The sequence below is a fragment of the Blastococcus sp. SYSU D00922 genome (assembly GCF_054050495.1).
This window is the reverse complement of sequence record NZ_JBJGZL010000020.1, coordinates 1-41,067: the sequence shown is the minus strand read 5'-3', so window position 1 is coordinate 41,067 and position 41,067 is coordinate 1. Positions and strand designations below refer to the sequence as shown.

Annotated in this window: 45 protein-coding genes; 24 read left to right on the top strand and 21 right to left on the bottom strand. The window is 73.8% G+C overall.

Annotated elements, in window-relative coordinates:
- Both serB and ctaD read right to left on the bottom strand, forming a co-directional pair.
- On the bottom strand, positions 1–1,281 hold a 1,281-nt coding region (gene serB, locus ACI78T_RS19850; RefSeq protein ID WP_456559854.1), incomplete at its 3' end, for a phosphoserine phosphatase SerB.
- A 134-nt stretch (positions 1,282–1,415) separates the two neighbouring features.
- Positions 1,416–3,149 carry an aa3-type cytochrome oxidase subunit I gene (gene ctaD / locus ACI78T_RS19845; protein ID WP_456559853.1) on the bottom strand — a complete coding sequence of 578 codons (1,734 nt, stop codon included), beginning with the start codon at positions 3,147–3,149 and terminating at the stop codon, positions 1,416–1,418.
- A 242-nt stretch (positions 3,150–3,391) separates the two neighbouring features.
- On the opposite strand from ctaD, the gene ACI78T_RS19840 reads away from it, so the two are divergent.
- Complete coding sequence (locus ACI78T_RS19840) at positions 3,392–3,670, top strand: GlsB/YeaQ/YmgE family stress response membrane protein (RefSeq protein ID WP_456559852.1); 279 nt, start codon at positions 3,392–3,394, stop codon at positions 3,668–3,670.
- On the opposite strand, the gene ACI78T_RS19835 is transcribed toward ACI78T_RS19840, so the two are convergent.
- Positions 3,660–4,517, bottom strand: a complete 858-nt coding sequence (locus ACI78T_RS19835; protein WP_456559855.1) for a putative RNA methyltransferase — start codon at positions 4,515–4,517, stop codon at positions 3,660–3,662. The two genes, ACI78T_RS19840 and ACI78T_RS19835, sit on opposite strands and share 11 nt — an antisense overlap.
- Positions 4,518–4,531: 14 nt before the next feature.
- The gene (locus ACI78T_RS19830; RefSeq protein WP_456559851.1) at positions 4,532–5,041 is read right to left on the bottom strand and encodes a metallophosphoesterase family protein; all 510 of its coding nucleotides are present in this window, start codon (positions 5,039–5,041) and stop codon (positions 4,532–4,534) included.
- Positions 5,042–5,116: 75 nt separating this feature from the next.
- Here ACI78T_RS19830 and ACI78T_RS19825 point away from each other — a divergent pair, with 75 nt between their 5' ends.
- Positions 5,117–6,715: an MFS transporter gene (locus ACI78T_RS19825; protein ID WP_456559850.1), complete on the top strand. Its 1,599-nt coding sequence runs from the start codon at positions 5,117–5,119 to the stop codon at positions 6,713–6,715.
- A 55-nt stretch (positions 6,716–6,770) separates the two neighbouring features.
- On the opposite strand, the gene ACI78T_RS19820 is transcribed toward ACI78T_RS19825, so the two are convergent.
- The 3 genes from ACI78T_RS19820 to ACI78T_RS19810 all read right to left on the bottom strand — a co-directional run bounded on the left by ACI78T_RS19820 (position 6,771) and on the right by ACI78T_RS19810 (position 10,556).
- The gene (locus tag ACI78T_RS19820; RefSeq protein WP_456559849.1) at positions 6,771–7,739 is read right to left on the bottom strand and encodes a cytochrome c oxidase assembly protein; all 969 of its coding nucleotides are present in this window, start codon (positions 7,737–7,739) and stop codon (positions 6,771–6,773) included.
- 53 nt (positions 7,740–7,792) lie between these two features.
- On the bottom strand, positions 7,793–8,710 hold the full coding sequence (locus ACI78T_RS19815) for a cation diffusion facilitator family transporter (protein ID WP_456559848.1): 918 nt from the start codon (positions 8,708–8,710) through the stop codon (positions 7,793–7,795).
- Positions 8,711–8,798: 88 nt separating this feature from the next.
- The gene (locus ACI78T_RS19810; RefSeq protein ID WP_456559847.1) at positions 8,799–10,556 is read right to left on the bottom strand and encodes a M23 family metallopeptidase; all 1,758 of its coding nucleotides are present in this window, start codon (positions 10,554–10,556) and stop codon (positions 8,799–8,801) included.
- Between the two features lie 288 nt (positions 10,557–10,844).
- Between ACI78T_RS19810 and ACI78T_RS19805 the strand changes: the two genes are divergently transcribed.
- The 3 genes from ACI78T_RS19805 to ACI78T_RS19795 all read left to right on the top strand — a co-directional run bounded on the left by ACI78T_RS19805 (position 10,845) and on the right by ACI78T_RS19795 (position 14,358).
- On the top strand, positions 10,845–12,026 hold the full coding sequence (locus ACI78T_RS19805) for a zinc-dependent alcohol dehydrogenase (protein ID WP_456559846.1): 1,182 nt from the start codon (positions 10,845–10,847) through the stop codon (positions 12,024–12,026).
- Between the two features lie 188 nt (positions 12,027–12,214).
- Complete coding sequence (locus tag ACI78T_RS19800; protein ID WP_456559845.1) at positions 12,215–13,426, top strand: MFS transporter; 1,212 nt, start codon at positions 12,215–12,217, stop codon at positions 13,424–13,426.
- 38 nt (positions 13,427–13,464) lie between these two features.
- Positions 13,465–14,358, top strand: a complete 894-nt coding sequence (locus ACI78T_RS19795; protein WP_456559844.1) for an aldo/keto reductase family oxidoreductase — start codon at positions 13,465–13,467, stop codon at positions 14,356–14,358.
- A 1-nt stretch (position 14,359) separates the two neighbouring features.
- Here the strand turns inward: ACI78T_RS19795 and ACI78T_RS19790 are convergent, their stop codons facing one another.
- From ACI78T_RS19790 to ACI78T_RS19780, 3 genes are read right to left on the bottom strand one after another with little or no spacing between them, the layout of a single operon-like run.
- Positions 14,360–15,496 carry an MFS transporter gene (locus ACI78T_RS19790; protein WP_456559843.1) on the bottom strand — a complete coding sequence of 379 codons (1,137 nt, stop codon included), beginning with the start codon at positions 15,494–15,496 and terminating at the stop codon, positions 14,360–14,362.
- 32 nt (positions 15,497–15,528) lie between these two features.
- Positions 15,529–16,131: a TetR/AcrR family transcriptional regulator gene (locus ACI78T_RS19785; RefSeq protein ID WP_456559842.1), complete on the bottom strand. Its 603-nt coding sequence runs from the start codon at positions 16,129–16,131 to the stop codon at positions 15,529–15,531.
- 1 nt (position 16,132) lies between these two features.
- Positions 16,133–17,452 carry a D-arabinono-1,4-lactone oxidase gene (locus ACI78T_RS19780; protein WP_456559841.1) on the bottom strand — a complete coding sequence of 440 codons (1,320 nt, stop codon included), beginning with the start codon at positions 17,450–17,452 and terminating at the stop codon, positions 16,133–16,135.
- Positions 17,453–17,576: 124 nt separating this feature from the next.
- Between ACI78T_RS19780 and ACI78T_RS19775 the strand changes: the two genes are divergently transcribed.
- The gene (locus ACI78T_RS19775) at positions 17,577–18,812 is read left to right on the top strand and encodes an amino acid deaminase/aldolase (protein WP_456559840.1); all 1,236 of its coding nucleotides are present in this window, start codon (positions 17,577–17,579) and stop codon (positions 18,810–18,812) included.
- Here ACI78T_RS19775 and ACI78T_RS19770 read toward each other — a convergent pair.
- The 5 genes from ACI78T_RS19770 to ACI78T_RS19750 all read right to left on the bottom strand — a co-directional run bounded on the left by ACI78T_RS19770 (position 18,809) and on the right by ACI78T_RS19750 (position 22,018).
- Positions 18,809–20,428, bottom strand: coding sequence for an ABC-F family ATP-binding cassette domain-containing protein (locus ACI78T_RS19770; RefSeq protein ID WP_456559839.1), 1,620 nt, complete (start codon positions 20,426–20,428; stop codon positions 18,809–18,811). The genes ACI78T_RS19775 and ACI78T_RS19770 overlap by 4 nt on opposite strands.
- Before the next feature lie 49 nt (positions 20,429–20,477).
- A complete protein-coding gene (locus ACI78T_RS19765) occupies positions 20,478–20,687 on the bottom strand; it encodes a three-helix bundle dimerization domain-containing protein (protein ID WP_456559838.1) in 210 nt (69 codons plus the stop codon).
- Positions 20,688–20,847: 160 nt separating this feature from the next.
- Positions 20,848–21,273, bottom strand: coding sequence for a DUF1801 domain-containing protein (locus ACI78T_RS19760; protein WP_456559837.1), 426 nt, complete (start codon positions 21,271–21,273; stop codon positions 20,848–20,850).
- Between the two features lie 10 nt (positions 21,274–21,283).
- Positions 21,284–21,409 (bottom strand): hypothetical protein, encoded by a 126-nt coding sequence (locus tag ACI78T_RS19755; RefSeq protein WP_456559836.1) that lies wholly within the window; start codon positions 21,407–21,409, stop codon positions 21,284–21,286.
- A gap of 30 nt (positions 21,410–21,439) precedes the next feature.
- Positions 21,440–22,018: a class I SAM-dependent methyltransferase gene (locus ACI78T_RS19750; RefSeq protein WP_456559835.1), complete on the bottom strand. Its 579-nt coding sequence runs from the start codon at positions 22,016–22,018 to the stop codon at positions 21,440–21,442.
- Between the two features lie 38 nt (positions 22,019–22,056).
- Here ACI78T_RS19750 and ACI78T_RS19745 point away from each other — a divergent pair, with 38 nt between their 5' ends.
- Positions 22,057–23,130, top strand: coding sequence for a winged helix DNA-binding domain-containing protein (locus ACI78T_RS19745; protein WP_456559834.1), 1,074 nt, complete (start codon positions 22,057–22,059; stop codon positions 23,128–23,130).
- Here the strand turns inward: ACI78T_RS19745 and ACI78T_RS19740 are convergent.
- Positions 23,123–23,569, bottom strand: a complete 447-nt coding sequence (locus tag ACI78T_RS19740) for a nitroreductase family deazaflavin-dependent oxidoreductase (protein WP_456559833.1) — start codon at positions 23,567–23,569, stop codon at positions 23,123–23,125. The genes ACI78T_RS19745 and ACI78T_RS19740 overlap by 8 nt on opposite strands.
- A gap of 151 nt (positions 23,570–23,720) precedes the next feature.
- Here ACI78T_RS19740 and ACI78T_RS19735 point away from each other — a divergent pair, with 151 nt between their 5' ends.
- Positions 23,721–24,548, top strand: a complete 828-nt coding sequence (locus ACI78T_RS19735) for a PaaX family transcriptional regulator (RefSeq protein WP_456559832.1) — start codon at positions 23,721–23,723, stop codon at positions 24,546–24,548.
- 106 nt (positions 24,549–24,654) lie between these two features.
- Positions 24,655–26,052 (top strand): hypothetical protein, encoded by a 1,398-nt coding sequence (locus ACI78T_RS19730; protein WP_456559831.1) that lies wholly within the window; start codon positions 24,655–24,657, stop codon positions 26,050–26,052.
- A gap of 64 nt (positions 26,053–26,116) precedes the next feature.
- Here the strand turns inward: ACI78T_RS19730 and ACI78T_RS19725 are convergent, their stop codons facing one another.
- Both ACI78T_RS19725 and ACI78T_RS19720 read right to left on the bottom strand, forming a co-directional pair.
- Positions 26,117–27,346 carry a glutathionylspermidine synthase family protein gene (locus tag ACI78T_RS19725; protein ID WP_456559830.1) on the bottom strand — a complete coding sequence of 410 codons (1,230 nt, stop codon included), beginning with the start codon at positions 27,344–27,346 and terminating at the stop codon, positions 26,117–26,119.
- Between the two features lie 93 nt (positions 27,347–27,439).
- Positions 27,440–27,841, bottom strand: coding sequence for a hypothetical protein (locus ACI78T_RS19720; protein ID WP_456559829.1), 402 nt, complete (start codon positions 27,839–27,841; stop codon positions 27,440–27,442).
- Positions 27,842–27,954: 113 nt separating this feature from the next.
- On the opposite strand from ACI78T_RS19720, the gene ACI78T_RS19715 reads away from it, so the two are divergent.
- The 13 genes from ACI78T_RS19715 (at position 27,955) to ACI78T_RS19655 (ending at position 37,982) form a co-directional block, all read left to right on the top strand.
- A complete protein-coding gene (locus ACI78T_RS19715; protein WP_456559828.1) occupies positions 27,955–28,626 on the top strand; it encodes an SIMPL domain-containing protein in 672 nt (223 codons plus the stop codon).
- A gap of 25 nt (positions 28,627–28,651) precedes the next feature.
- Positions 28,652–29,572, top strand: coding sequence for a KPN_02809 family neutral zinc metallopeptidase (ypfJ, locus tag ACI78T_RS19710; protein WP_456559827.1), 921 nt, complete (start codon positions 28,652–28,654; stop codon positions 29,570–29,572).
- Positions 29,572–30,354: an enoyl-CoA hydratase/isomerase family protein gene (locus tag ACI78T_RS19705; protein ID WP_456559826.1), complete on the top strand. Its 783-nt coding sequence runs from the start codon at positions 29,572–29,574 to the stop codon at positions 30,352–30,354. The genes ypfJ and ACI78T_RS19705 overlap by 1 nt, the downstream gene beginning before the upstream one ends.
- A 250-nt stretch (positions 30,355–30,604) precedes the next feature.
- On the top strand, positions 30,605–31,402 hold the full coding sequence (locus ACI78T_RS19700) for a hypothetical protein (RefSeq protein WP_456559825.1): 798 nt from the start codon (positions 30,605–30,607) through the stop codon (positions 31,400–31,402).
- 3 nt (positions 31,403–31,405) lie between these two features.
- Positions 31,406–31,939 (top strand): phage holin family protein, encoded by a 534-nt coding sequence (locus ACI78T_RS19695; protein ID WP_456559824.1) that lies wholly within the window; start codon positions 31,406–31,408, stop codon positions 31,937–31,939.
- Between the two features lie 25 nt (positions 31,940–31,964).
- Positions 31,965–32,633: a DUF3618 domain-containing protein gene (locus ACI78T_RS19690; protein WP_456559823.1), complete on the top strand. Its 669-nt coding sequence runs from the start codon at positions 31,965–31,967 to the stop codon at positions 32,631–32,633.
- Between the two features lie 193 nt (positions 32,634–32,826).
- Positions 32,827–33,207 (top strand): response regulator transcription factor, encoded by a 381-nt coding sequence (locus ACI78T_RS19685; protein WP_456559822.1) that lies wholly within the window; start codon positions 32,827–32,829, stop codon positions 33,205–33,207.
- On the top strand, positions 33,204–34,487 hold the full coding sequence (locus ACI78T_RS19680) for an ATP-binding protein (protein WP_456559821.1): 1,284 nt from the start codon (positions 33,204–33,206) through the stop codon (positions 34,485–34,487). Before ACI78T_RS19685 ends, ACI78T_RS19680 begins: the two co-directional genes overlap by 4 nt.
- Positions 34,488–34,807: 320 nt before the next feature.
- Positions 34,808–35,404 carry a TasA family protein gene (locus tag ACI78T_RS19675; RefSeq protein ID WP_456559820.1) on the top strand — a complete coding sequence of 199 codons (597 nt, stop codon included), beginning with the start codon at positions 34,808–34,810 and terminating at the stop codon, positions 35,402–35,404.
- A 32-nt stretch (positions 35,405–35,436) separates the two neighbouring features.
- Positions 35,437–36,066 carry a signal peptidase I gene (locus tag ACI78T_RS19670; RefSeq protein ID WP_456559819.1) on the top strand — a complete coding sequence of 210 codons (630 nt, stop codon included), beginning with the start codon at positions 35,437–35,439 and terminating at the stop codon, positions 36,064–36,066.
- The gene (locus tag ACI78T_RS19665) at positions 36,063–36,539 is read left to right on the top strand and encodes a hypothetical protein (RefSeq protein ID WP_456559818.1); all 477 of its coding nucleotides are present in this window, start codon (positions 36,063–36,065) and stop codon (positions 36,537–36,539) included. Before ACI78T_RS19670 ends, ACI78T_RS19665 begins: the two co-directional genes overlap by 4 nt.
- Positions 36,533–37,207, top strand: a complete 675-nt coding sequence (locus ACI78T_RS19660) for a response regulator (protein WP_456559817.1) — start codon at positions 36,533–36,535, stop codon at positions 37,205–37,207. Before ACI78T_RS19665 ends, ACI78T_RS19660 begins: the two co-directional genes overlap by 7 nt.
- 40 nt (positions 37,208–37,247) lie before the next feature.
- Entirely contained in the window at positions 37,248–37,982 is a 735-nt protein-coding gene (locus ACI78T_RS19655; RefSeq protein ID WP_456559816.1) for a response regulator transcription factor, read from the top strand.
- Positions 37,983–37,989: 7 nt separating this feature from the next.
- Here ACI78T_RS19655 and ACI78T_RS19650 read toward each other — a convergent pair whose 3' ends face one another.
- The 3 genes from ACI78T_RS19650 to ACI78T_RS19640 all read right to left on the bottom strand — a co-directional run bounded on the left by ACI78T_RS19650 (position 37,990) and on the right by ACI78T_RS19640 (position 40,126).
- On the bottom strand, positions 37,990–38,694 hold the full coding sequence (locus ACI78T_RS19650; protein WP_456559815.1) for a response regulator: 705 nt from the start codon (positions 38,692–38,694) through the stop codon (positions 37,990–37,992).
- Positions 38,695–38,828: 134 nt separating this feature from the next.
- The gene (locus ACI78T_RS19645) at positions 38,829–39,341 is read right to left on the bottom strand and encodes an SAM-dependent methyltransferase (protein ID WP_456559814.1); all 513 of its coding nucleotides are present in this window, start codon (positions 39,339–39,341) and stop codon (positions 38,829–38,831) included.
- Positions 39,342–39,343: 2 nt separating this feature from the next.
- A complete protein-coding gene (locus tag ACI78T_RS19640; RefSeq protein ID WP_456559813.1) occupies positions 39,344–40,126 on the bottom strand; it encodes an isocitrate lyase/PEP mutase family protein in 783 nt (260 codons plus the stop codon).
- 133 nt (positions 40,127–40,259) lie between these two features.
- Here ACI78T_RS19640 and ACI78T_RS19635 point away from each other — a divergent pair, with 133 nt between their 5' ends.
- Both ACI78T_RS19635 and bfr read left to right on the top strand, forming a co-directional pair.
- On the top strand, positions 40,260–40,493 hold the full coding sequence (locus ACI78T_RS19635) for a (2Fe-2S)-binding protein (protein WP_456559812.1): 234 nt from the start codon (positions 40,260–40,262) through the stop codon (positions 40,491–40,493).
- Positions 40,426–40,962, top strand: coding sequence for a bacterioferritin (gene bfr / locus ACI78T_RS19630; protein ID WP_456559811.1), 537 nt, complete (start codon positions 40,426–40,428; stop codon positions 40,960–40,962). The genes ACI78T_RS19635 and bfr overlap by 68 nt, the downstream gene beginning before the upstream one ends.
- The last annotated feature ends 105 nt before the right edge of the window (positions 40,963–41,067 follow it).

Sequence of the window (41,067 nt, the reverse complement as noted above, 5' to 3'; positions counted from 1 at the left end):
ACCCCGCCCGCGGGCGGGGCCACCGTCGCGGCGGGCCCGGCCGCGGGGCGCCCCCCCGCCCCCCGGCCCCCCCCCCGGGACGGCGTCGAGGACCTCGTCGCGGGTGAAGCCCAGCACCTGCAGGACGGCGTCCAGGTAGGGCTGGTTGAGCGCGGTGTGCGCCTGCTCGCGCACGAACGGCTTGGCGTTGAAGGCGATCCCGAGCCCCGCGGTGCTGAGCATGTCGAGGTCGTTGGCGCCGTCGCCCACCGCGACCGTCTGCTCCAGCGGGATCCCGTACTGCTCGGCGAACCGGGCCAGCGCCCGCGCCTTGCCCGGGCGGTCGACGATCTCGCCCACCAGGCCGCCGGTCAGCTTCCCGTCGACGACCTCGAGGGTGTTCGCGGCGGCGAAGTCGAGCCCGAGGGTCTCGGCCAGCGGGTCGGTGATCTGGGTGAAGCCGCCGCTGACGATCCCGCAGCGGAAGCCGAGCCGCTGGAGCGTGCGGATCAGGGTCCGCGCCCCGGGCGTCAGCACCAGGTGCTCGCGGACCTCGTCGAGCACCTCCACCGGCAGCCCGGCGAGCACGCCGACGCGGGCCCGCAGCGACTCGGCGAAGTCCAGCTCCCCGTTCATGGCGGCGGCGGTGATGCGGGCGACCTCGGCGGCGCGTCCGGCGCGCGCGGCCAGCTCGTCGATCACCTCGCCCCGGACGAGCGTGGAGTCGACGTCCAGCACGATCAGTCGCTTGCTCCGGCGGGCGAGACCCACCTGCTCGACGGCGATGTCGGCTCCGGTCGTCGCGGCCACCTCGGCCAGGCGGGCGCGCAGCGTCGTGCCGTCGGCCCCGGACACGGTGAGCTCGAAACTGGTGACCGGGTAGTCCGAGAGCCGGCGGATGGCGTCGATGTTGCCCCCGACGTCGGCGATCGCCCGGGCGGCCCCTCCGACGGCGTCCGGCGGCACCGGACGGCCCAGCACGATGACGTGGTGCGGGCGGTCGGCCGGCCGCGGCGCCGGCTCGTCGGGCGACACCCGCTCCACCGTCACCTCCAGGCCGGTGTCGGCGGCGACCTCGCCGGCCAGCGCCCCCAGGTGGGCGATCAGGGCGCCCTGATCCGGGACGCCCTCGCCGGGCAGCGCCGCCACGACGACGCCGAGCACGAGGTGGCCGTGCACGACCACCTGCTCGACGTCGAGCACCTCCACGGGGACCGGGCCGGACGCGAGCGCGGAGAACAACCGGGCGGTCACCCCCGGGCGGTCGTCGCCGGACACGGTGAGCACGGCCTGCGCCGTCACGGGGGCCGGCTCCGCCGGAGGGCGTGGGGTCGGGTCGAGCGGCACCCCGTCATCGTGCCTGACCCGCCCCCACGAACCGGAGAGGCCCAGGACCGTGACGGTCCTGGGCCTCTCGGCGGGTCAGTTCAGGCGGATCAGGTCGGGTCGGGGTCGTTGGGACCCTGGCGCGGGCCGGTGCCGGGCACCAGCTCGCTGACGCCGCCGTACGGCTTGTGCCGCTTGCCGGCGTGCGCCTCGTCCTGGAGCCGCTGCAGCAGGTGCGGGTAGTGCGCCTCGAACGCGGGCCGCTCCGAGCGGATCTTCGGGATCTCGACGAAGTTGTGCCGCGGCGGCGGGGACGACGTGGCCCACTCCAGCGAGTTGCCGTGGCCCCACGGGTCGTCGCGCAGGGCGAGCTCGCCGTACTTCCACGACCGCACGACGTTGTAGACGAACGGGATGACCGACGCACCGAGGATGAACGACCCGATCGTCGACACCATGTTCAGCGCGGTGAACGTGTCGGTGGGCAGGTAGTCCACGTACCGGCGCGGCATGCCCTCGCCGCCGAGCCAGTGCTGCACGAGGAACGTCGTGTGGAAACCGATGAAGGTCAGCCAGAACTGCAGCTTGCCCAGCCGCTCGTCCATCATCCGGCCGCACATCTTCGGGAACCAGAAGTAGATGCCGGCGTAGGCGGCGAACACCACGGTGCCGAAGACGACGTAGTGGAAGTGCGCCACGACGAAGTACGAGTCGTTGAGGTGGAAGTCGATCGGCGGGCTGGCCAGCAGCACGCCGGTCAGGCCACCGAGGAGGAAGGTGACCATGAAGCCGATCGAGAACAGCATCGGCGTCTCGAAGGTCAGCTGGCCGCGCCACATGGACCCGATCCAGTTGAAGAACTTGATGCCGGTCGGGACCGCGATCAGGTAGGTCAGGAAGGCGAAGAACGGCAGGAGCACCGCGCCGGTGGCGTACATGTGGTGCGCCCACACGGCGAGGGAGAGCGCGCCGATCGCGATGGTCGCGAAGACCATGCCCTTGTAGCCGAACAGCGGCTTGCGGCTGAACACCGGGATGATCTCGGTGATGATGCCGAAGAAAGGCAGCGCGATGATGTAGACCTCGGGGTGGCCGAAGAACCAGAACAGGTGCTGCCACAGCATCGGGCCGCCGTTCTCGTCGGAGTAGACGAGAGCGCCGAGGTTGCGGTCGGCCAGCATGCCGAAGATCGCGGCGGTGAGGATCGGGAACGCCAGCAGGATCAGGACGCTGGTGACGAGCGCGTTCCACGTGAAGATCGGCATCCGGAAGAGCGTCATGCCGGGGGCCCGCAGGCAGACGATCGTGGTGATGAAGTTGACGCCACCGAGGATCGTGCCCAGACCGCTGACGGCCAGGCCGGCGAACCACAGGTTGGCGCCCGCGCCCGGGGAGTTCACGCCGTCGGACAGCGGGGCGTAGGCGTACCAGCCGAAGTCGGCCGCGCCGCCCGGGGTCAGGAAGCCCGAGACGGCGATGAGGCTGCCGAAGAGGAACAGCCAGTAGGAGAACGCGTTCAGCCGCGGGAACGCGACGTCCGGAGCGCCGATCTGCAGCGGCATGATCAGGTTGCCGAACGCGAAGAACAGCGGCGTCGCGAACATCAGCAGCATGACCGTGCCGTGCATGGTCAGCAGCTGGTTGTACTGCTCCGGCGACAGGAACTGCAGCTCCGGCCTGGCCAGCTCGCCACGCATCAGCAGGGCCATCAACCCGCCCGCGATGAAGAACGCGAACGAGGTGACCATGTACATCAGGCCGATGGTCTTGTGGTCGGTCGTCCGCAGCAGGTTGGACAGCCGCGAACCCTTCTCCGCCACGTGGACCGGACTCGGCCGACTCACGATGGGCGCCGGTGCAATCGTCACGCGTCGGAGCTTAACCGTTCCCTTATCAGCGGATCGGCCGACCACGGAGGGCGCGCCGGTGACCGACCGCACATCCCCGGTTCCGGGCGGGAGGACGACCGTCCAGGGCGGACCGGGGGCGAGTTTTCGATCATGAGGGCCAGGGAATCCCCTCCCCCGCGCCCGGAGATCCCGGGGGCCCGGCCCGCTCCCGCGGACCACCACCGGGAGGTCCACCCATGTCCATCGGCGGCATCATCCTGGCGATCGTCATCGGCCTCGTCGCAGGCCTGATCGCGCGCGCCGTCATCCCCGGCAAGCAGGACCTCGGCATCGTCGCCACGATCGTCCTGGGGCTGATCGGTTCCGTCGTCGGCAACCTGATCGTCAGCCTCGTCCGCGACGGAGAGGCCACCTTCGACCTCGGCGGCTGGTGGGCCTCCATCCTCGGCGCGATCGTCGTGCTGGGCATCTACGTGGCCGTCGCCGGTCGCGGCCGGCGGTCGGTCACGCGCTGACCGCTCCCGCCCGCGGGCGGTAGGTCCCGACGTCGACCGACACGGTCACCTCGATCGGCTCGGGCATCCCGGCGAGCCGGCCCGCGATCGTCTCCGGCGAGGTGTGCCGCGCGTGCGGGCCCATCCCGACGAGCGTGGCGACCGCCACGCGGGGCAGGAGCAGCCGGTGGCGCAGGCTCGTCGTCCGCACGGGTTCGAGGCCTGGCTCGAGCGAGGCGGCCAGCCGCGCCGTCTTGTCCGGGTCGACGCGCAGCAGCCCCAGCGGCCCGACCAGCTCCCCCAGGTGGTCAGCGGCCGGCGTCACCACGACCAGGCGGCCCTCGGGCGCCAGCACCCGGGCGATCTCGGGCCCGTTGCGCGGCGCGAAGACCACGAGCACCCGGTCGACGGCACCGTCCCGGACGGGCAGCCGGGCCCAGCTGTCGGCGACGACGGCCACCGCCCGCTCGTGGGCCCGCGCCGCCCGTCGGGCGGCGTAGGGCGAGGAGTCCAGGACCACGCCGACGGCTCCCGGCAGGCGGTCGAGCACGCCCGCCAGGTGGTGCCCGGTGCCGCCGCCGAGGTCGAGCAGGGCCGACGGCGCACCGTCCGCCCGCACCGCCTCGGCGAGGGCAGCGGTGACCGGCCCGTAGTGCCCGGCCTCGAGGAAGGCCACCCGGTCGGCGACCATCCCCGCCGAGTCGCCCGACGGCGGCCGGTGCCCGGGCGGGAGCAGCGTCACGTGGCCCTGCCGGGCCCGGTCGAAGGAGTGCCCCTCCGCGCAGCGCAGGGCGGACCCGTCCGGAGGCGCGGACAGCTCCCGGCCGCAGACGGGGCAGGCCAGCAGCGCCACCGCCCGCTCGTCCAGCGGCGGCCGGCTGCTCACCGCCGTGGCGGGACGGCGTGGAAGACGACGTCCCGCAGCTCCCCCGCCTCGGCGACCGCGGTCACGTAGGTGCCGTGCGGCTGGCGGCGGCGGTCGGTGGGCGACCCTGGGTTGATCAGCCGCATGCCCGACGGCGCCGTGGTGTCCCACGGGATGTGGCTGTGGCCGAACACCAGGACGTCGGTGCCGGGGAACCGGGCGTCGCAGCGCAGCTCCCGCCCCTTGGCGTCACCGGTCTCGTGGACGACGGCGAAGCGGATGCCCTCGATCTCGGCGCGGGCGACCTCGGGCAGCCGCTCGCGCAGGGCGCCGTGGTCGTTGTTGCCGTGCACCGCGACCAGCCGCCGGGACCGCGCCTCGAACAGGTCCAGGAGGGCGACGTCGACCCAGTCGCCGGCGTGCACCACGACGTCGGCCTCCGCGATCGCCGCCCACAAGGAATGAGGTAGGTCACGCGCCCGCTTCGGTACGTGCGTGTCGGAGGTGAACACCAGCGAAACAGGCACGACCACATCGTTGCAGGCCGCTACGTTCTCTCCGGCCGGCGATCCGGCCGATCCGTACGAAGCAAGGACAACCCCGTGACCGAACCCCGTCCCACGATCTCGGCCGCCGGCGCGGCGACCCCCGCCGACGAGCCGTACGAGAAGCGCTGGCTGGCGCTGGGCGTCATCGCCATGACCGTCCTGCTGGTCATCCTCGACGCGACGATCGTCAACATCGCCCTGCCCGCCGTCACCGAGGACCTCGGCATCAGCGCGGCGTCGCAGCAGTGGATCGTCACCGCCTACACGCTGACCTTCGGCGGCTTCCTGCTCCTCGGCGGCCGCATCGCCGACTTCTGGGGCCGCAAGCGCACCTACCTCGTCGGCGCCGGCGGGTTCGCGTTCGCCTCCGCCCTCGGCGGCATCGCGCAGAACGAGGCGATGCTCTTCGGCGCCCGCGCCCTGCAGGGCGTCTTCGGCGCGCTGCTCGCCCCGGCGTCGCTGGCGCTGCTGACCGTGCTGTTCACCGACCCCAAGGAGCGGGCCAAGGCCTTCGGCGTCTACGGCGCCATCGCCGGCGGCGGCTCGGCGGTCGGCCTGCTGCTCGGTGGGGTGCTCACCGAGTACGCCGACTGGCGCTGGTGCTTCTGGGTGAACCTGCCGGTGGCGCTGCTCGCCATCGCGCTGGCGATCCCGATCGTCCCGGAGAGCAAGGCCCCCGGTGACACGAAGTACGACATCCCCGGGGCGGTCCTCATCACCCTGGGCCTCGCCTCGATCGTCTACGGCTTCACCCGGGTCGCCGAGGCGTCGCAGACCAACGCGGCGGAGACCGCCGCCGCCAACGCCGAGTCGGCCGCGCAGGGCAACCCCACGCTGCTGACCCCGGACAGCGGCTGGACCGACGGCCTCGCGTGGGTCTTCATCGTCGCGGGCCTGGTCCTGGTGGCGCTGTTCGTGCTGCTGGAGATGCGGACCCGCAACCCGCTGCTGCCCATGCGCATCGTGCTCGACCGCAACCGCGGCGGGGCCTACCTGACCTCCACGCTGGTCGGCGCCGGGCTGATCGGTGCGTTCTTCTTCCTGAGCCTGTACTTCCAGCAGGTGCTGGGCTACGAGCCGATCGAGGCCGGCTTCGCGTCGCTGCCGACGACGCTCGGCGTCTTCATCTCGGCCGGAGCGGCCAGCGCCCTGGTGCCGCGGGTCGGGCCGAAGCCGCTGATGGTGCTCGGCGGGCTGCTGGCCGCCGGCGGGCTCTTCACGCTGTCGTTCGTCGGGCTGGACACGGACTTCTGGGCGCTGCCGTTCCCCGGCCAGCTCCTGCTGGGCCTGGGCCTCGGCTTCACCTTCGTGCCGCTGTCGAACCTGGCGCTCGTCGGCGCCGGTCAGCACGACGCCGGGGCGGCGTCGGCGATGCTGAACGCCACGCAGCAGGTGGGGGCCTCCATCGGCACCGCCGTCCTCGCCTCCCTGTCGGTGGCGGCGATCAGCGCCTACACCGCCGACGCCCTCACCTCGGGGGCGAACCCGCAGGACCCGTCGGTCGGCCTGACGGCGCAGGTGGAGGGCTACACCACCGCCTTCACCTGGGCCGCCGCGCTGCTGGTGCTGGGCGCCGTCGTCGCCGGCCTGCTGATCAAGGCGACCAAGGAGGACCTGCCCGCCGAGGGTGACGCCGTCGTCCACGTCGGCTGAGCCACCGCCCGTCAGGCGCCCCCTCCCGCTCCGGGAGGGGGCGCCTGACGCGTTCTCAGGCCTTCTGCTGCTGCTGCTCCGCCAGCGCCCGCAGCCGGGCGTTGTAGGCGGCGAGCTCCGCGTCCCCCGTGCGATCCGCCGCCCGGTCGAGCGCCTTCGCGCGGCGGTCGTCCGAGCTCGCCCAGGAGAAGAAGACGACGGCGAGCACCAGGACGGTCGGGAGCTCCCCGAACGCCCACACGATGCCGCCGGCCTCGCCCTGGTCCCGCAGCGGGTCGATGCCCCAGCCGGCCGGCGGGTTCGCGAACGTGTCGACCACCAGCGAGCCGGCCATCATGATCGCGACGCCGAAGAAGGCGTGGAACGGCACGGGCAGGAACAGCTCGAGCATCCGGCCGGGGTGGCTCAGCGTCCGGGGCCAGGGGTCCTGGGCGACGATAGGCCCGAAGAAGAGCAGCCCGGTGACGACGAAGTGCGCCAGCATCAGCTGGTGCCCGGCGGGGTTGCCCATGAGCGCGTCGAACAGCGGCGTGAAGTAGACGCCGTAGAGGCTCGCGATGAACAGCGGGATCGAGAACAGCGGGTGCGCGACGAACCGCGCGAACCGGCTGTGCAGACCGTTGAGCAGCAGCGCCCGCGGCGCCCCGGCCGGCCCCTGGCCGCGCGGCAGGGTGCGCAGGGCCAGCGTCACCGGGGCGGCCAGCAGCAGGAGCAGCGGGGTGATCAGCGACAGGACCATGTGCTGGGTCATGTGCACGCTGAACAGCACCATGCTGTAGCCGTTGAGCCAGGTGCCGGTGACGGCGAACAGCGACGCCGTCCCGCCGATCCAGGCGAGCACCCGCCACCAGGGCCAGGCCACGCCGGTGCGCCGCAGGCGCACGACCGCCACCAGGTAGAGCACCAGGCCGACGACGCTGAGCACGGCCAGGACCGACCAGCCCTCCAGGTGCGGGATGAACATCCGCGCCCAGGTCGGAGGCGCTGAGGGCACCCACATGCCCGAGTGGTGCCCGTGGTCCACCAGTGCCTCCGCTCCGCGTCGTCCGTGCGGGCACCACTGTCCCACCGACGGGTTCAGTCGTGGACCGGTGCCTCGTGCCCGGCGTGCGCCTCCGCCTCGAGCTGGAAGGTGCAGTGCTCCATGTCGAAGTGCTGCCCCAGGCACGCGCAGAGCGCGTCGAGCACGCGGCCGCCGTGCCCGGCCTCGAGCGCCTCGTCGGTGACGACCACGTGGGCGGAGAGGACCGGGAGGCCGGACGTGATCGTCCAGGCGTGCAGGTCGTGGACCCCCAGCACGCCGTCGACGCCGAGGATGTGGGCGCGCACGGCGTCGAGGTCGACGCCCCGGGGAGCGGCCTCCAGCAGGACGTCGAGCGCCTCCCGCAGCAGGTGCCAGGCCCGGGGCACCACGAGGCAGCCGATGGCCACCGACGCGACGATGTCGGCCGGCGTCCACCCGGTGGTGAGGATGACGACGGCGGCCACGATGACGGCAACCGAGCCGAGCGCGTCGGCGAGCACCTCGAGGTAGGCACCGCGCAGGTTCAGCGACGCGTCGCGGCCCCGGTGCAGGACGGCGAGGGACCCCAGGTTCACGACCAGGCCGACGCCCGCGACGACGAGCATCAGCCCCGAGCCGATCTCCGGCGGCTCGCCGATGCGGCGCACCGCCTCGACGAGGACGTAACCCGCGACCAGGAGGAGCAGCAGCCCGTTCGCCACGGCGGCGAGGATCTCCACGCGCTGCCAGCCGAAGGTGCGGCGCCCGCGGGCCGGCCGCTGGGCGAGGGTGACCGCGGCGAGGGCGAGCGCGATCCCGGCGGCGTCGGTCGCCATGTGCCCGGCGTCGGCCAGGAGCGCCAGCGAGCCGGAGAGCAGACCGCCGACGATCTCCGCCGCCATGACGGCGAGGGTCAGGCTCAGGACGACGACGAGACGCCGGCGGTGGCCGCCCGCGGCGGTCCCCGGCGTGTGCGCGTGCGTGTGCCCCATCAGCCCTCCCTTCTCCCGGCACAGTCTGCCCCGACGACGACGCCCCCTGCCGGAATCTCCGGAGGGGGCGTCGGGGGTCGTGCGGCGGTCAGATCTGGACGCCGCGCTCCCGGAGCCAGGGCAGGGGGTCGATCTTCTCGCCGTCGAGGCCGCCCACGTGCACCTCGAAGTGCAGGTGCGGGCCGGTGGACTGGCCGCGGTTGCCCAGCAGCGCGATGGTGTCGCCGGCCTTCACGACCTGGCCGGCCTCGACCAGGATCGAGTCCATGTGGCCGTAGACGGTCACGTCGCCGTTCTCGTGCTGGATGTAGACCGCGAGCCCGAACCCGCTGGCGGGCCCGGCCTCGAGCACGACGCCGTCCATGACGGCGTACTCGGGGGTCTGCATCGGGGCGGCGAGGTCGATGCCGGCGTGCAGCGTGCCCCACCGCGCGCCGAAGCCGCTCGTGAGGCGGGCGCCCTGCACCGGCAGGACGGCCTTCGGACGGGCGGCCTCGGCGGCCGCCTCGGCGGCGACGCGGTCGGCCTCGGCCTGCACCTCGACGGCCGCTGCCTGCTCGGCGTCGCGGGCGTTGCGGCTCACCACGAGCTCGCCGAGGCGGGCGGCGGCGTCGGTGTCGGTGATGGCCTCGGCCGGGACCGCCTCGATGCCGAGCTCCTCGGCCACGCTCACCGACGAGCTCATGGTGTCGGTGGCCTGGGCCCGGGGGTCGTTGGTGGTGACCGAGCTGACGCTCAGCGCGGCGATGAGGCCGGCGGCGAGGTAGACACCCGGACGGCGGCTGATCGACGGCGGGCGGAAGCGCAGGAAGCGAGCCCGGCGCCCCTCCTCGGCGACGACCGGGGCGGCCTCGGCGGTGGTGCCCGCCGACTCGGCCAGGGCCGCCAGGATCTGGGCGGCCGGCACGGTGCGCTTGTGCGGCGTCGGCCGGACGCGCGGCGCCTCGACGGCGGGGGTCTCGGTCGCGACGGCGACCGCAGCCTTCGCGGCGGCGGGCTTCGCCGTGGCGGGCTTCGCGGTCGCAGCCTTCGCGGCGGGAGCAGCCTTCGCGGTCGCAGCCGTCGCGGCGGGAGCAGCCTTCGCGGCGGTCGCCGGCTTGGCAGCCGCAGCGGTCTTGGCGGCGGTCGCCGGCTTCGCGGTCGCGGCCTTCGCGGCGGGAGCAGCCTTCGCGGCGGGAGCAGCCTTCGCGGCGGTCGCCGGCTTGGCAGCCGCAGCGGCCTTGGCGGCGGTCGCCGGCTTCGCGGTGGCGGGCTTCGCGGTCGCGGCCTTCGCGGCGGGAGCAGCCTTCGCGGCGGTCGCCTTCGCGGTCGCCGGCTTCGGGGCCGGAGCAGCCTTCGCGGGGGTCGCCGGCTTCGCGGCCGGGGCCGCCGTGGCGGGCTTCGCGGTCCGGGTGGTCTTCGCGGCGGCGGCGCGGGCTGCCTTGGCGGCGGACGCTGCCTTCGCGGCGGACGCGGCCTTCGCGGTGGCGGCCTTCGCGGCGGTCGCCGCCTTGGCGGTCGCGACCTTGGCGGTCGCCGCCGTCGCCGTCGCGGCCTTGCCCGTGGCGACCTTGCGGGTCGCGCTACCGGCGGCCTTGGCGCGGGCGGCGATCGAGCCGGCCGCACCCGTCGCGGCCTTGGCGCCGGTGGCACGGCGGGCCCGGGTCGCGGGAGCCGGGGCAGCGGCGGTGGTCGGGGCGGACCCGGAGCGCTGCGCCGTCCCCTGGCGCTGCGACGGGACCGTGCTGGTCGCCTTCCGGGCGGCCGGCCGACGCGAGGTTCCGCGGGCCGGGGCGAGGGTGGCCGGGGATCCCTTGGCGGGTTCCGACCCCTCCTCGAGGAGGCGGTCCTGGTGGAGCGAACTCATGCACCTGACTTCCGTTTGCGGGCATTCCACGTGCACTCCCGGGGAGAGGAGCGGGGCCCATGTAAACACGTCGTGATGTTTTCGTGATGTGCACAAGGGGGTAACGACCTGCAGTTATGTGGTCTGGGCCACAAGACCGCATGGTTGTCATTCCGCATTGCGTGAGTGGCGCACTACAGAGAGTGAACGCCACGCAGCGATTTGTTGAAAGTCGCGCGATCCAGGTCACGACGGGGCAGGAGTGCCTCCGAAGGGCCGAATCACGGCCCGATAGAGGGAGATCTCCACATGCGCGCAGTGACTTGGCACGGCCGGGCAGACGTCCGCGTCGACACGGTTCCCGACCCCGTCATCCAGGAGCCGACGGACGTGATCGTCGAGATCACCTCGACCGGCATCTGCGGCTCGGACCTCCACCTCATCGAGGTCATGGCCCCGTTCATGACGGTGGGCGACATCATGGGTCACGAGCCCATGGGCATCGTCCGCGAGGTCGGTTCCGAGGTGACCGCGGTCAAGCCCGGTGACCGGGTCGTCGTCCCGTTCAACATCTCCTGCGGCACCTGCTGGATGTGCTCCGAGGGCCTGTTCTCCCAGTGCGAGACGACCCAGAACCGCGAGAAGGGCTTCGGCGCCTCGCTGTTCGGCTACACCAAGCTCTACGGCCAGGTCCCCGGTGGCCAGGCCGAGTACCTGCGGGTCCCGTTCGGCAACACCCTGCCCATCAAGGTGCCCGCCGGCGTTCCGGACGACCGGTTCGTCTACCTCTCCGACGTCCTGCCCACCGCCTGGCAGGCGGTGCAGTACGCCGGCATCCCGCAGGGCGGCAGCGTCCTCGTCCTCGGGCTCGGCCCGATCGGCGACATGGCCACCCGGGTGGCCAAGCACCTCGGCGCCGGCCAGGTGATCGCCTCCGACGTCGTGCCCGAGCGCCTGGCCCGCGCCCGCCGCAACGGCGTCACGGTCATCGAGAGCACCGATCAGGCCGAGGTCGTGGCGCAGGTGCGCGACCTGACCGACGGCCGCGGCCCGGACTCCGTGATCGACGCCGTCGGCATGGAGGCGCACGGCTCCCCGCTGGCCAGCCTCGCGCAGAAGGCGACGGCCGTCGTCCCCGACGCGATCATGGAGAAGGTCATGCAGGTGGCCGGCGTCGACCGGCTGGCCGCGCTCAACACGGCGATCGAGGCGGTCCGCCGCGGCGGCACCATCTCCCTGTCGGGCGTCTACGGCGGGGCGACCGACCCCCTGCCGCTCATGCGCATGTTCGACAAGCAGATCCAGCTGCGCATGGGACAGGCCAACGTCTGGCGCTGGGTGCCGGACATCCTCCCGCTGCTCACCGAGGGCGACGCCTTCGGCGTCGACGAGTTCGCCACGCACCACGTGCCGCTCGAGGAGGCGCCGCAGGCGTACATGAACTTCCGCGAGAAGAAGGACGGGCACGTCAAGGTCCTGCTCAAGCCGTGACGGCGGCCGGGGTGCCGGCCCGCCCGGTACCCCGGACCCCGCGCTGTGAGCAGTCCCACGCCGCTCCCGGGGCATGGCGGGCGGCGTCGCACGCTTGCCCCTGAGGAGAGTCCACCCCGGCTCAGGAAGGACGACGAGGTCCGCCGGCCGACCGCCCGCGCACCCGTGTCCCCCTGGAGTTCCCCCTCGTGCCTCGCGCGCTGCTCGCCCTCGCCATCGGCGCCTTCGGCATCGGCACCACCGAGTTCGTCGTCATGGGCATGCTGCCCGAGATCGCCGAGGGCCTCGGGGTCTCGGTGTCCGCCGTCGGCATCCTCATCTCCGCCTACGCGATCGGCGTGGTGATCGGAGCGCCCACGCTGACCGCGATCGGGCTCCGGTTCACCCCGCGGCAGACCCTCGTCGCGCTGATGGTCGTCTTCGTCGTCGGCAACGCCCTGTCCGCCCTCGCGCCGACCTACGGGCTGCTGGTCGCCGCGCGCGTCCTGACCGCACTGGCGCACGGCTCGTTCTTCGGCGTCGGTGCGGTCGCCGCCCGGCGGCTGGTGACGCCGGACCGCGCCACCCGGGCCATCTCCCTGATGATCACCGGGCTGACCCTGGCCAACGTGATCGGCGTCCCCCTGGGCACCTTCGTCGCCCAGCACCTCGGGTGGCGGGTCGTGCTGGCCGCCATCGCGCTGATCGGCGTCGCGACGATCGCCGGGCTGCTCGCCTGGATGCCCTCGGACGCCGGCGAGCCCAGCGACCTGCGGGCCGAGCTGCACGCCTTCCGCCGCGGCCAGGTCTGGCTCGTGCTGGCGCTGACCATGATCGGCTTCGCCGCGCTGTTCGCCGTCTACAGCTACGTGAGCCCGATCCTCACCGAGCTGGGCGGCATCTCGGCGGAGTGGGTCACGCCGGTCCTCGCGCTCTTCGGCGCCGGGACGACGGTCGGCACGCTCGCCGGTGGGCGGCTCGGCGACCGGTACGGCTTCTCCTTCGTGGCGGTCGGGCTCGTCGCCATGGCCGGCGTCCTCGTCGCCTTCGCCTTCCTGGCCCGCACGACGGTCGCCGCCGTCGCGCTGCTCGTGCTGTTCGGGACGCTGTCGTTCGCCCTCGGGCCGGTCGTGCAGAACGCCGTCATCGACGCCGCTCGGGTGCCCGGCGGCAGCCTCGTCTCCGCCGCCAACCAGGGCGCCTTCAACATCGCCAACGCGGTCGGTGCCGCGCTGGGCGCGCTGGTCATCTCGCGGGGCCTCGGCTACACGGCGCCGATGTGGGTCGGCGCCGTCCTCGCGCTCGTGGGGGCCGCCCTGGCGGTGCTCGCCCGCGCGGTCGACCGGCGGTCCGCCTCCGCCGACGTCGTCCGGGTGGAGCCGGTGCCCTCCGGTCGGCTGCAGGCGGCCGACGCGGCCTGACCCGGGGTTGGCCGGCCCCCGGCGGGTAGGAGGGGGGCATGACGGTCATCGGCGCGGAGCGCTCAGGTCAGTTCACCCTCGGCGGGCAGCCGGTCCACCGGATCGGCTACGGCGCGATGCAGCTCGCCGGCCCGCACGTGATGGGCCCGCCGGCCGACCGGGACGCCGCGATCGCGGTCCTGCGCCGGGCGGTCGAGCTCGGCGTCGACCACATCGACACCAGCGACTACTACGGCCCGCACGTCACGAACGAGATCATCCGCGAGGCGCTGCACCCCTACCCCGACGAGCTGGTCATCGTGACCAAGGTGGGCGCGCGCCGGACCCCCGACGGGCACTGGCCGGAGGCCCTCTCCCCCGACGAGCTCCGTAGCGCCGTGCAGGACAACCTGGACCACCTCGGGGTCGACGTCCTGGACGTGGTGAACCTGCGGATGCCGGGCTTCGCCGAGCCGGAGGAGCGCTCGCTCGCCGAGCCCTTCGAGGCGCTGGCGCAGCTGCAGCAGGAGGGGCTGATCCGGCACCTCGGGATCAGCAACGTGACGACGCAGATGTTCGCCGAGGCGCAGGCGATCGCCCCCGTGGTCTGCGTGCAGAACCACTACAACCTGGTCCACCGGGACGACGACCCGTTGCTCGACGCACTGGCCCGCGAGGGGATCGCGTACGTGCCGTTCTTCCCGCTCGGGGGCTTCACGCCGCTCCAGTCCGCGGCGCTCGAGACCGTCGCCCGCCGGCTCGAGACCACGCCGATGCAGGTCGCCCTCGCCTGGCTGCTGGCCCGGTCCCCCAACGTGCTGCTCATCCCGGGCACGTCGTCGGTCGCGCACCTCGAGGAGAACCTGATGGCGTCGGCCCGGGTCCTGGGGCCGGTCGAGCTCGAGGAGCTCGACCGGATCGGCGGCACCGGCGAGCCGGACCCCGACCTCTGAGTCACCGCACCGAGCGGATCCGCCCCACCGTGAGCGCTCCGAGCACGGTGGCCAACCCGGCGGCGGTGAACAGGACGTCGTAGCCGCCGAGCTCGGCGATCACCAGCCCGGCCAGCAACGGCGCCAGCGCCTGGGGCGCCACCACGGCGACGTTCATGACGCCCAGCTCGCCGGCCACGGTCCGGGCGTCGGGCAGCACCTGCGTCACCAGCGCCTGGTCGACCGACGTGTAGGCGCCGTAGCCGGCGCCGAGCAGCACGCCGGCGACCAGCGCGGCGGGCCAGCTCGGGGCGAGCACCAGCACGGCGCAGGCGAGTGCCTGGAGGACGGCGGCGCCGGCGACGAAGACCCGGCGCCGGCCGGTGCGGTCCGACAGCACCCCGCCGCCCCACGTCGCGGCCACCGTCGCGACGAGGTAGACGAGCGTCAGGACGAGGAGCGACCCCTCCGGATCGGCTACTCGCAGGCCGTCGGTGAGGAAGTAGAGGAGGTAGGTGGTCCCCAGCGCGTTGCCGAGGTTGACCAGCAGGCGCCCCGCGAACGCCCAGCCGTAGTCGGGGTGCCGCGAGGGTGCTCGCCAGGTGCTGCGCAGCGCCGCACCCAGCGAGCGGGGCCGCTCGTCCTCGGCCGGCCGGGGGTCGCGGGCCCGGAGGAGCCACGGCAGCGCGGCGACGAGCCCGAGGCCGACGACGATGCCGAGCGCCTGGGGGCCGTAGATCGCCGCCGACACCGCACCGCGGTGCTCGACCGGCACCCGGTCGGCGACCGTCGCGGTCAGCCCGGCCATGGCCGCGTACATGCCGAGCTGGGCGACCAGCCAGGCACCGGCCACCGCGGTCCAGGTCGAGGCGGTCCCGGTCAGGAGGAGCCCGGCGGCGTACACCAGCACGCCGCCGGCCACCCACACCCGCCGTCGTCCGATCGGGCTGCGGGACCGGTCGGACAGCGCTCCGAAGAGCGGCAGAGCCACCAGCGCCGCCAGCCCGGCGAGGCCGTTGACGAGCGCGAAGTCGCGGACCTTGTGGTCGGGGTCGACCTCGGCCAGCTGCAGCGGCAGGAGGAGCTGGACCGGGGCGAGCTGGGCGGCCCAGAGCCCCAGCCAGACGAGCCCGAAGCGGGCGGTCCAGGCCCGGTTCACCGGACCTGCGTGCTGTGCGAGGACGGGGTCCGTCACGGCGTTCGCGCCGCGTGCCGGACGACGAACGCCTCCACCGCGGCGTCCAGCGCCGCGCGCGTGGCGGCGGTGTCGCGGTCGACCAGCCAGGTCGTCGTGGCGCCGTCGACGATCGTGATCAGCAGCCGGGCCAGCTCCGGCACCGGCCGGGCCCACCGTTCCCCGGTGAGCTCGGACGCCTGCTCCAGCAGCCGCTCGGCCGCGACGGCGTAGGCGCGGTACTGCTCCCCCGCCAGCGGCCGGAGCGCCGGGTTCCGCAGCGCGTGGAGGGTCAGCTCCAGCATCAGCTGCTCGTGCCCCGGCTCGCGCTCGAGGTGGTCGAGATAGCCGGCGGCTGCCTGCCGCAGGCAGCCGGCGAGCCCGTCGTCGGCGGTCATGCCCGCCGTGGCCGCCTCGAACTCGCGGCCGACGACGCCCCGGACGAGCTGGCGCAGCAGCTCGTCGCGGGAGGTGAAGGCGTAGTGGAAGCTGGCCAGCGACATGCCCGCCTCGGCGACGATCGCCCGCGTCGTCCCGGCGGCCAAGCCGTCGCGGGCCATCACCCGCAGGGCCGCGTCCACGAGGGCGGCCCGCCGCTCCTCGACCGGGAGCCGCGCCACGTCAGCTCCCCACCGGGCCGAGCACCCGGTCCAGGTGGGCGTTGGTGAAGACGCCTCCCGGGTCCAGCCGGTCCCGCAGCGCCGTGAACTCGGCGAAGCGGGGGTAGCGCCCGCGCAGCACCGCGGCGTCCAGCCCGTGCAGCTTCCCCCAGTGCGGTCGGCCCTGGACCTCGCCGGCGATCGACTCGAGGGCGGCGAACCACGGTCCGGGGTCAGTGCCGGCCGGGACGTGGGCCGCGACGTAGGCGGTGGCGCGGCCGGTGGCGGTCGAGAGCGGGATGTCGTCGGCCGCGGCGACGCGCACCTCGACGGGGAAGGCGGCCCGCCAGTCGCTCGCCCGGTGCACGCGGCGGAGCTCGGCGAGGACCGCGGGGGCGTCGGCCACCGGTACGGCGTACTCCATCTCCAGGAAGCGCACCCGCCGGCGGCTGACGAAGACCTCGTGCGAGCGGTCGGTCCAGGTGCGCGGACCCAGGGCGCGCGCCGAGACCCGCGCCAGCGGGGGGATCAGCGCGGGCACGCGCCGGCCGGCGGCGACGACGCCGCCGAAGACTGCGTTGGCGAGGATCTCGTCGTCCCAGACCGCCCGCCAGCGCCCGAGCGGTGCGACCTCGCTCAGCGGCACCCGGGTGTTGCGCTTGGTCAGGCAGCGGTCGGTGTGCGGGAACCAGTAGAACTCGACGTGGTCGGTCGAGGTCATGAAGTCTGCGAAGCCGTCGATGAGGTCCGGGAGGTGCCCCGGGCCCTCCTCGGCGCGCAGCGCGAACGCCGGCTCGGCCTGCAGGGTCACGGTGCTGAGCACCCCGAGGGCCCCCAGCCCGATCCGGCCGGCGGCGAAGACGTCGGCGTTCTCGGTGGCCGAGCAGCGCAGCAGCGACCCGTCGGCCAGCACCAGCTCGAACCCGCGCAGCTGCGTGGCCAGCCCGCCGAAGCGGGCGCCGGTGCCGTGGGTGCTCGTCGACAGCGCGCCGGAGACGGTCTGGCGGTCGATGTCACCGAGGTTCGTCAGCGCCCACCCCCGCGCGGCGAGCTCGGCGTTGAGCCGGTGCAGCGGCATGCCGGCCTGCACGGTCACCAGCCCCGTGGGCCCGATGTCGACCAGGGAGGCATGGCGGTCGAGGACGAGCTGCACGTCCTCCGGGCGGCCGATGGCGGCGAAGGAGTGCCCGCTGCCGATCGGCCGGACCCGCCGGCCCGACCGGGCCACGCGCAGCACCTCCGCGGCGATCTCGTCGGCACCCGCCGGACACACCACCTCGATGCCGGTGGCCCGCTGGTTGCCGGCCCAGTTGCGCCAGCGGTCGGTGCGGGTGGCCGGCACGGCTGCTCCTCGTCGTCCGTCCGCGGCTCGCGCGGGCTCCGGCGCAGCTTGGCCCCCGGCGCACTCCGGGTCAAGTGACTGGGACAGTTGACCCAATGGGTGTCGACGCACGATGCTGCCGCCCATGACCTCCGCGGCGTCCTCCTCCCCCGACGACGCCGCCCGGGCGCTCGAGCGGCTGGACCGCGCGACCGCGTCGCTGGACCCGCCGTTCGCCGTCGTCGACCTCGACGCGCTCGACGCCAATGCGGGCGACCTGCTGCGCCGGGCGGGCGGCAAGCCCGTCCGGGTGGCCAGCAAGTCCGTCCGCAGCCGCGACGTCCTCCGCCGGGTGCTCGCCCGCCCCGGGTTCGCCGGCGTGCTGGCGTACGCGCTGCCCGAGGCGCTCTGGCTGGTCGAGGGCGACGACCCGGTCAGCACCGACGTCGTCGTCGGCTACCCGTCGACCGATCGCGGGGCGCTGCGCCGGCTCGCCGGCGACGGGACGGCGGCGGCGCGGGTGACCCTCATGGTCGACTCGGTCGCGCACCTGGACCTCGTCGACTCCGTCGTCCCGCCCGGCCGGCGGCCGGAGCTGCGGATCTGCCTGGACGTCGACGCGTCCCTGCGTGCGGCCGGGGGCCGGGTGCACGTGGGCGTGCGGCGGTCGCCCGTCCACTCCCCCGCCGAGGCCTTCGCCCTCGCGCAGGCGGTGGCGTCCCGGCCGGGCTTCCGGCTGGTCGGCGTCATGGTCTACGAGGCGCAGATCGCCGGCGTGCAGGACGCCCCCGCGAACCGGCGGGTCCGCGGCCTGGCCGTGCGCCGGATGCAGGCGGTGTCGGGCCGTGAGCTGGCCGGTCGCCGGGCCGCCGTGGTCGACGCCGTCTCCTCGGTCGCCGACCTCGAGTTCGTCAACGGCGGCGGGACCGGCAGCGTGGAGCGCACCGCCGCCGAGGACGCGGTGACCGAGGTGGCGGCCGGGTCCGGCCTCTACAACCCCGTGCTCTTCGACGGCTACCGCGCCTTCACCGGCCGCCCGGCGGCGTTCTTCGCCGCGCCGGTCACCCGGATCCCGGCACCGGGCACCGTGACCGTCGCCGGCGGCGGCTGGATCGCCTCGGGTCCGCCCGGGGCCGACCGGCTGCCCGTGCCCACCTACCCGGCGGGGCTGCGCTGGTTGCCGGCCGAGGGCGTCGGTGAGGTGCAGACGCCGCTGCGGGGGGCGGCCGCCGCGCAGCTCGCCGTCGGCGACCGGGTCTGGTTCCGGCACGCCAAGGCCGGCGAGGTCTGCGAGCACGTCGACGAGCTGCACGCCCTGGCCGGGAACGAGCTGACCGGGACGCTCCGCACCTACCGCGGCGAGGGCCGCTCCTTCGGCTAGCGGGCGCGCTGCACCCGCGTCTCGTCGAACACCGGCTCGGCCGACTCGTACACCCGCCCGTCGGCGCCGAAGACCACGAACCGGTCGAAGGAGCGGGCGAACCAGCGGTCGTGGGTGACGGCGAGGACCGTCCCGTCGAACGCCGCGAGCGCCTCCTCCAGGGCCTCGGCGGAGAGGACGTCGAGGTTGTCGGTCGGCTCGTCGAGGAGCAGCAGCGTGGCACCCGAGAGCTCCAGCAGCAGGATCTGGAAGCGCGCCTGCTGACCACCCGACATGGTCCGGAACGGCTGCTCGGCCGCCCCGGCGAGGCCGTACCGGCGCAGCGCCGCCATCGCCCGCCCCCGGTCGACACCGGGCCGCCCCGGCTCGCCGTGCCACAGCAGGTCGACCGGCGTGCGGTCCTGCCACTCCGGGTGCGCGTGCGTCTGCGCGAAGAACCCCGGGACGACGCGGGCACCCAGCCGCCAGTCGCCGGTGTGCGCGACCGGCTGCCCGGCCAGCAGACGCAGGAAGTGCGACTTGCCCGCGCCGTTGGCACCGAGCACACCCACCCGGTCGCCGTAGAAGACCTCGAGGTCGAAGGGCTGCATCAGGCCGGACAGCTCCAGCTGCTCGGCGATCACCGCGCGCACACCGGTCCGGCCGCCGCGCAGCCGCATCGCCACCTTCTGCTCCGGGGGGCGGTCCGGCGGTGGACCCTCGGCCTCGAACTTGGCCAGGCGGGTCTGCATCGCCCGGTACCGGGAGGCCATGTCGGGCGAGTTGGCCGCCTGCTGCTGGAGGGTGCGCACCAGGTCGACCAGCCGCTGGTGCTCCTCGTCCCACCGCCGGCGCAGCTCGGCCAGCCGGTCGTGCCGCGCCGTCCGGGCGTCGTGGTAGCTGGCGAACCCGCCGCCGTGCACCCACGCCGTCCCGCCCTCGACCGTGACCACCCGGTCGGCGACCCGGGCCAGCAGCTCGCGGTCGTGGCTGACGAACAGGACCGTCTTGCGGGTCTCGAGCAGCCGCTCCTCCAGCCACCGCTTGCCCGGCACGTCGAGGTAGTTGTCCGGCTCGTCGAGCAGCAGCACCTCGTCCGGCCCGCGCAGCAGCGCCTCCAGCGCCAGCCGCTTCTGCTCCCCGCCCGAGAGCGTGGACAGCTCCCGGTACTTGCACCGCTCGTAGGGGACGCCGAGCGCCGCGACGGTGACCGTGTCCCAGGTGACCTCGGCGTCGTAGCCGCCGGCGTCGCCCCACTGGGCCAGCGCGTCGGCGTAGGCCATCTGCGACCGCTCGTCGTCGGTCTCCATGAGCGTCAGCTCGGCGGCCTCGACGGCGTCCCACGCCGCCCGGACGGCGGGCGGCGAGAGATCGACGAGGAAGCGCTGCACGGTGGTGTCGTCGCGGACGGAGCCGATGAACTGCCGCATGACGCCGAGCCCGCCGGTGCGCGCGATCGCCCCCGCCTCGGGCGTCAGGTCGCCGGCGATGATCCGCAGGAGCGTCGTCTTCCCCGCGCCGTTCTCCCCGACCAGGGCCGCCCGTGCGCCCTCGCCGACGCGGAAGTTGACGTCGTCGAGCAGCACCCGTCCGTCGGACAGGGTGTGCCGGACAGCGCTGACGTCGACGTAGCCCACCCCGACATCCTCCCGGCCCGGGCAACCGCGTTTCCGGGCGGTGCGGGGCTCAGTCCAGGGACACCCGCAGGCGCTGGCGGGCCAGCCGCTCGACCAGCTCGGGCAGCGCGTCGGTGGGCGAGCCGCGCAGCTCCTCGCGGCAGGTGCGCACGACGAGGACGATCGGCTCGGGCCCCAGCTCGGGGAACTCCTGCCGCAATCGGGCGATGGCGGAACGGACGGACGGGTCGGGGACGATGGGCGGGACGGCCAACGTCATGGACGTGTCCTCCGGTGCGCGGCCGCGGTGCGGCGTGGTGTTCCCCCCGAGGCCACCTGACGAGGCGGCCGATGTCGTGCTGGAACACCGTGACGCGTGTGGCGCCTGCGATCCAGGGACGAAGGTCCCCGCCGCTGTTCGCCGTCGGCGTGGCGGCCCGTCAGGACGACGAGAAGGCGTTGTCGCCGGCGTCCGTCACGGCCACGGCGTCGCGCACGAGGGCGCTCAGCTCGCCGGTGTCGACAGCGTCGAGGGACGTGAAGCGGATGCAGCTCTTGCCGCACGAGGCCTTGCCCAGCCGCTCGGCCCGCTGCTCGGCGATGTACTCCCCGTCGACGACGGCGCTGACGTACAGGGAGAGGTGCCGCTTCTGCGCCGCCAGCGCGATCAGCGGCCACAGGGTCGTCTCCTTGGCCGACCGCGGCCGGTAGGGCATCAGCCGGTACCCGAGCATGGTGCCCGACCCGACGGGCACCAGCTGCCGGTCGATCCCGGGCGCAGCCGCCATCACCAGCTCGTCGACCCGGCGGAGCTCCTCGCCCCGGGAGCCGGCCGCGTCGAACCAGGCCTCGATGTCGTCGGCCACGGCGACCGGCTCAGCCGAGCATCAGCGAGATGATCGTGGCCGCTGCCGCCAGGACCATCCCGAACACGATGACCATCGCAACCAGCCGCCGGCGCCGCTCCGCACGGGAGCGCCCGTACCCACCCGTTCTCGTCATGGCGGGCAACCTACCGCCGGAACGGCCCGTTCAGGAGGGCCGTCGACCCCACAGCAGGGTGTCCAGCGCGGCGCCGGCCGGGGTCTCCCGCCGCACCTGCTCCAGCCGGTCGACCTCCAGGACGTCCGCGACGGGTTGCAGCCGCTGCACGCTGTGCAGCAGCGCCGGGTCCTGCGGTCCGCTCACGCCGTGGGTGAGGTTCGCCAGGTCGTGCCCCAGCACGAGGAGCCGTCCACCGGGTCGCAACCACCCGACGGCCCGGGCCAGGACGTCGACGGTCTCGGGCTCCGCGAGGTGCAGGTAGGCCACGAGCACCAGGTCCAGGCTCGAGGCCGGCGCCGTCCAGCTCGTGACGTCGGCCGCCACCCACGTGATCCGGTCGGCGCCCGGCTGCGCCCGCCCGCGGTCGAGGCCGACGCGGGAGAAGTCGACGGCCGTCACCCGCCACCCCCGGGCGGCCAGCCAGAGCGCGTGCCGCCCCTCCCCCGCCGCCAGGTCGACCGCGTCGCCGGGCGGCAGGCCGTCGAGCAGCTCGGCGACCAGCGCGTTGGGCTCCGACGACCACTGCTGACGCTCGGCGTACCGCTCGTCCCACTCCTGGGCCCGCACGCGTGCAGTCTGTCGCACCTCCCTGCCACGGTGTGGGGGTGACCGACTTCCGGGACATCGGGTTGCTGCGCCTGGCGGCGCTCGGGCTGGTCGGCCCGCGTGCGACGAGTGCGGCCGAGGCGGTCCGCCGGCTCGGGGCGCTCCAGGGGCAGGACTACCCCGGCGCGCTGATATCGGTGGCGCTGCGCACGGAGAGCCGCCTGCGGGCGGACGTCGAGGCCGCGCTCGACGCCGGGGAGGTCGTGCGGTCCTGGCCGATGCGCGGCACCCTGCACGTGGTCGCCGCGGAGGACCTGCACTGGTTCCTGGACACGGTGGGCGTGCGGGCGCTGAACGGGATCGGCCGTCGGTGGGCGCAGCTGGAGCTGGACGAGGCCCAGGCCGAACGGGCCCGGGAGGTCGTCCTCGGCGCACTCGCCGGAGGGGGCCGCGCATCCCGCACGGAGCTGCTGGCGGCCATCGCCGACGGCGGGGTCCACGTCACCGGCCAACGCGGCTACCACCTGCTCTGGTACCTGTCGCAGACCGGCACCCTGTGCCTGGGGCCCACCGACGGCGCCGGCGAGCAGCTCTTCGTGCTGCTCGACGACTGGATCCCCGCGCCCCGGCGGCTCGACCGCGACGAGGCCCTGGCCGAGCTGGCGCTGCGCTTCTTCACCGGGCACGGTCCCGCGACCGTCGCCGATCTCGTGCGGTGGGCAGGGAGCACCGCCCGCGACGTCCGGACCGGCCTGGCCGCGGTCCGCGACCGGCTGGAGCCGGTGACCGTCGAGGGCACCGAGTACCTGATGGACCCCCGGACGCCCGACCGCCTGGCCGCCGCCCGGGAGGAGGCCGAGGGCGTGCTGCTCCTCCCCGGCTTCGACGAGTTCGTGCTCGGCTACGGGGACCGGACGGCCGTCGTCCCGACCGAGTTCGCGACCCGCATCGTGCCCGGCAACAACGGCATGTTCCGGTCGACCGTGGTGCACCGCGGCCGGGTGGTCGCCGTCTGGCGCTGGGCGGGTCGCGGCGCGAAGCGGACCGCGGACGTCGAGCCGTTCACCGAGCTCGCGACGGAGGTGGCGGTGGCCGTGCCGGCGCTGGCCGCGGAGCCGCCCTGGGTCAGCTGACCCGCTCGAAGAGGAAGACGGGGATCTCGCGGTCGGTCCGCTCCTGGTAGTCGGCGTAGTCCGGGTAGGCCGCCACGGCCCGCTTCCACCAGGCCGCCCGCTCCTCGCCGGTGATCTCGCGGGCGACGCCGTCCCACGGCTCCGGCCCGTCCTGGAGGGTGACCTGGTCCGGGTGGGCGCGGAGGTTGCTCACCCACGCCGGGTCGGTGGGCGCACCACCCTGCGAGCCGACCATGGCGTAGACGCCGTCCTGCTCGACGCGCATCAGCCCGAGCTTGCGGACCTTGCCGCTCTTCGCCCCGCGCGTGCTCACGATGACGATCGGCAGCCCGGTGTCGCGGAGGGTGTTCGCCTCCCGCCCCCCGGTCGCCTCGTAGCGCTCGACCTGCTCGCGGACCCAGTCAGCGGCGCTCGGTTCGTACTCACCCTGCAACGGCATGCACCGAACGTAGTGCCGCGGTCGCCACGTCCGCCTGTCCGCCGACGGTCGGGTGTCGGGGCCGGACGGGTCGGTTGTCGGCGCGGAGGACCTCACGGGAAGATCCTCGGGCCCCCGGGGGGATACGGACCGGATCCAGAGAGGAGAGGACATGGCAGAGCGTGCCGACGACCTGCGCTTCAAACCGCAGGACCTCCTGCTGGCGATGGGCGGCGCGCTGATCCTCGACACGTACCAGGACCCGCTTCCCACGAGGGTCTTCCTCGCCGTGCTCGGATCCCTGGGGATCAGCGACGACGCGACCAGGTCGGTCCTGACCAGGCTCACCGAACGCGGCCTGCTGACCCGTCACCAGAGCGGGAGGGTGGCCAGCTACGGCCTGACCGACACGGCGCGGAGGGTGCTGCGGGAGGGTCGGGAACGCGTGGAGGCGACCGAGCCCTTCCACCAACCCAGCACTGAGTGGACACTGCTGAGCTTCTCCCTGCCCGAGACGCACCGGGACGTCCGGAACCGCCTGCGGTCCCGGTTGACCTGGGCCGGCTTCGGCTGCCTGCGTGACGGGCTGTGGGTGGCGCCGGGCCGCGTCGACCTCGACCGGATCACCGCCGTCGGAGCCGAGGTCGAGGGGTTGCAGATCGACGGGTTCGTCGCCTCCCCCACCCCCGGCACCGACGTCCCCCGGTTCGTCCGGCGAGCGTGGGACCTCGACGCCCTGCGCCGGGAGCACGAGGAGTTCATCCGCCGGTGGGACCGACCCCTCCCCCGGGACCGGGATCCCCTCGCGCTGTTCATCCTCCTCGGCGCCCAGTGGATCCGGCTCCTCCGCCTCGACCCGGCGCTTCCGGAGCGGTACCTCGGCGAGGAGTGGCCCGCCCGTCGGTCGGCGTCCGCGCACCGCGCTGCTTCTGCGGAACTGGCCGCGCCGGCGCAGGCGGCCTTCGTCGATCTGGTGAGGGACGCGCACGCGCGCCGGTGAACCGCCGCTCCGTGGCGCGGCTCACAGAAACATTCGACAATTCGTTGACGCCCGTCACTGGTCCTCCTAACGTCGGCCGCATCCCAGCCCCGTCGTGAGGAACCCGATGTCCCCTCGTTCCCTGGTCACCGGCCTGACCTGCGCCTTGGCCCTCTCGTTCGTCGCCGCCTCCCCCGCAGCTGCCGAGGAGCCCTCGGGCCCCCGGCACGTCGAGGGGACGGTGGATGGCGGGGCCACCGCCTGGGTCGCCGATGTCCCCGCCGACTGGAACGGCACCGTGCTCCTGTACAGCCACGGCTACCGGCCCAGCTTCCTGCCCATCCCGCACACCCCGGAGAACGCTCCGAACGCCGCGACGCGGCAGGCCCTGCTGGACCGCGGCTACGCCATGGTCGGTTCCTCGTACCAGCGCAGTGGTTGGACGCTGGACACCGCCGCCGAGGACCAGCTGCAGACCCTGGAGGCGTTCCGGACCCAGGTCGCACGGCCGTCCCGCGTGCTCGCCGTCGGGACCTCCATGGGCGGCCTGGTGACCGGCCAGCTGGCCGAGCGCCGCGGGGCACCCATCGACGGGGCACTGCCCACCTGCGGGCTCATGCACGGGGGCGTCGACCTGCTCAACTACCAGCTCGACGGCGCCCACGCGATCGCCCAGTTGCTCGTGCCAGCGGGCACCGAGGTGCGGCTGGCCGACTACGAGGGTGACCGGGCGGCCGTCAACGCGACTGCGCGCACCCTCACCGACGCCGTCGTCGCAGCGCAGGACGACCCCGAGGGCCGGGCGCGCATCGCGCTCGCGGCTGCGCTCTACCACCTGCCCCGCTGGGCGGAGGGCCAGGCCGAGCCCGATCGGCGGGACTACCAGGCACAGGTCGACGCGCAGGTCGCCCAGTTCACGTTCGGCCTGGGCTTCACGTACCCCGCCCGGGTCGACATCGAGGAGACGGTCGGCGGCAATCCGTCCTGGAACGCCGGCGTCGACTACCGGGCCCTGCTGCGGCAGGCGGACGAGCGCGCACAGGTCGAGGCTCTCTACCGCGCGGCCGGCCTCGACCTCGACGCCGACCTCGACCGGCTGAGCGAGACGGCGTCGGTGACACCCGACGCAGGCGCGCTCCGAAACGCCTACGCCACCTCCGAGCTCACCGGGAAGCTGCGGGTACCGGTCCTGAGCCTCCACACCACGCACGACGTCCTGGCGCCGGTGCAGGTCGAGGAGGAGTACGCGGAGACGGTGCGGCAGGCCGGCGCGAACGGGCTGCTGCGCCAGGCCTTCGTGCACCGGCTGGGCCACTGCACGTTCACCCCCGCGGAGCTGGTCGCCTCCGTCCAGGCCCTGGACGAGCGGGTCGCCACGGGTCACTGGGGATCCGCGGCCAACCCCCGGCGGCTGGATGCCGCGGCCGAGGAACTGGGCCTCGGCGGGTCGGAGATCCTGCCGAACTACCCACCGGCCGAGTGGCTCGGAGACCGCGGCGGCGCGCTGGGCGGACCGCGCTTCTGATCCCGTCCGCCGTCCGCCGTCCGGCACCGGGTCGGGCACGACGCGTGCCCGACCCGGTGCCGCGTCAGCCGGCCCGGTAGTCGATCGCGTGCGGCACGAAGTAGCTGAGGTTGTCGGTGATGAGCCCGTCGCTCTCGCGGATGCCGAGGCCGGCGGGCTCGCCGTCCACGACCCAGGCGCCGAGCACCGGGTGGTGCGACCCGTCGACCCCGGGGAAGTCCGGCAGCGGTGCGAACTCCTGCACGACGAAGCCCTCCGTCCCGTACCGGCCGGGCAGCTCGTCGGCGACCACCCCGCCCCGGACGATGGCCACGTTGGCGCCCTCCCGTCCCCACAGCGGCTTGCGCACGTAGTCGCGCCAGGACGACGGCATCTCGTCGGCGAAGTAGGCCGGCAGCAGGAGCTCGCCGAGCACCGGGTCCGTGCCGAACATCTGCCACAGCACCGGCAGCAGCGCCTTGGTGCTCCACAGCATCTTGTAGGCAGGCTCCACCCACGTCGTCCCGCCCGGCCGCATCCCGTCGGCGAGCACGGCCGGACCGAACTCGTCCTCGATCAGCCACTCCCAGGGGTAGAGCTTGAAGACGACGTCGAGGTGGCGGCCCTGCTGGTCGTAGAACCGGCCGTCGCCGTCGTCGAGCACGATGTCCTCGACGACGAGCTCGATCGCCTCGTACCCGGCCTGGACGACCGTGTCCATCAGGTAGGCGACGGTCATCCGGTCCTCGCCGGACTTCTCCTCGCTCGTCCACGCCAGGTGCACCCGCGGGCGGATGCCGGTGCGGCGCTCCCACTTGAGCAGGTTGCGCTGCCAGGCCGCCACGAGCTTGTCGTGCAACGCGTTCCACTGGTCGGCGCCCTGCCCGGTGAACAGGTGCCAGTTCCACTGGGTCACCGCGGACTCGACGAGGCCGGTGGGGGTGTCGGCGTTGAACTCCAGCAGCTTCGGCGGTCCCTCGCCGTCGTAGCGCAGGTCGAACCGGCCGTAGATGCTCGGCGGCTCGGCCTCCCACGTCCGGCGGATCGGCGGGCGCGCCATGGGCGGGATGTTCATCCGGTCGAACAGGTCGTTCTGGACGACGTGGTCCCCGGCCGCGACGCACATCTCGAACAACTGGGAGACCGCACCCTCGAGCCGCTCCACCTCGGCCATCGTGAAGTCGTAGAACGGTCCCTCGCGCCAGTAGCTGCGCACCTCGCCGCCGGGCAGGTGGGTCCGGTTGTAGACCAGGCCCTGGGACTCGATCTCGGCCTCCCAGCCCGGCCGGACGATCCCGCTCTCGATCCTCCTCAACGGCCGCTCCTCCTCGACGAGATCTGCACAGTCGTGGCCATCAGCCGCTGATGGCCACGAGTGTGCAGATCTCGTGCCCGGGGGCGGGCAGGATCAGCTGCCGGCCCCGCTGCCGGCCTTGTTGCCCACCCCGCTGCCGATCCCGCCGCTCACGCGCTGGCCGGCGCTCACCTTGCCGGTCGCCGGCAGGCCGGCGCGCTGGCGGGCCGCCGAGTCGGTCGGGTTGATCCGCGTCCCGCCGGACGGCAGCACGGTGCCCACGGGCAGTCCGGGCCGGAACGCGCCGAGGTACAGGAAGAACAGCCCTCCGCCGCCGCCCACGCGGTCGTCGTCGCACAGGTCCTCGTCGACGATCTCGCCGTTCTCGTCGGTGCAGTACGCGACCTGCTCCTCCTCGTCCTCCCCACCGACCCCGCACCCGGCCATGAAGCCGGTGGCAGCCGTGGTGAGCACGGTCGTCGTCAAGGCGGCACGGATGCGGTTGGAGACCGCCACGACCACTCCCCTTCCCTCTGGTGGGCCCGACAGTAGGTGGTCGGCAGCCCGCTGCGCGCTCTCGCCCCGCGCCGTCTGCCAGAGTCCCTGCGCCGAACCCTCCGGAGGTCATCGTGAACAGCTCCCTCCCCCAGCACACCGAGCCGCAGGTCGTCGTGCGCGGCGAGGCCCTGCTGCAGGTCGAACCCGAGCTCGCCGACGTCTGGGTCACCGTCCGCGTCCGGGCCCGCGACCGGGAGTCGGCCCTGCAGCGCTGCCAGGCCGTGCAGCAGCAGGTGACCGCGGTCGCCGCGGCCGCCGGCGACGCGGTCGAGGCCGTCGAGACCAGCTCGGCGTCGGTCCACCTGGAGGTGCGCGACCGCCGGGCCCCCGGCGAACCGGTCGCCACCGTGCAGACCCGGCTCACCGTCGCCCGGCTCGACGCCGTCGGCGACCTGGTGGTCGAGCTCGGCCGGCTCGACGACGTCGACGTGTCCGGCCCCGGCTGGCGGTTGCGGCCCACCAGCCCCGCCCTCGAGCAGGCACGTCTGGACGCCGTGCGGGACGCGGTGCGCAGGGCGCAGCAGTACGCCGCCGCGTTCGGCGGGCACCTGACCGAGCTGCTGGAGGTCCGCGACTCCGGGGCGGGCGGCGGCCTCCGAGTCGCGGGAGCCATGGCCTCGATGGCACGGTTCGAGGAGAGCCAGGTGCACCTCGACCTCACCCCGCCCCGCCAGGAGGTGCACGGCGCGGTCGAGGTCCGCTTCGCCATGTCCGAGCCGGATCGCGCGCTCTTCAGCAGCTGAACCAGGAAGGAAGGGTTCTCGGAGGATGAGGTATCGCGAGGGTGGCCGCCTCGACACGTCGAGCGTCCAGGACCGCCGCGGCCGCGGTGGCGGGCTCGGCGGGGGCCGCGGGATCGCGGTCGGGGGCGGCGGGCTCGGCCTCGTCGGCCTCCTCATCGTCGTCGTCCTCCAGCTGGCCGGTGGCGGGGACGGCGGCACGGGCGCCGCGCTCGGCGGCCTGGCCGGCCTCGGTCAGGGCGAGACCGCGGACAACAGCGCGCTGGAGCAGGCCTGCGACGACAGCGGTGACGCGAACACCTCCGTGGACTGCGCCGTCGTGGCCGACATCGACTCGATCCAGGACTACTGGTCGGCGACGCTCGGCGAGGACTACCTCCCCACCGACACCGTCTTCTTCTCCGGCTCGGTGCAGACCAGCTGCGGCGGCGCCACGAGCGGGTCCGGCCCCTTCTACTGCCCGGCCGACCAGCTCGTGTACATCGACCTGAGCTTCTTCGACCAGCTGCAGAGCCAGTTCGGCGCGGAGGGCGGCCTGTTCGTCAACGCCTACGTGATCGCGCACGAGTACGGCCACCACGTGCAGAACCTGCTGGGCACCAACCGCCTCGTCACCCCCGGCGAGACCGGGCCGGCCAGCGGCACCGTCCGGCTCGAGCTGCAGGCCGACTGCTACGCCGGCACGTGGGCCAACCACGCCGAGACGGTGCCCGACGAGTCCGGCGCCCCGCTGATCGAGGAGATCACCCAGGACGACATCGACCGGGCGCTCGACGCCGCCTCGCGCATCGGGGACGACTTCATCCAGGAGAACCTGGGCAGCGGCACCGTCGACCAGGACGCGTTCACGCACGGCTCCTCCGAACAGCGGCAGCGGTGGTTCACGACCGGCTACGAGACCGGGGACGTCCGCGCGTGCGACACCTTCGGCACGGACGACCTCGGCTGATGGGTGAGCCCCTGGTGGTCGCGCGGGACGGTGCTGTCGCCGTGCTGACGATCGACCGGCCCGAGAAGCGCAACGCGATGACGGCGGGGATGTGGGCGGCGCTGCCCGGGGTCCTCGCCCCGCTGGCGGACGACCCCGCGGTGCGCGTCCTCGTGGTCACCGGCTCCGGGCCGAGCTTCTGCGCCGGGGCCGACATCTCCGACCTGCTCAGCGGCGCCGATCCGGACGACCCGATGGCCGACGTCCGGCGCGACAACCTCGCCGCGCAGGCGGCGCTGCGCACCTTCCCGAAGCCGACCGTGGCCATGATCCGCGGCCACTGCATCGGCGGCGGAGTCGAGATCGCGGCCTGCTGCGACCTGCGCTTCGCCGATCCCAGCGCCGTCTTCGGCGTCACCTCGGCCAAGGTCGGGATCGTCTACACGCCGTCGTCCACGAAGGCGCTGATCGACCTCGTGGGCCCGGCGATGACGAAGTACCTGCTGTTCAGCGGCGAGCTGATCGACACCCCGACGGCGCTGCGGGCCGGCCTGGTCGACCAGGTGGGCCCGGCCGAGGACCTGGAGGCCGAGGTCCGCCGCTTCGCCGACGTCCTCGCCTCCCGCTCGGCCCTGACCCAGCGGTCCACCAAGGAGGTCGTGGCGGACCTCACCGGGGGCGGCGACGGCGAGGGCGTCGCCGGCCGCTGGTACCGGGAGACGATCACCGCCGGGGAGCTCGCCGAGGGGGTCGCTGCGTTCGCCGAGCGCCGTGCGCCCCGTTTCCCGTGGGCAGAGGAATGATCGTTCCCGTTTCGATCTCGGGCCGCTAGGGGTACCAGGGGTCTGCGGCGCTCCCCTCCGGAGACCGGGAGCGGCGTGGTCTGCAGCCACGCCGCCACCTGCCTCCCCGCCCGCCCGAGACGCATGGATGCGCCGGTCGGAAAGCCCCCGTTCACAGCACTCCGCCAGCGATGACAGGTGTCGCGGAACGGCGTGGGGGTAGCGCCTTACCGACTCCACAACCAGACAGAACCCCTGCCGAGGAGGACCGATGACGCACAGCATCGACGCCCCGTTCCCGCCCCCCACCACGGGGGCGACAGCGCCCACGTCCACCACCGACTCGCCAGCGACGGAGAAGGCCAAGGCGACGAAGGACACCGCGATCGGCGAGGCCAAGAACGTCGGCCAGACCGCCGCGGAAGCCGGCAGCCAGGTCGCCTCCGTCGCGACCGACCAGGCAAAGCAGGTCGCCCAGGAGACCCAGCGCCAGGCCAAGGACCTGCTCGAGCAGGGACGCACCCAGGTCAAGGACCAGGTCGTCACCCAGCAGCAGAAGGCCGGCCAGAGCCTCTCCTCGCTCGCCCAGGAGCTCCGCGCGCTCGCCGACGGCACCAGCCAGGGTGCCCCCGGCCCGGCGCGCGACCTGCTCCAGCAGGCGTCCAGCCAGGTCGAGAACTTCGCCGGCATGCTGCAGAACCGCGAGCCGGCGCAGCTGCTCGAGGACGTGCGCAGCTTCGCCCGCCGCAAGCCGGGCCTCTTCCTCCTCGGTGCCGCCGCCGCCGGTGTGCTCGCCGGTCGGCTGACCAGCGGTGTCAAGGCCGCCCACAGCGACAGCGGCCCGAGCAACGGCTTCACCGCCCAGTCGAACTACGTCGACCCCGCGCCGACCTACTCCGACTACTCGGCCCCGGCCACCACCACCTACGCGACGACGGGTGCGGCCACCGGTGGCGCTCCCCTGCCCCCGCCGCCGTACGGCACCGTGCCCCCCGAGGGCAGCATGGTGCCGCCGGCCAGCCAGACCGGCTGGGACGACCCGGCCCGCCGGCCCGGTGGGGTGGGCTGACCGATGAGTTCCCCCTACTCCGGGGCGACCCCCGCAGGGAGCCCGCAGGGCTACGCGAGCCCCACGGCACCGCCCATGGTGGAGCCGGCGACCGGGCAGAACTACGCCGCTGACTACAGCGGCAGCATGGGGACGCCGACGACGGCCGAGGGCCGTCCCGACGTCGAGGGCACCTCGGTCGGCCAGCTGCTCGGCGAGGTGAGCAAGGACCTCTCGACGCTCATGCGCCAGGAGCTGGAGCTGGCCAAGGCCGAGCTGAAGGTGGAGGCCAAGAAGGCCGGCACCGGTGCCGGGCTCTTCGGCGTCGCCGGCTTCGCCGGCTACATGCTCGTCCTGTTCCTCTCCTTCGCCCTCTGGTGGGCGCTGGCCAACGTCATGGACATCGGCCTGGCCGCCCTCATCGTCGCCGTCCTCTGGGGCGTCGTCGCCGCCGTCACCGGGCTGATGGGCAAGAAGAAGTTCCAGCAGGTCAACCCGAAGCCCGAGCGCACCGTGGAGACCCTCCAGCAGGTCCCCGGCGCCCTGAAGCCCAACTGACCCCCCAGATCCCGAAGGAGTACCGATGACCACCAGTGACCCGGACGTCATCCGCCGGCAGATCGAGGACACCCGCCGCGAGCTCAGCTACGACGTCGACGCCCTCAACGAGAAGGTCAACCCGGCCCGCGTCGTCGACCGTCGCGTCAGCGCGGCCAAGGGACGCATGACCAACCTCAAGGAGAAGGTCATGGGCAGCGCTCAGGACACCTCCGCCCACGCGCAGGGCATGGCCTCGAACGCGGCCGGCTCGGTGCAGGGCGCGGCCTCCAGCGCGGCGGACAGCGTCTCGAACGCGGCCTCCACCGCGGTGGGCGCCGTCCAGCAGGCTCCCGACCAGGTGATCCGGCAGACCCAGGGCAACCCCCTGGCCGCCGGCCTGATCGCCTTCGGTGTCGGCTGGCTCGTGTCGAGCCTCCTGCCGGCGTCGGAGAAGGAGAAGCAGCTGGCCCAGCAGGCCGAGACCGCGGTCAAGGAGCACAAGGACACGCTCCTCGAGCCCGCCAAGCAGGCCGCCCAGGAGATCGGCGACCAGCTCAAGCCCGCCGCCCAGCAGGCGGTCGAGTCGGTCAAGTCGACCGCCCAGGACGCCGCCACCACGGTGACCGAGGAGGGGAAGTCCGCTGCCGCGGACGTGCAGGGCCAGGCCCAGCAGTCCAAGGACACGGTGCAGAGCCAGGCAACCGGCTCCTGACCTTTCGGGTCGTACCGGCCCACCCCGTTCGCCTGCGCCCCGCCGGGTTCTCCCGGCGGGGCGCAGTGCTGTCCTCACCCGGCGGGGTGAGGTCGCCCCCGCTGTCCTGCAGGCCCCTGCCCGGGAGGCCGTTGTCCCTGGTGGACGACGCCGTTCGGCTCCCTCGGAGCCGCCGACCGACAGGAGCCCCGCCGTGGACGTCCGCGTGCTCGTCGCCGACGACGAGGAGGACATCCGCGCGCTCGTGTGCCTGGCCGTCGCCAAGGCCGGGTGCACGGTCACCGACGCGGTCGCCGACGGCAGCACCGCGCTCGAAACCGCCCGTACCGAGCTCCCCGACCTCGTCGTCCTCGACGTGTCGATGCCCGGCGCGACCGGGCTCGAGGTGTGCACCGCCCTGCGGGCCGACCCGGCGACCGCCGGCATCCGCATCCTGCTCCTGTCTGCGGGTGCGTCCCTCGACGACGTCGCGCGCGGGCTCGCGGCCGGCGCCGACGCCTACCTCGCCAAGCCCTTCGGGATCGCCGCCCTGGTCCACCAGGTGCGTGCCCTCACGGCGAGGCAGCCGGCATGACCACCGTCGTCCCCCGGCCGAGAGCCGGCGGACCCGACGCGCGGGACGCCGAGCTCGAGCGGCTCCGTGAGGAGAACGCCGCCCTGCGGGCGCAGGCGCGGACCCGCGCCGACGAGCTCGACGTCGCCACCCGCATGCTGGCCGCGCGCGCCCAGACCATGACCAGCGTCATCGACGCGGTCACCGAGCAGTCGATCATCGGCACCGACGTCGACGGCGTGATCCGCGTGTGGAACCCCGGCGCGGAGAAGATGCTCGGGCTCCCCCGCCCCGAGGTGGTCCGCAAGCGGTCGATCGTCGAGTTCCACCTGCCCGAGGAGCTCGCGGCCCAGGCGGAGAGCTGTGGCTCGGCGACCGGGCTCGCGGCCCTCGTGCACGCCGCGCAGGAGCACGGCAGCGACGTCCGGGACTGGACCTACGTCGCGGCCGACGGCTCGCACCGCACCGTGTCGGTGGCCATCACCCCGCGCACCGACGACGACGGCGCGCACGCCGGCTGGAACTTCGTGGGCACCGACATGACCGAGGCCCGCGCCACCGAGCGGATGAAGGACCAGTTCGTCAGCCTGATCAGCCACGAGCTCCGCACCCCGCTCACCTCGATCCTCGGGTACCTGGAGCTCGTGCTCGAGGACGAGGAGCAGCCGCTCACCGACGAGCAGCGGAAGTACCTGACCACCGTGGAGCGCAACGCCGACCGGCTGCTGCGGCTCGTCGGCGACCTGCTGTTCACGGCGCAGGTGGACGCCGGCCGCTTCAGCCTCGAACCGCACGACGTGGACCTGGCCGGCGTGGTGCGGGCGGCAGAGGAGACCGCCCGCGTCGGTGCGGCCGCTGCCGGCGTCGAGATCGTCGTCGACGTGCCCGACGGCGGACTCGTCGTGCCCGGGGACGCCGTCCGTCTCGGTCAGGCGTGCGACAACCTGGTGTCGAACGCCGTCAAGTTCACCCCGTCCGGCGGGCGGGTCACGCTGTCGCTGCGGTCCGCGTGGCGCGGCGCCGACGGCGAGATCACCGACGAGGCGCGTGCCGGAGCGGTCGGCGTCGCCCGGCTGGCGGTCAGCGACACCGGCATCGGCATCCCCACCGGTGAGCAGGGGAAGATGTTCACCCGCTTCTTCCGCGCCTCGACGGCGCAGCGCAACGCCGTCCCCGGCGTGGGCCTGGGCCTGGCCATCACGAAGGCCATCACGACCGCGCACGGCGGCTCGCTCGACCTCGTGAGCGCCGAGGGCGAAGGCACGACCTTCACCCTGACCCTGCCGCTCGCCCCCGCCTGAGCCCCCGCTCTCCCGCGCGTACCGATTCGCGCTCGATTCGCGCTCGCACACGCATCCGGGCGCCTCCGCGGCACGTCATCTCCGCTCGCGTACGCATGGCGGTGAAGACAGGACGAGGCCCGTTCGACACCGCCCGGGGACCGGTCTGCGGCGCATCCGGGTGCCGCCGACCACGGGAAAGCGCCCGATTGCGACGGGTTCGCCGATTCCTTGCGGATTCCTTGCGGAACGCTGGCGGGTGCCCTGCGGTAGGGCTCGCAGAGTTCTCCCTGTCGCCCGGAACGCCGGTCGACGAACCGGACACAGGGAGAACACCGGACATGAGCACCAAGACCATCGCCACGAGCTCCACCGCCCGCAAGGTCGTCGGCTCGCTGGGCGTCCTCGGCGCCGCTGCCGCGGTCGCCGGCATGGGCACCTTCGGTAGCTTCACCGACAGCACCGCCCCCGTCACCACCACCGTCGCCTCGGGCACGGTCGACATCAACCTCGCGCAGGTCGGCACCGCCATCCCGGTGACCACCGCCGGCTTCGTCCCCGGCGACTCGCTCACCCGGACGGTCAACCTCAGCAACGACGGCACGTCGGCCCTGGGCTCGGTCGTGCTGAACACGACCGTGGCCACCCCGAGCGTCCTCACCACCGACGCCAGCAACGGCCTGCAGCTGAGCGTCAAGTCCTGCTCCGTGGCCTGGTCGGCCACCTACACCTGCACCGGCACCGAGCGTCTGCTCGCCGCCGGTCCGGTCGCCAGCCAGATGACGCTGACCAACCCGGCGTCCCTCGCCGCGGGCAGCACCGACTTCGTGGCGCTGACCATCTCGCTGCCGGCCTCGGCCGACAACACCTTCCAGGGCAAGACCGCCGCGCTGAGCCTGACCTTCACGGGCACCCAGCGCACCGGTACCGCCCGCTGATCACGGCCTGACGACCACACGGAGATCTCGCCATGACCGCCGTCCTCCCCGTCCGTCGCCCGGGGGCAGCCGCCGCGCTGCCCCCGGCCGAGGACACGCGCTCCACCGCCGGCCGCCCGGCCGGCCGGGCCGCCCGCATCGTGGGCCGTGTGGCCCCGTGGCTGGTCCGCGGAGTCATGGGCCTCGCGGTCGCGATGTTCCTCCTCCTGGCCGTCGGGCCCCACCTGCTCGGCTACCGCACGATGACCATGCTGACGCCGAGCATGGCGCCGGAGATCGAGCCGGGTGACGTCACCGTCGTCACACCGATCGCGACCTCCGACGTCACCGAGGGCATGGTCCTCACGTACCACAAGCCCATCGACGACCGCGCGCTCGTCACCCACCGGGTCGTGTCGGTCGAGACCGGCCCCGACGGTGCCGTGCAGATCCAGACCAAGGGCGACGCGAACGACGCCGTCGACCCCTGGACCGCGACCCTGCAGGGCGACACCGCCTACCAGGTGCGCGCCGTCGTCCCCGAGCTCGGCCACCTGATCCAGGCCCTGCGCACCCCCGTGGTGACCCAGGTGCTGCTCTACGGCGCCCCGGCACTGCTCGCCGGCTGGCTGCTGATGACCATCTGGCGTCCCACCCGTGAGGAAGAGGAGGGCACGGAATGACCGGCATCCGTCGGGCCCTGGTCCTGATCGGCCTCACCGTCGCCGTCATGATCGGCGCCGCCATCCCGGCCTCGGCCACCTTCGCCGACTCGGTCAAGGTCACGACCGGCATCACCACCGGCACCGTCGCCGCCCCGGCGTCGGTCACCGTGAACGACTACTGCGGGCAGACCGCCAACGGCGGCTACTACAACTCCTGGGGGCAGTGGGTCACGACCTACTACTACTGGTACGACGCCACCGTCACCTGGCCGGCCAGCACCACCACCCGCGGCGTCACCGGCTACCGCGTCATGGCCCACCTGAACGACGGCACGTCGGTCGTGATGGCCGAGACGACCCCCACCAACCGCACGGTGAACGCCCGCGTCGACCGCGGCTACCTGAACTACCAGCCGCGGATCTCGGTCATCACGCTCACCAGCTACGGCTGGACGGCCGAGACGCCCCGGACGGCGGTCGTCACGTGCTGACCGCCCTGGTCGTCGACGACGAGCCCGCCGCCCGCCGCCGCGTGGCCGGCCTCCTCCGCCTCGGCGGCTGGCAGGTCCGCGAGGCCGCCGACGCCGAGAGCGCCCGCCGCGTCGCCGCCGCCGACGACCCCGACCTCGTCGTCACCGACGCCTCGGTGCCCGGCGGGACCGGCCCGGCCCTGCTCCGCCGGATGCGGCACGACGGCTCCCGCGCCCGCTTCCTAGTCGTGACCGACGAGCCCACCGAGGAGGTGCGGGCCGAGGCGATCACCGCCGGCGCGATGGCCTGCCTCGCCAAGCCCGTCGAGGCACGCCTCCTCCTGGACTTCCTGCGCAGCCGGACCACGGGGCCGGCTGCGCAGGGCGAACTCCCCGAGCTCCGCGAGTGGATCGACCTGCACGACGAGGACGTCGACCAGGAGCTCATGGACCGGCTGCACGAGATGTACCTCGACGCCCTCCCCGGCCGGCTGCGGGCCATCGCCAGCGGCACGCGGTCCGGGGACGCGCCGGCCGTGGTCTCCGCCGCGCACACCCTCGCAGGGACCAGCGGCCAGCTCGGCCACCCCGATGTCGCCGCGGTCTGCCAGGCCATCGCCGCCGACGCCCGGCGCGGGGTCATGTCCCACGCGAAGGTCGTCGAACTGCAGGAACTCGCCCGGGCCTGAGGGCCCATCCACCCACGCACGAGAGACGGAGGTCCGGACCATGTCCCAGCCCCACCCCGCCGGCACCCCCGCCGTCCAGACCGCCCTGGTCGTCGACGACTCCCCCGCCGCCCGCGCCCGCATCACCACGCTGCTGCAGCTGGGCGGCTGGCAGGTCGTCCAGGCGGTCGGCACCGACGCCGCCCTCCGCCTGGCCGCGGTCGTCGACTTCGACCTCGTCGTGACCGACATGGCCATGCGCAACGGCCACGGCGCCACGCTCATGCGCAAGCTGCGGGAGAACGGCAGCACCGCCCGCTTCCTGGTCGTCGCCGCCCGCCGCACGCACCAGGTGCGCGCCCTGGCCGCCAACGCCGGCGCCGTGGCGTGCCTGGCCAAGCCGGTGGACCCCCGCCTGTTCGTGGACGTCATGCGCGGCCTGGCGCCGGTGGTCCGCCGGGTCGAGGCCGAGCCCCCGGCTCCGCAGCTCGGCCCGGAGGAGCGCGCACGGCTCGACGAGATGTTCGTCAGCGCCCTGCCGCACCGGCTCGCGATGATCGCCTCCGGCGCCCGGGAGGGCGACGCCGAGGCGGTGGCCTCCCACGCCGTGGCCCTGGCCGCGGTGAGCGACCGGCTCGGTCACCTCGAGGTGGCGGAGGTCGCCCACGGGGTCGCCGACGACGCCCGCCGCGGGGTCCTCCCGCAGGGCCGGCTGATGGAGCTGGTGGGCGCCTGCGCCCGCGTCGAGGGGCGCCGCCGTGGGACGCCGGCGGCTCAGGCGATCCCGTCGGCCTGACGCCGCGTCAGGCGACGAGCCGGTAGCCCACTCCGCGCACCGTCCTGATCTCCGGGCTGTTGAGCCCGGCGGCCACGAGCTTGCGGCGCAGGTTGGACATGTGCGCCTCGACCAGCCGGAGGTTGCCCTCCCAGTCGGTCTGCCAGACCTCGCGCAGCAGCGTCTCGCGCTGCAGCACCCGGCCCGGCCGGGAGGCCAGGGCGGCGAGCAGGTCGAACTCGGTGCGGGTCAGGTCGACGACGGAGCCGTCCACCCGGACCTCCCGCGTCTCCTCGTCCACCTCGAGCTCCGCGAGCCGGCGCACCGACTCCTCGGCGGCCGCGGTCTCCACCGGGGCCGGGGCGGTGCGGGGGAAGCGCAGCATCGCCTGCACCCGCGCCACGAGCTCGCGCGGGGAGAACGGCTTGGCCATGTACCCGTCGGCGCCGACGGCCAGCCCGATGAGCAGGTCGACCTCCTCGGCGCGCGCGGTGAGCATCAGCACGTAGCACTGGGTCTCGGCGCGGATCTGCCGGCACACCTCGGTGCCGTCGGCGTCCGGGAGCCCCAGGTCGAGCACGATCAGGTCGGGGGCCGCACGGCGGACCTCCTCGAGGCACGCGGCACCCGAGGCCGCCTCGCGGACGTCGAACCCGGCACGGCGCAGCACCGTGGTGACCAGCTCGCGGATCTCGTCGGTGTCCTCCACCACGAGCACGGACTGTGCGGGCACGACGTCTCCTCCTCACCAGCGGCGACGGTGCGGAGGCAGACTCCTCCGTTCACCTGACCGGGTGATCGGCAGCCCGGGCCTCCGCCTTGAGCCGAGCACGCCCTGCCGGCCCGCGCTCCCCCGTACGGGTGAGGTCAGGCGCGGCGGAGCTCGACGGCCACCGACGCGTAGGGCTGCGTCGCGCCCCGGTGCACCCGCACGGGGCGCAGCCCCCGCTCCCCCGCCAGGACGCGCACCGACTCCTCGATCGGCCCGTCGGTGCCCGGACCCATGACCGAGAACGCGACGAGGACCCGGCCGTCCGGCGCCAGGAGCCGGTCGACCACGTCCCACTCCGGGGCGGGCGCCGTCCAGAACGCCCGCACGTTGAACGAGACGACGACGTCGAACGGCCCGTCCAGCGCGGCGTCGACGAGCGGGGCGGCCAGCAGGCGCACCCGGCCGACGTCGACGGCCGCGCGGTTCCGCCGGGTGGCCGCCGCCACCATCGTCGGCGAGCGGTCGACGCCCACCGCCTCGCCGGTGGTCAGCCCGCCGGCCAGCAGGGCGAGCAGGACGCCGTGCCCGCAGCCGACCTCGAGCACCCTGTCCGCCGGTGCCGGGGCGACCACCTCCGCAGTCCAGGCGAGACGCTCCGAGGCGGCCACGGTCAGTTGAGGTTCCGGGTCCCGGCCGGGAGGACGCCCCCGCCGACCACCTCGGCCGTGGCGTCCTGCAGGGCGGTGAGCGCGACCCGCTGCGTGAAGGGCCCGGTCGAGACGCGGGCGACGCCGAGCGCCTCCAGCTCGCCCACGGGCAGGGAGAGCTTCGGCACGCTGATCACGCTCACCTTCCGCGGCCCCAGCGCGTCGACGAGCGTGGCGATCTCCTCCCGGGCGACGGCCCCGGGCACGAAGACCACCGGCGCGCCCGCCTCCAGGTAGGCGCGGCCGCGACGGATCGCCTCGTCGAGCAGCTGCCCGCGGTCGGCGTCCCGGGGTGCCCGGAGCAGCGCGTCCGTGCGGGCGTTGAGCACGAAGTCGATCCCGGCGTCCCGACCGGAGCGCAGCACCGCCTCGACGGCGGCGACCGCCTCGTCGAGCGGCTTCATCTGGTCCTCGAGGTTGCCGCCGACGACGCCCGCCTCCATGGCTCTGCGGGCGGTCTCCCCGGCGTCGCCGTAGCCGGCCTCGAAGTCCATGGTCACCGGCAGGTCCACGGCGCGCACGATGCGGCCGACCATGTCGAGGTGGAGGTCGAGCGGGATGTTCTCCCCGTCCTCGTACCCGAAGGTCGCGGCGACGGAGTGGCTCGCGGTGGCCAGGGCACGCACCCCGTCGGTGGCGGCGACGACCCGAGCGGACACCACGTCCCAGACGTTGGCGAGCACGAGGATCTCCGGTGCCGTGTGCAGATCCAGCAGCGTGCGGGCGCGGGTGGCGAGATCGGGCATCCCCCGAACGTAGGGCACGTGCTGACCTGCACACTTGACGGCCGGTGCTCAGGTAAGGCTAACCTGCATCCAGTGCCCAGGGTCCAGCCTCTGGGAGGCAGACCCTGTTCGCGCTACCGGTGAGGCGACCGCCATGTACGTGTGCCACTGCAACGTGGTGACCGACCGCGACGTCCTCGAGTCGATCGCCAACGGCGCCCGGTGCGTCGCCGACGTCGCCCGGGAGACCGGCGCCGGACGGACCTGCGGAAACTGCATCAGCTCCCTCCGCGACCTCGTGTGTCAGCATTGCCCGGTCCGTGCCGAGCGCCGTACCGAGCAAGCCGCGGCAGAACGAGAAGTGGGAGTGGCTGGTGCAGCCCGTTAGCCCCCGTGTGGTCGAACTGCTCAATGACGCGCTCACCTTCGAGCTGACCGTCACCAACACGTACTTCCTGAACGCCCGCATGCTCGACGCCTGGGGCCTGCCCAAGCTCGGCAAGGTCTTCTACGACCTCTCCATCGACGAGATGCGCGACGCGGACGACCTCATCCAGCGCGTGCTGCTCTTCGACGGCCACCCCAACGTGCAGCGCCTGAACGCCATCCGCGTCGGCGAGACGGCCGAGGAGATGCTCGTCCTCGCCCTCGACAGCGAGAAGGCCGCCGTCGCCCAGTTCAACGCCTCCGCCAAGGAGTGCCACGACCTCGGCGACCACGGCACCGCCGCCGTCTTCGAGGAGATGGTCCGCGACGAGGAGAAGCACGCCGACTGGTTCGAGGCGCAGCTCGCCGCCATCGAGCGGGTGGGCGCGCCGCAGTACCTGGCCGCGCAGATCAGCACCGAGACGCCCTGACCTGAGCGCGACGAAGGGCCCTCTCCCCGCGGGGAGTGGGCCCTTGGTCGCCTCCCCGGACTTTCGGTCAAGAAATTCCCCGGCCCTCCTCTACCGAAACTCCCG

What these genes read in the sequence shown, in the direction of transcription:
- ACI78T_RS19675 (WP_456559820.1), top strand. Translation starts at nt 34,808, where the DNA reads ATGAGCACCAAGACCATCGCCACGAGCTCCACCGCCCGCAAGGTCGTC.
- ACI78T_RS19680 (WP_456559821.1), top strand. Translation starts at nt 33,204, where the DNA reads ATGACCACCGTCGTCCCCCGGCCGAGAGCCGGCGGACCCGACGCGCGG.
- ACI78T_RS19815 (WP_456559848.1), bottom strand. Translation starts at nt 8,710, where the DNA reads ATGGGGCACACGCACGCGCACACGCCGGGGACCGCCGCGGGCGGCCAC.
- ACI78T_RS19670 (WP_456559819.1), top strand. Translation starts at nt 35,437, where the DNA reads ATGACCGCCGTCCTCCCCGTCCGTCGCCCGGGGGCAGCCGCCGCGCTG.
- ACI78T_RS19810 (WP_456559847.1), bottom strand. Translation starts at nt 10,556, where the DNA reads ATGAGTTCGCTCCACCAGGACCGCCTCCTCGAGGAGGGGTCGGAACCC.
- ACI78T_RS19755 (WP_456559836.1), bottom strand. Translation starts at nt 21,409, where the DNA reads ATGACGAGAACGGGTGGGTACGGGCGCTCCCGTGCGGAGCGGCGCCGG.
- ACI78T_RS19765 (WP_456559838.1), bottom strand. Translation starts at nt 20,687, where the DNA reads ATGACGTTGGCCGTCCCGCCCATCGTCCCCGACCCGTCCGTCCGTTCC.
- ypfJ (WP_456559827.1), top strand. Translation starts at nt 28,652, where the DNA reads ATGAGGTATCGCGAGGGTGGCCGCCTCGACACGTCGAGCGTCCAGGAC.
- ACI78T_RS19635 (WP_456559812.1), top strand. Translation starts at nt 40,260, where the DNA reads ATGTACGTGTGCCACTGCAACGTGGTGACCGACCGCGACGTCCTCGAG.
- ACI78T_RS19730 (WP_456559831.1), top strand. Translation starts at nt 24,655, where the DNA reads ATGTCCCCTCGTTCCCTGGTCACCGGCCTGACCTGCGCCTTGGCCCTC.
- ACI78T_RS19695 (WP_456559824.1), top strand. Translation starts at nt 31,406, where the DNA reads ATGAGTTCCCCCTACTCCGGGGCGACCCCCGCAGGGAGCCCGCAGGGC.
- ACI78T_RS19705 (WP_456559826.1), top strand. Translation starts at nt 29,572, where the DNA reads ATGGGTGAGCCCCTGGTGGTCGCGCGGGACGGTGCTGTCGCCGTGCTG.
- ACI78T_RS19735 (WP_456559832.1), top strand. Translation starts at nt 23,721, where the DNA reads ATGGCAGAGCGTGCCGACGACCTGCGCTTCAAACCGCAGGACCTCCTG.
- ACI78T_RS19690 (WP_456559823.1), top strand. Translation starts at nt 31,965, where the DNA reads ATGACCACCAGTGACCCGGACGTCATCCGCCGGCAGATCGAGGACACC.
- ACI78T_RS19795 (WP_456559844.1), top strand. Translation starts at nt 13,465, where the DNA reads ATGACGGTCATCGGCGCGGAGCGCTCAGGTCAGTTCACCCTCGGCGGG.
- ACI78T_RS19700 (WP_456559825.1), top strand. Translation starts at nt 30,605, where the DNA reads ATGACGCACAGCATCGACGCCCCGTTCCCGCCCCCCACCACGGGGGCG.
- ACI78T_RS19655 (WP_456559816.1), top strand. Translation starts at nt 37,248, where the DNA reads ATGTCCCAGCCCCACCCCGCCGGCACCCCCGCCGTCCAGACCGCCCTG.
- ACI78T_RS19775 (WP_456559840.1), top strand. Translation starts at nt 17,577, where the DNA reads ATGACCTCCGCGGCGTCCTCCTCCCCCGACGACGCCGCCCGGGCGCTC.
- ACI78T_RS19665 (WP_456559818.1), top strand. Translation starts at nt 36,063, where the DNA reads ATGACCGGCATCCGTCGGGCCCTGGTCCTGATCGGCCTCACCGTCGCC.
- ACI78T_RS19805 (WP_456559846.1), top strand. Translation starts at nt 10,845, where the DNA reads ATGCGCGCAGTGACTTGGCACGGCCGGGCAGACGTCCGCGTCGACACG.
- ACI78T_RS19740 (WP_456559833.1), bottom strand. Translation starts at nt 23,569, where the DNA reads ATGCCGTTGCAGGGTGAGTACGAACCGAGCGCCGCTGACTGGGTCCGC.
- ACI78T_RS19840 (WP_456559852.1), top strand. Translation starts at nt 3,392, where the DNA reads ATGTCCATCGGCGGCATCATCCTGGCGATCGTCATCGGCCTCGTCGCA.
- ACI78T_RS19640 (WP_456559813.1), bottom strand. Translation starts at nt 40,126, where the DNA reads ATGCCCGATCTCGCCACCCGCGCCCGCACGCTGCTGGATCTGCACACG.